The 54,181-nt window shown below is 62.5% G+C and carries 58 protein-coding genes and 2 tRNA genes (2 of these 60 cut by a window edge); 31 read left to right on the top strand and 29 right to left on the bottom strand.

Annotated elements, in window-relative coordinates; genetic code table 11:
* Together ilvA and DY201_RS17460 are read left to right on the top strand one after the other, a co-directional pair.
* Positions 1-888, top strand: the 3' portion of a protein-coding gene (gene ilvA / locus DY201_RS17465; RefSeq protein WP_115732289.1) for a threonine ammonia-lyase IlvA. The gene continues 369 nt to the left of window position 1, outside the view; the window shows 888 of its 1,257 coding nt (coding positions 370-1,257); the start codon falls outside the window, past its left edge; the stop codon is at positions 886-888.
* Positions 885-1,424: a DUF1697 domain-containing protein gene (locus DY201_RS17460; protein ID WP_115732288.1), complete on the top strand. Its 540-nt coding sequence runs from the start codon at positions 885-887 to the stop codon at positions 1,422-1,424. Before ilvA ends, DY201_RS17460 begins: the two co-directional genes overlap by 4 nt.
* A 59-nt stretch (positions 1,425-1,483) precedes the next feature.
* Here DY201_RS17460 and gloA read toward each other — a convergent pair whose 3' ends face one another.
* Positions 1,484-1,924, bottom strand: coding sequence for a lactoylglutathione lyase (gloA, locus tag DY201_RS17455; RefSeq protein ID WP_115732287.1), 441 nt, complete (start codon positions 1,922-1,924; stop codon positions 1,484-1,486).
* Between the two features lie 219 nt (positions 1,925-2,143).
* On the opposite strand from gloA, the gene DY201_RS17450 reads away from it, so the two are divergent.
* The 3 genes from DY201_RS17450 (at position 2,144) to DY201_RS17440 (ending at position 4,208) form a co-directional block, all read left to right on the top strand.
* Positions 2,144-2,740: a cold-shock protein gene (locus DY201_RS17450; RefSeq protein ID WP_115732286.1), complete on the top strand. Its 597-nt coding sequence runs from the start codon at positions 2,144-2,146 to the stop codon at positions 2,738-2,740.
* Between the two features lie 140 nt (positions 2,741-2,880).
* Entirely contained in the window at positions 2,881-3,396 is a 516-nt protein-coding gene (locus DY201_RS17445; protein ID WP_115732285.1) for a DUF192 domain-containing protein, read from the top strand.
* Between the two features lie 35 nt (positions 3,397-3,431).
* Entirely contained in the window at positions 3,432-4,208 is a 777-nt protein-coding gene (locus DY201_RS17440; RefSeq protein ID WP_115732284.1) for an alpha/beta fold hydrolase, read from the top strand.
* Positions 4,209-4,211: 3 nt separating this feature from the next.
* Here the strand turns inward: DY201_RS17440 and DY201_RS17435 are convergent, their stop codons facing one another.
* Together DY201_RS17435 and DY201_RS17430 are read right to left on the bottom strand one after the other, a co-directional pair.
* Positions 4,212-4,802, bottom strand: a complete 591-nt coding sequence (locus DY201_RS17435; protein WP_115732283.1) for an HD domain-containing protein — start codon at positions 4,800-4,802, stop codon at positions 4,212-4,214.
* A 1-nt stretch (position 4,803) separates the two neighbouring features.
* Positions 4,804-5,586, bottom strand: a complete 783-nt coding sequence (locus DY201_RS17430; protein WP_115732282.1) for an enoyl-CoA hydratase-related protein — start codon at positions 5,584-5,586, stop codon at positions 4,804-4,806.
* A 130-nt stretch (positions 5,587-5,716) separates the two neighbouring features.
* Here DY201_RS17430 and cysE point away from each other — a divergent pair, with 130 nt between their 5' ends.
* Both cysE and DY201_RS17420 read left to right on the top strand, forming a co-directional pair.
* Entirely contained in the window at positions 5,717-6,565 is an 849-nt protein-coding gene (cysE, locus tag DY201_RS17425; RefSeq protein ID WP_115732281.1) for a serine O-acetyltransferase, read from the top strand.
* 127 nt (positions 6,566-6,692) lie between these two features.
* Positions 6,693-6,896: a DUF3126 family protein gene (locus DY201_RS17420; protein WP_115732280.1), complete on the top strand. Its 204-nt coding sequence runs from the start codon at positions 6,693-6,695 to the stop codon at positions 6,894-6,896.
* A 45-nt stretch (positions 6,897-6,941) separates the two neighbouring features.
* Here the strand turns inward: DY201_RS17420 and DY201_RS17415 are convergent, their stop codons facing one another.
* Positions 6,942-7,676, bottom strand: coding sequence for a hypothetical protein (locus DY201_RS17415; protein ID WP_115732279.1), 735 nt, complete (start codon positions 7,674-7,676; stop codon positions 6,942-6,944).
* A gap of 208 nt (positions 7,677-7,884) precedes the next feature.
* Between DY201_RS17415 and DY201_RS17410 the strand changes: the two genes are divergently transcribed.
* Complete coding sequence (locus tag DY201_RS17410; protein ID WP_115732278.1) at positions 7,885-8,418, top strand: gamma carbonic anhydrase family protein; 534 nt, start codon at positions 7,885-7,887, stop codon at positions 8,416-8,418.
* Here the strand turns inward: DY201_RS17410 and DY201_RS29100 are convergent.
* Positions 8,415-8,579 carry a hypothetical protein gene (locus DY201_RS29100; protein ID WP_165915950.1) on the bottom strand — a complete coding sequence of 55 codons (165 nt, stop codon included), beginning with the start codon at positions 8,577-8,579 and terminating at the stop codon, positions 8,415-8,417. The genes DY201_RS17410 and DY201_RS29100 overlap by 4 nt on opposite strands.
* A gap of 222 nt (positions 8,580-8,801) precedes the next feature.
* Positions 8,802-9,407 carry a transglutaminase-like cysteine peptidase gene (locus tag DY201_RS17405; protein ID WP_115732277.1) on the bottom strand — a complete coding sequence of 202 codons (606 nt, stop codon included), beginning with the start codon at positions 9,405-9,407 and terminating at the stop codon, positions 8,802-8,804.
* Between the two features lie 407 nt (positions 9,408-9,814).
* Between DY201_RS17405 and DY201_RS29520 the strand changes: the two genes are divergently transcribed.
* Positions 9,815-10,234, top strand: coding sequence for a GIY-YIG nuclease family protein (locus tag DY201_RS29520; protein ID WP_245432024.1), 420 nt, complete (start codon positions 9,815-9,817; stop codon positions 10,232-10,234).
* On the opposite strand, the gene DY201_RS17395 is transcribed toward DY201_RS29520, so the two are convergent.
* Together DY201_RS17395 and DY201_RS17390 are read right to left on the bottom strand one after the other, a co-directional pair.
* Positions 10,215-10,832, bottom strand: a complete 618-nt coding sequence (locus DY201_RS17395; protein ID WP_115732276.1) for a PilZ domain-containing protein — start codon at positions 10,830-10,832, stop codon at positions 10,215-10,217. The genes DY201_RS29520 and DY201_RS17395 overlap by 20 nt on opposite strands.
* A gap of 117 nt (positions 10,833-10,949) precedes the next feature.
* On the bottom strand, positions 10,950-11,588 hold the full coding sequence (locus DY201_RS17390; RefSeq protein WP_115733843.1) for a PAS domain-containing protein: 639 nt from the start codon (positions 11,586-11,588) through the stop codon (positions 10,950-10,952).
* A 380-nt stretch (positions 11,589-11,968) separates the two neighbouring features.
* Between DY201_RS17390 and DY201_RS17385 the strand changes: the two genes are divergently transcribed.
* On the top strand, positions 11,969-12,703 hold the full coding sequence (locus DY201_RS17385; RefSeq protein WP_115732275.1) for a rhomboid family intramembrane serine protease: 735 nt from the start codon (positions 11,969-11,971) through the stop codon (positions 12,701-12,703).
* 102 nt (positions 12,704-12,805) lie between these two features.
* A complete protein-coding gene (locus tag DY201_RS17380) occupies positions 12,806-13,237 on the top strand; it encodes a CBS domain-containing protein (RefSeq protein ID WP_115732274.1) in 432 nt (143 codons plus the stop codon).
* Between the two features lie 83 nt (positions 13,238-13,320).
* Here DY201_RS17380 and DY201_RS17375 read toward each other — a convergent pair whose 3' ends face one another.
* Positions 13,321-13,578, bottom strand: a complete 258-nt coding sequence (locus DY201_RS17375; protein ID WP_018427633.1) for a YjhX family toxin — start codon at positions 13,576-13,578, stop codon at positions 13,321-13,323.
* Positions 13,579-13,951: 373 nt separating this feature from the next.
* A complete protein-coding gene (locus DY201_RS17370; RefSeq protein ID WP_115732273.1) occupies positions 13,952-14,239 on the bottom strand; it encodes a hypothetical protein in 288 nt (95 codons plus the stop codon).
* A gap of 89 nt (positions 14,240-14,328) precedes the next feature.
* Between DY201_RS17370 and gatB the strand changes: the two genes are divergently transcribed.
* Both gatB and DY201_RS17360 read left to right on the top strand, forming a co-directional pair.
* The gene (gene gatB, locus DY201_RS17365; RefSeq protein WP_115733842.1) at positions 14,329-15,831 is read left to right on the top strand and encodes an Asp-tRNA(Asn)/Glu-tRNA(Gln) amidotransferase subunit GatB; all 1,503 of its coding nucleotides are present in this window, start codon (positions 14,329-14,331) and stop codon (positions 15,829-15,831) included.
* 4 nt (positions 15,832-15,835) lie between these two features.
* Positions 15,836-16,327: a GNAT family N-acetyltransferase gene (locus DY201_RS17360; protein WP_115732272.1), complete on the top strand. Its 492-nt coding sequence runs from the start codon at positions 15,836-15,838 to the stop codon at positions 16,325-16,327.
* On the opposite strand, the gene panC is transcribed toward DY201_RS17360, so the two are convergent.
* The 3 genes from panC to DY201_RS17345 form a co-directional block, all read right to left on the bottom strand.
* Positions 16,324-17,178: a pantoate--beta-alanine ligase gene (gene panC, locus DY201_RS17355; protein WP_115732271.1), complete on the bottom strand. Its 855-nt coding sequence runs from the start codon at positions 17,176-17,178 to the stop codon at positions 16,324-16,326. The two genes, DY201_RS17360 and panC, sit on opposite strands and share 4 nt — an antisense overlap.
* Entirely contained in the window at positions 17,175-18,011 is an 837-nt protein-coding gene (panB, locus tag DY201_RS17350; RefSeq protein ID WP_115732270.1) for a 3-methyl-2-oxobutanoate hydroxymethyltransferase, read from the bottom strand. Before panB ends, panC begins: the two co-directional genes overlap by 4 nt.
* 131 nt (positions 18,012-18,142) lie before the next feature.
* Positions 18,143-18,637: a hypothetical protein gene (locus tag DY201_RS17345; RefSeq protein ID WP_245432023.1), complete on the bottom strand. Its 495-nt coding sequence runs from the start codon at positions 18,635-18,637 to the stop codon at positions 18,143-18,145.
* Positions 18,638-18,781: 144 nt separating this feature from the next.
* Here DY201_RS17345 and DY201_RS17340 point away from each other — a divergent pair, with 144 nt between their 5' ends.
* The 3 genes from DY201_RS17340 (at position 18,782) to DY201_RS17330 (ending at position 20,372) form a co-directional block, all read left to right on the top strand.
* Positions 18,782-19,180 carry an NADH:ubiquinone oxidoreductase subunit NDUFA12 gene (locus DY201_RS17340; RefSeq protein WP_067961550.1) on the top strand — a complete coding sequence of 133 codons (399 nt, stop codon included), beginning with the start codon at positions 18,782-18,784 and terminating at the stop codon, positions 19,178-19,180.
* A 316-nt stretch (positions 19,181-19,496) separates the two neighbouring features.
* Positions 19,497-19,928: a DUF2155 domain-containing protein gene (locus DY201_RS17335; protein ID WP_115733841.1), complete on the top strand. Its 432-nt coding sequence runs from the start codon at positions 19,497-19,499 to the stop codon at positions 19,926-19,928.
* 69 nt (positions 19,929-19,997) lie between these two features.
* On the top strand, positions 19,998-20,372 hold the full coding sequence (locus DY201_RS17330) for a hypothetical protein (RefSeq protein ID WP_115732268.1): 375 nt from the start codon (positions 19,998-20,000) through the stop codon (positions 20,370-20,372).
* A 9-nt stretch (positions 20,373-20,381) separates the two neighbouring features.
* On the opposite strand, the gene aat is transcribed toward DY201_RS17330, so the two are convergent.
* The 6 genes from aat to DY201_RS17300 form a co-directional block, all read right to left on the bottom strand.
* Positions 20,382-20,999, bottom strand: a complete 618-nt coding sequence (aat, locus tag DY201_RS17325) for a leucyl/phenylalanyl-tRNA--protein transferase (protein WP_115732267.1) — start codon at positions 20,997-20,999, stop codon at positions 20,382-20,384.
* A 12-nt stretch (positions 21,000-21,011) separates the two neighbouring features.
* Positions 21,012-22,355: an acetyl-CoA carboxylase biotin carboxylase subunit gene (gene accC / locus DY201_RS17320; protein WP_115732266.1), complete on the bottom strand. Its 1,344-nt coding sequence runs from the start codon at positions 22,353-22,355 to the stop codon at positions 21,012-21,014.
* 18 nt (positions 22,356-22,373) lie between these two features.
* Entirely contained in the window at positions 22,374-22,835 is a 462-nt protein-coding gene (accB, locus tag DY201_RS17315; RefSeq protein ID WP_115732265.1) for an acetyl-CoA carboxylase biotin carboxyl carrier protein, read from the bottom strand.
* A 29-nt stretch (positions 22,836-22,864) separates the two neighbouring features.
* A complete protein-coding gene (aroQ, locus tag DY201_RS17310) occupies positions 22,865-23,299 on the bottom strand; it encodes a type II 3-dehydroquinate dehydratase (RefSeq protein ID WP_115732264.1) in 435 nt (144 codons plus the stop codon).
* Positions 23,300-23,430: 131 nt separating this feature from the next.
* Positions 23,431-24,225: a DsbA family protein gene (locus DY201_RS17305; protein WP_115732263.1), complete on the bottom strand. Its 795-nt coding sequence runs from the start codon at positions 24,223-24,225 to the stop codon at positions 23,431-23,433.
* Positions 24,226-24,383: 158 nt separating this feature from the next.
* Positions 24,384-25,784 carry a M48 family metalloprotease gene (locus tag DY201_RS17300; protein ID WP_115732262.1) on the bottom strand — a complete coding sequence of 467 codons (1,401 nt, stop codon included), beginning with the start codon at positions 25,782-25,784 and terminating at the stop codon, positions 24,384-24,386.
* A 136-nt stretch (positions 25,785-25,920) separates the two neighbouring features.
* Between DY201_RS17300 and DY201_RS17295 the strand changes: the two genes are divergently transcribed.
* Entirely contained in the window at positions 25,921-27,069 is a 1,149-nt protein-coding gene (locus DY201_RS17295) for a pyridoxal phosphate-dependent aminotransferase (protein WP_115732261.1), read from the top strand.
* 232 nt (positions 27,070-27,301) lie between these two features.
* On the opposite strand, the gene DY201_RS17290 is transcribed toward DY201_RS17295, so the two are convergent.
* From DY201_RS17290 to DY201_RS28770, 5 genes are all read right to left on the bottom strand, one after another.
* Positions 27,302-28,978, bottom strand: coding sequence for a S8 family serine peptidase (locus DY201_RS17290; protein ID WP_115732260.1), 1,677 nt, complete (start codon positions 28,976-28,978; stop codon positions 27,302-27,304).
* A gap of 11 nt (positions 28,979-28,989) precedes the next feature.
* Entirely contained in the window at positions 28,990-29,907 is a 918-nt protein-coding gene (locus DY201_RS17285) for a phosphatase PAP2 family protein (RefSeq protein ID WP_425358734.1), read from the bottom strand.
* A gap of 99 nt (positions 29,908-30,006) precedes the next feature.
* Positions 30,007-31,794: an AfsR/SARP family transcriptional regulator gene (locus DY201_RS17280; protein ID WP_115732258.1), complete on the bottom strand. Its 1,788-nt coding sequence runs from the start codon at positions 31,792-31,794 to the stop codon at positions 30,007-30,009.
* 384 nt (positions 31,795-32,178) lie between these two features.
* Positions 32,179-32,370 carry a hypothetical protein gene (locus DY201_RS17275; RefSeq protein ID WP_115732257.1) on the bottom strand — a complete coding sequence of 64 codons (192 nt, stop codon included), beginning with the start codon at positions 32,368-32,370 and terminating at the stop codon, positions 32,179-32,181.
* Between the two features lie 35 nt (positions 32,371-32,405).
* Complete coding sequence (locus DY201_RS28770; protein ID WP_131922361.1) at positions 32,406-32,636, bottom strand: hypothetical protein; 231 nt, start codon at positions 32,634-32,636, stop codon at positions 32,406-32,408.
* Here DY201_RS28770 and DY201_RS17270 point away from each other — a divergent pair.
* The gene (locus DY201_RS17270; RefSeq protein ID WP_115732256.1) at positions 32,635-33,567 is read left to right on the top strand and encodes a glutaminase; all 933 of its coding nucleotides are present in this window, start codon (positions 32,635-32,637) and stop codon (positions 33,565-33,567) included. The two genes, DY201_RS28770 and DY201_RS17270, sit on opposite strands and share 2 nt — an antisense overlap.
* Positions 33,568-34,438: 871 nt before the next feature.
* On the opposite strand, the gene DY201_RS17265 is transcribed toward DY201_RS17270, so the two are convergent.
* Positions 34,439-34,513 (bottom strand) — tRNA-Asn (locus DY201_RS17265).
* Positions 34,514-34,715: 202 nt separating this feature from the next.
* On the opposite strand from DY201_RS17265, the gene DY201_RS17260 reads away from it, so the two are divergent.
* The 9 genes from DY201_RS17260 (at position 34,716) to DY201_RS17220 (ending at position 44,572) form a co-directional block, all read left to right on the top strand.
* A complete protein-coding gene (locus DY201_RS17260) occupies positions 34,716-34,979 on the top strand; it encodes a hypothetical protein (protein WP_115732255.1) in 264 nt (87 codons plus the stop codon).
* Positions 34,980-35,238: 259 nt separating this feature from the next.
* Positions 35,239-35,312, top strand: a tRNA-Cys gene (locus DY201_RS17255).
* An 81-nt stretch (positions 35,313-35,393) separates the two neighbouring features.
* Entirely contained in the window at positions 35,394-36,068 is a 675-nt protein-coding gene (locus DY201_RS17250) for a protein-L-isoaspartate O-methyltransferase family protein (protein WP_115732254.1), read from the top strand.
* 167 nt (positions 36,069-36,235) lie between these two features.
* Entirely contained in the window at positions 36,236-37,618 is a 1,383-nt protein-coding gene (locus DY201_RS17245) for a TolC family outer membrane protein (RefSeq protein WP_115732253.1), read from the top strand.
* 229 nt (positions 37,619-37,847) lie between these two features.
* Entirely contained in the window at positions 37,848-38,615 is a 768-nt protein-coding gene (locus DY201_RS17240) for a PopZ family protein (RefSeq protein ID WP_115732252.1), read from the top strand.
* A gap of 140 nt (positions 38,616-38,755) precedes the next feature.
* A complete protein-coding gene (locus DY201_RS17235; protein WP_115732251.1) occupies positions 38,756-41,539 on the top strand; it encodes a valine--tRNA ligase in 2,784 nt (927 codons plus the stop codon).
* A gap of 367 nt (positions 41,540-41,906) precedes the next feature.
* A complete protein-coding gene (locus tag DY201_RS17230; RefSeq protein WP_115732250.1) occupies positions 41,907-43,043 on the top strand; it encodes an OmpP1/FadL family transporter in 1,137 nt (378 codons plus the stop codon).
* Between the two features lie 292 nt (positions 43,044-43,335).
* Positions 43,336-43,767 carry a hypothetical protein gene (locus DY201_RS17225; protein ID WP_115732249.1) on the top strand — a complete coding sequence of 144 codons (432 nt, stop codon included), beginning with the start codon at positions 43,336-43,338 and terminating at the stop codon, positions 43,765-43,767.
* On the top strand, positions 43,754-44,572 hold the full coding sequence (locus DY201_RS17220) for a tetratricopeptide repeat protein (protein WP_115732248.1): 819 nt from the start codon (positions 43,754-43,756) through the stop codon (positions 44,570-44,572). Before DY201_RS17225 ends, DY201_RS17220 begins: the two co-directional genes overlap by 14 nt.
* 121 nt (positions 44,573-44,693) lie before the next feature.
* Here DY201_RS17220 and xth read toward each other — a convergent pair whose 3' ends face one another.
* On the bottom strand, positions 44,694-45,485 hold the full coding sequence (gene xth / locus DY201_RS17215) for an exodeoxyribonuclease III (RefSeq protein ID WP_115732247.1): 792 nt from the start codon (positions 45,483-45,485) through the stop codon (positions 44,694-44,696).
* 138 nt (positions 45,486-45,623) lie between these two features.
* On the opposite strand from xth, the gene DY201_RS17210 reads away from it, so the two are divergent.
* Entirely contained in the window at positions 45,624-47,108 is a 1,485-nt protein-coding gene (locus DY201_RS17210; RefSeq protein WP_115732246.1) for a nucleobase:cation symporter-2 family protein, read from the top strand.
* 50 nt (positions 47,109-47,158) lie between these two features.
* On the opposite strand, the gene DY201_RS17205 is transcribed toward DY201_RS17210, so the two are convergent.
* The 3 genes from DY201_RS17205 to erpA form a co-directional block, all read right to left on the bottom strand.
* A complete protein-coding gene (locus DY201_RS17205; protein ID WP_115733840.1) occupies positions 47,159-47,644 on the bottom strand; it encodes a GNAT family N-acetyltransferase in 486 nt (161 codons plus the stop codon).
* Between the two features lie 88 nt (positions 47,645-47,732).
* Positions 47,733-48,110, bottom strand: a complete 378-nt coding sequence (locus DY201_RS17200; protein ID WP_115732245.1) for a VOC family protein — start codon at positions 48,108-48,110, stop codon at positions 47,733-47,735.
* 2 nt (positions 48,111-48,112) lie between these two features.
* Positions 48,113-48,460, bottom strand: coding sequence for an iron-sulfur cluster insertion protein ErpA (gene erpA / locus DY201_RS17195; protein ID WP_115732244.1), 348 nt, complete (start codon positions 48,458-48,460; stop codon positions 48,113-48,115).
* 71 nt (positions 48,461-48,531) lie between these two features.
* Between erpA and DY201_RS17190 the strand changes: the two genes are divergently transcribed.
* The 3 genes from DY201_RS17190 to DY201_RS17180 all read left to right on the top strand — a co-directional run.
* Entirely contained in the window at positions 48,532-49,752 is a 1,221-nt protein-coding gene (locus tag DY201_RS17190; protein WP_115732243.1) for a deoxyguanosinetriphosphate triphosphohydrolase, read from the top strand.
* A gap of 72 nt (positions 49,753-49,824) precedes the next feature.
* Positions 49,825-51,582 carry an arginine--tRNA ligase gene (gene argS, locus DY201_RS17185; protein ID WP_115732242.1) on the top strand — a complete coding sequence of 586 codons (1,758 nt, stop codon included), beginning with the start codon at positions 49,825-49,827 and terminating at the stop codon, positions 51,580-51,582.
* 106 nt (positions 51,583-51,688) lie between these two features.
* Positions 51,689-54,181, top strand: partial view of an SPOR domain-containing protein gene (locus DY201_RS17180; RefSeq protein ID WP_115732241.1) — the 5' portion only. It continues 741 nt past the right edge of the window; 2,493 of the gene's 3,234 nt are visible here — the first part of the coding sequence; its start codon is at positions 51,689-51,691; its stop codon lies off the right edge, out of view.

Raw genomic sequence — 54,181 nt, 5'->3', positions numbered from 1 at the left:
CTGGTCGGCGACTTCTTCGACGACTGCTATCGCGCCGCCCTGGAGTTCTGCGAAAGCTCTGGCGGTCACATGGTGCCGCCATTCGACCACAAGGACATCATCGAAGGGCAGGCGACCGTCGCGCTCGAGATCGCCGCGCAGATGCCGAACGGGCGTGCCCCCGACATGGTGCTGTTGCCTGTCGGCGGCGGCGGATTGTCGGCCGGCGTGACGCGCTACTTCGCCGAAACAGGTGCTAAGCCCCGCTTCGTCTTCTGTGAGCCCGCCGGCGCGCCGAGCCTGCGCGACAGCCTCGCAACCGGCAAGCGGGTGAAGCTCGCCAAGGTCGACAATTTCGTCGACGGCGCTGCCGTGGGCGAACTCGGTCGCGAGCCGCTGCGGCTGCTCAAGGATTTTCCGGCCGATAGCGTCCATCTGGTTCCGGAGAACCGGCTCTGCGCCACGATGATCGAGATGCTCAATATCGAGGGCGTGGTGCTGGAACCGGCAGGCGCTTTGGCGATCGACACGCTCAAGGACTTTTCGAAGAAGGAGCTCAAGGGCAAGACCGTGGTGGCGGTTGTGTCGGGCGGCAATTTCGACTTCGAGCGCCTGCCCGACGTCAAGGAGCGGGCGCTGCGGTTCGAGGGGCTGAAGAAGTACTTCATCATTCGCTTTCCCCAGCGCCCCGGTGCGTTGCGCGACTTCCTCGAGCTCATGGGGCCGGACGACGACATCACACGCTTCGAATATCTCAAGAAATCGGCGCGGAACTTCGGCTCGGTGCTGATCGGCATCGAGACCAAGGACCGGCGGAATTTCGACCTGCTCAAGGCACGCTTCGATGTCGAGGGCGTGCAGTACCAGGACATCACCGACAACGAGACGCTGGGCGGCTTCATCATATGAGCGTGTTCGTCGCGCTGTTTTCCGGCATCAATGTCGGCGGCAACCGCATCGTCAAGATGGCTGAACTCCGCGCATTCTACACTGAACTCGGCTTTGCCGATGTTGCGACCTACATCCAGAGCGGCAATGTGGTGTTCAGGGCCGAGGCTGCCCATGCCGGCGCCCTGACCGATGGGATCGAGACGGCTTTCGAAAAGCGCTGGGGCTTTCGTTCGCGCCTCATGGTGCGCGACCTCGACTGGCTCGAGGCGCTGGTGGCGAACAATCCATATCCCGAAGTGGCCGGGGATCACACCAAGCTGCATGCGAGTGCGCTGGAGCGTGAGCCGACCGCCGAAGAGATCGCGCGGCTGGCGGAGCGCTGCACCGGTCCTGAAAGCTTCGCGGTCAAGGGCGACGTGCTCTACCTTCACGCGCCCGATGGTCTCGGCAAATCGAAATTCGCCGAAGTGCTGCCGCGCACCCTCAAGGTGCCGGGCACGATGCGCAACTGGCGCACCGTGCTGACCTTGCTTGACATGGCCCAGAAGGCCTGAGGGCTTTCCCCCCGGTATGTCGTGCTTTCGAAAGCCGGTCCCGGTTTTGGCCGGCGCTGTTACCAACTGCCGATGTTGGGCATCGACAGCCAGGGTTCCGCCGGTGCCTGGCGGTCGCCCTTCTGCAGCAGCTCGATCGAGATGCCGTCGGGCGACTTGATGAAGGCCATGTTGCCGTCGCGCGGCGGCCGGTTGATGGTGACGCCCTTGTTCATCAGGTCCTGGCAGGTGGCGTAGATGTCGTCGACCTCATAGGCGAGGTGACCGAAATTGCGCCCGCCCTGATAGTCTTCCGTATCCCAGTTGAAGGTCAGTTCGAGCAGCGGCGCCTGCGACGAGGTACCCGTGCTCTCGTCTTCGGAGGCGGCGAGGAAGATCAGCGTGTAGCGGCCCTTCTCGTTGGTGGAACGACGGACCTCCTTCATGCCGAACTTGTTGCAGTAGAAGTCCAGTGAGGCGTCGATGTCTTTGACGCGGACCATGGTGTGCAGATAGCGCATCGCTGTTCCTTGAGTTGGGGTTCGGCGCGATACATAGGGCGGGGCCTGCACGCTCGGCAACCATGGCCGTGCGTTTTCTGCGGAACTGGCGCGAAGCTTGTGTCTATCCGGGGGGCAAGTCGAAAAATGGCCGGTCGGCCCTTGCGTAAGACCAAAACGGAAGTGTTAATCTTATCTCAAGAATCAGTAATGGCGTTTGCAAGGAAAGGGGGCGTTCTGATGGGGGAAAAGGCCTCTCTCGTGGTGCAGAACGGCACTGGCCGTGACGCTTTCGAGATCGACGACAGCAACGACGGTGTCGGTCTGGTCGAGCTTTCAGGCGCCATCAAATGGTTCGACGTGGCCAAGGGCTACGGCTTCATTCTTCCCGACAACGGAATTGGCAGCGACGTGCTGCTGCATGTCACCTGCCTGCGCCGCGACGGCTTCCAGACGGCGCTCGAAGGCGCGCGCGTCGTTTGCCTGGTCAAGCAGGGCGACCGCGGCCTGCAGGCCTTCCGCGTCCTCTCCATCGACAATTCGACCGCCGTGCATCCCGCCGAAATGCAGGAACAGCGCACTCATGTCTCGGTCACGCCGGAAAGTGGGCTCGAGCGCGCGCTGGTCAAGTGGTTCAACCGTACCAAGGGTTTTGGCTTCCTGACGCGCGGTGAAGGCACCGAGGACATCTTCGTCCACATGGAAACGCTGCGTCGCTTCGGCGTCACCGAGCTTCGGCCGGGGCAGGTGGTGCTGGTTCGTTTCGGCAAGGGCGACAAAGGCCTTATGGCTGCCGAAATTCACCCCGATCTAGGGACCTTGCCGGTTTCGCACTAGCTCTCAGGTGAGGCGGCCTGCAAATGGCGGTTTTCGGCGCTTTCGGCATCACGGAATCGGGTGTCCGTTCCGGTTCTTGAAATCCACCATTTTCGGATCGGCCTGACCAGAAACGCCAACGCGCCCCGATGATGGATTTGATGATCATACGAAAATCGTTGCTGGCTGGAGCCTTCGGCGCTGCGCTGCTTGCGGTCGCTTTCGTCGTTTCATTTGCTCTGACTGGACCAGTTGCCGCACAACAGGCGATGGCGCTGCCCGTCGATGCCGAGCCGCTGATCGCCGCGACCGCCAAAGGCGACGTGTCTTTCCGCATCGAGATTGCCGACGAACCGGGCGAACGCTCGATGGGGCTGATGTTCCGCAAGGACCTCGCCGACGACCAGGGCATGCTGTTCGTGTTCGAACAGACCCAGCCGGTCGGCTTCTGGATGAAGAACACGCCGCTGCCGCTCGACCTGGTCTTTGTTGGTTCCGACGGCAAGGTGCTCGACATCTTGCCCGGCACGCCGTTTTCCGAGGCCGTGATCGCGCCCGACGAGCCGGCGCGCTTCGTGCTCGAGCTTAAGGCAGGCACTGCCGCCAGGACCGGCATCGCCGACGGCGTTATGCTCAAGCATCGGGCGATAGCGGCGGCGGCCGGCAATCCGGGCTGACGCCAGACCTCGGCCAAAGACCATTCGGAGCAACGATGGCACTCGAGCATTTTTCCCATGAAGGTTTCGACCTGGCATATCTCGACCTGCCGCCGACCGGCGCCGGCAGCGGCGATCCGGTGCTGATGATCCATGGCTTTGCCTCCAGCCACTTCGTCAACTGGGTGTCGCCGGGCTGGTTCAAGACGCTGACCGAAGCGGGATACCGTGCCATCGCCTTCGACCATCGTGGTCATGGCGGCTCGACCAAGAGCTACAACGAGGCCGACTATACGCCGAACAAGATGGCCGGCGATGCCGTGGCGCTCCTCGACCATCTCGGCATCGAGCGGGCCCATGTCATGGGGTATTCGATGGGTGCTCGCGTCTCGGCATTCATGGCGCTTGAAGCTCCCGACCGGGTGGCGACGTTGGTGTTCGGCGGCCTTGGCATCGGCATGGTCGACGGTGTCGGTGAGTGGGACCCGATCGCGGCCGCATTGCTGGCCGAGGATCCCGCCGCCATCACGCAGCCACGGGCCAAGATGTTCCGTGCCTTCGCCGATCAGACACGCAGCGACAGGAAGGCGCTCGCCGCCTGCATCTCAACTTCGCGCGAACTGGTGCCCGACAACGACATCCGGCGGATCATGCAGCCGGCCCTGGTTGCCGTCGGCACCAAGGACGATATCGCCGGATCGCCTGATGAACTGGCGCGCCTGATGCCGCATGGCGAGAGTTTCGACATCGAGGGCCGCGACCACATGCTGGCCGTCGGCGACAGGACGTTCAAGAAGCGTGTGCTGGAGTTCTACGCAGAGCATCCGATCTGAGGGTCAGCTGCCCAGTTTTGCCAGCGAGCGCTTAATATTGGCCCGCGCCTGAGCTTCGAAGCGGTCCACGAAGATGTCGGTGTGGAAGATGCGCGGCCGCGCCAGGAAGTTTCGCAGCACGGCCCCGCGTCCGGCGCGCCAATCCGTATCCCTGACCCAGCCATATTCGCGCCTGACGGCGTCTTCATAGGCATCGAAGTTGTCTGCCGGGGCGCCGAGGATCGATAGATCCATATCGAGCAGCAAGGCTGCGTCGCTTTTCGCTGTCGCCTCTTCGAAGGCAGGCACCTCATGGGTGGCGGTGGCTTCGATCGTCTTGATGATGCGGCCAAGGCGAGGGGCGTCAACCTGACCTTTGAGCTTTTCGGCGGCAAGCGCAGCACTTTGCGCCTCGTTGTCCTTGGCGCGACTGTCGTAGACGGCGTCATGGAACCAGATTGCGGCCTCGATCGCGTCGGGGTCGGCGAACTGGGAACGGTATTCTGCAAGCAGGCGCAAAAGCGCCTCGATGTGCCTGATGCCGTGGTAGTGGCGGTCGTCGGCGAGATAGAGGGCGGACAGTTCCGCCCTGATGGCGTCGTTTATCAAAGACATCTCACCGCCCCCTGAATACGGGTGTGCGCCGGCTGGCAAAGGCGGCGCGGCCCTCGGCATAGTCGTCGCTCAGGAAGGTGGCGTCGCCGGCGGACTGGGCGACGGCAACTTCGCCGGCATCGTGGCTCAATGCGGCGCGGATGGCGGCCTTGGAGGCGCGCACCGACAGCGGCGCGTTTTCGGCGATTGTCCGGGCGATTTCGCCGATGCGGGTTTCGAAGCGCTCGGCTTCGACGATTTCGAGCAGGAAGCCGGCCGAAAGCGCTGTCTGAGCCTCTATGCGGCCGGCGGTGTAGGTGAGATATCTCGCCATCTGCGGGCCGGCGGCCCAGACGATATCGCCCATCGCATCCTGCGGGTAGGCAAGGCCAAGGCGCGCCGCAGGCACGGCAAACAGGGCGTCCGATGTGGCGATCCGCAGGTCGCAGGCGGCCGCCAGGCCGAAACCGCCGCCAAAGCAGATACCACGGATCGCGGCGATGACCGGAACAGTGCTGTTGCGAAGGGCGGCAAAGGCGGCTGAGTTGGTCGCCTCATAGCCACGCGCGCTGTCGGCGTCGCCACGCAGCGTATCGAACTCGGAGATGTCGGCGCCGGCGGAAAAATCCTGGCCTGCGCCGCGCAGGACGATGACGTGGACGTCAGGCCCGGACGAGAGCCGGAGCACGTGATCGGCCAGGTCGATCCACATGGTCTGGGTGATGGCGTTCTTGCGCGCCGGTCGGTTGATGACGATCGTGGCTACGCCGTCGGCCGTCGAGACCAGCAAGGGTTCAGTTTCCATGGCGCCTTGAATATCCGCGAACCAAATCCACTTGATCGAGCACTAAGGAAAATTGAGTTCAATCGTGCTAACATCTGGCTTATATGTCCCGCGCGGGATTGCACAAGCCGGCAGTGAACGGAGACCGTCGATGAACACCATATCCGCAGCGCGCCCAAGCTCGCTGAAGCCGGTCGATCCGATCTGGCGATCGGTGCGCGACGAGGCGACGGATGCCGTGGCGGGTGATCCGCTGCTCGCGGCGTTTCTTTATGCCACTATCCTGAACCAGGACACGCTCGAGGAGGCGGTGATCCATCGCCTGGCCGAACGCCTGGCTCATCAGGATCTTGGCGCCGATCTCATCCGCCAGACATTCTATGCCATGCTCGAAGACAGGCCGGAGTGGAGCGACACCGTGCGCACCGACATCCAGGCCTATTACGACCGCGATCCCGCCTGCGACCGCTATCTGATGCCGGTGCTGTACTTCAAGGGTTTCCATGCCATCCAGACGCATCGCCTGGCCCACTGGCTGTGGAACCGCGGCCGCAGGGATTTTGCGCTCTACCTGCAAAGCCGCTCGTCCTCGGTATTCCAGACCGACATCAACCCCGCCGCGCGCATGGGCAAGGGCATCTTCATCGACCATGCTACCGGCCTCGTCGTTGGTGAAACGGCCGTCATCGAAGACGACGTCTCGATCCTGCATGGCGTTACTCTGGGCGGCACCGGCAAGGCCGGCGGCGACCGCCATCCCAAGATCCGCTACGGCGTGCTGATCGGCGCCGGCGCCAAAATCCTCGGCAACATCGAAATCGGCCATTGCTCCAAGATCGCTGCCGGTTCGGTGGTGCTGTCGCCCGTGCCTCACAACAAGACGGTGGCGGGCGTTCCGGCGCGCGTCGTCGGCGAAACCGGCTGTGACCGCCCGTCGAGCCAGATGGACCAGCTGCTGCCGTCGCAGACGATGGATCACGTCGTCAGCTTCGACATCTGAGGTTGGGTGCTGACGCCCATGACGGGCGCTGGCGCGATTTGCGCGGGGGTAAGCGAAGCCTCGCCTTTACAGCGCCATGGTTGGCGTGTCAGAAGCGCGTCTCTTAACGACAAGCCGGAGAAGCCAGTTGAAGCCGGAAGAAATCCGAAAACTCGACGCTTATTTCAAGCGCCAGTTCCAGAACCCCAACCTTCAGGTCAAGGCACGTCCGCGCAAGGACGACTCGGCCGAAGTCTATATCGGCGACGAATTCCTCGGCATCGTTTTCAAGGACGAGGACGACGGCGACTACAATTTCTCGATGGCGATTCTCGACGTCGATCTGGCCTGATCTATCGGTCGGCCCCTGCGCCGCGCGGCGACGTTCGCGCGGCCTCTACTTCACGTGCAGCATGGCATTCGCCTTCCCGGTCACCGCCCGGTCCAGCTCACGCCACTCTCCCAGAAGTTCCCGCGGAAATCTGTAGGTCAGGCTCAGGTCCTTGCCGACGAAGACGTCGCGCTCGCAAGGCGCCAGAGATTCTTCGGCTTCGGCGCCGCTGAGGCAGCGCGCGACAAAAGGCGGCTCGCCGTTGCGCGAGGCAACCGCCAGCACCTCATTCAGATAACCGGAATTTTCGGTGAAACCGAACAGTGTCATGCCCTCCGGGCCGGGTACACCCGGCTTGACGGTGAGTTCGCTGTAGATCGGCGCGAGGCGGCCGCTCATGTCGCGGGCCATCATGCGCGGCTCGAGGCTGAGGAAGACGATGCGCTTGTGGCCGTCGAGATTGTTGAATGCCAGTCGTGCCGCCTCGCTGTAGCCGTCCATTTCGGGCCAGCGCAGATAGAGGTCGAGGCGCCCGGCAATGCCGTCGCGGCGGGCTTTCTCGAACCGGATCATATTGGCAGGGGCGGAAATGACGTCGTTGCCGATGACGATTTCGCGTGGTGCGACCTCGTCGGTATAGCCGGCCAGGGCGATGGTGTGGCCGAACCAGCGGCCGCCCAGGCTGATTGCCACCGACAGCACCGCCAGCACCGCCAGCACCGCAAAGCCATAGAAGACCTTCATCATCAGCGCCGAATCGACGACGTCGAAACCGGAACTTTCGGTCGCCTCTTGCTTCATCTGATGTCTCCAGAGCAGCGGCGGCTCGTATGCGGGTTCGCACAGTCGGCCTTGCCGGGTCGGTAACCTTCGCTCCGTTGCTTCCAGGAGCCCGATATCGCACCGACATTGCGTGCGTATGGTTAACGGCGCGTTAAGGCCGTGCTGCACGCTTGCCTTGTGGCGATGCCCTCCATAGTTTGCGCGCGCAAACGAAGAGGATTTGACGATGCCGCTTTACGCTCTCGACGGGGTCGAGCCGCAGTTCGAGGACCGCTCCACCAACTGGATCGCACCCGACGCGACGGTGGTTGGCGATGTCCGGATCGGGCGCGACGTCGGCATCTGGTTCGGCACAGCCATCCGCGGCGACCGTGAGCCGATCACCATCGGCGCCCGCAGCAATGTCCAGGAACATACGGTGATGCACACCGATCCGGGCTTTCCGCTCATAATCGGCGAGGGCTGCACAATCGGCCACAGGGCTATCCTGCATGGCTGCACGGTCGGCGACAATTCGTTGATCGGCATGGGCGCGATCGTGCTCAATGGCGCGAGGATCGGCAGGAACTGCCTCGTGGGTGCCGGTGCGCTGGTGACCGAAGGAAAGGAATTTCCCGACAATTCGCTGATCGTCGGCTCGCCCGCCAAGGTGATCCGTACACTCGATGACGCAGCCGCCGACCGGTTGCGCAAGTCGGCAGATGATTATGTCGCCAACCAGCGCCGGTTTGCCGCCGGGGTGAAGAAGGTGGCGGACTAGGCGACGTAGCCTATCGCGAAGGCGGTGGCGATCAGCACTGCGATGCCTAGACTCTGAAGCAAGCCGCTAGGCTTTGGCGTCTTCTGCGCCAGGGCGAGGCCGCCGATGGAAATTCGTCCAGCGAGATGCCTGTTGAATCTGACCACTTTGCCTGGCGGCATGGCTGACGCTCCCTGGCTTGCCTGAAAAGGCGGAGCCGGCCCGGGGATTGGGCCGGCTCCTAGACCCGGTCGTTGGGGACGGGGAGGGTGGGGACGCGACCGGGGTTCTCGCCAGCGCATGCCCTCGAAAAACCGGAACCGGATTTCCGAAGGCAGGCACCGATTCCAAGTGCTCCAGCGGCCTTGGCGCGCCTCTGATGGGCGCGCCCGGGGCTGCAGCGCCTAGCGAACCGACGCCACCGCGTCGGCGCGGCCGTCGTTGATCGCAATCCAGACGCCCGAGTTTCGCTCCGACTGGCGCTTGAGATAGGTGTATTCGGTCTCGTCCCAGGCCAGAACCCGCGTATCGAGATTGTCGAGGATGTATTCGCCGAGGCTGGTGCGCACGGTGAGCACCGCATGGCCGTCGCCATTGGGCTGGCGAACGACGGTGATCAGCAGGTTGCCGGCGGGGACGCCCAGTTCCATCAGCTTGCGGCGCTTCTCCAACACATAGTCCTCGCAGTCGCCGGCACCGTTGTCGGGATAGGACCAGACTTCTTCCTGGCCCCACATTTCCATGTCGGTGCGTGGCGCGACGTCGGTGTTGACCTTGTCGTTGATGGCGATCATCGCCTTCCACAGGCTGCGGGTCAGCTCTACCGGCTTGTTGCTGGCGGTCTTTTCGTTGCACTCGATCGGCGAGCGCTTGCACAGCTCGTAATGGCCGACCGGCTGGGTGGTGCGGCCGTTGGTCTGCATGACGGCCGGTGTCGCCATGGCGGCGCTGACGGCGCCTGCCTGAATTGTCGTGGCCAGAAGCAGAAGCCATCCCCGACGCATGTTCATTTTCTTGTCTCCCCGTTTGAGGTGACAATGACAGGCGTGGATTTATTTGACGCAAAACTACGAAGTAGATGTTGAGTAAAAACAAGAGAGAAATTACGGAAACAAAGAATAGAATAATAATAAAATCTGCAGAGAATTTGATTGCAATTTTACCGAATTGGCAGCAGGCCTTGCTCGGTGGCTTGGCTGGCGAACGCCGGTGACTGTTTGGCTGTCTGTTCTGCGGGTGCTGCGACGCTTGGTCGTCACGGCATGGATGGCCGGCTTCCGCAGTTCGCTTCGCTCCTGCTCCGCCCGAGGATGACGAAGGGGTGGGCCGTCGCCAGGTGGGTTCAACTGCGGGGCGTGCGCTTATGTGGCAGGCCTTGCGCGCAACCTTGCCGCGAATAATCTCTCGCGATGACCGGATGGAGAACTTCGACATCCGCGACGCCATCCAGCGCGAGAAATCGCTCAAGCGCTGGCCACGCCAGTGGACGGTCGAACTGATCGAGAGGACCCATCCCGAATGGCACGAGTGTTTTGCGGGCTCGGGTGTGATTGCCCGGTTGCTGAGCACGGCCTCTACGTTTCGTCATCCGCGGGCAGAGCAGGAGCTCAGCGCACTGCTTAGACCCCGCCGATCCATGCCGTGGGGTTGGAGCGGTTATGACGGTCCAAGGTTCACCTGTACTGGAATGAAACGGCAGCCGGGCGGTCATTTCATTCCGGTGCGCAAGCGGGCGCGCGAAGTCCAGCCCAAAGCAAGCTGCCCGAGCTTCGGTGAAAGACCGGGCTGCGATACGGATGAACAGGCTGGGCGCGCCGTCAGGTGCGCGGGCGGTTGAACTCGGAGTCGAGCGATTCCGGGCGCTGGATGACGGCGAATTCGATGGCGACGCCGTCTTCAAAGTGGCGCACGACTTGGCCGCGCATGGTGCCGAGCGTAACCTGGACGCCGATTGCCGGCTTGACCTCGATCTCGAGGGCTGCGCCCGAAAGCGACAGGTCGATGATGCGGCAAGGATATTGCCTGCCGTCCATGAGCTGCAATGCGCTGATCGGGTTGCGCGGCGCGACGCGCTCGTGGCGGCGGTCTTCCGGCAGGTCGAGTTCGTGCTTGTTGGCAAGCCAGGTCAGCTGCGCCGCCAACTTGTCCTTCTTGCGCTCGGACGCGATCACGGTCATGGCGAAACCATCCGCAAGCGTGCGGGTGATGACGCCCTCGACGCGGCCAATATGGTCGATATAAGCGATGACCTTCTCGCCTGGCGCACCTGAACGGTCGGTGCGGAAGGCGACGTTGCCGGGCGACATGTCGACGACCTGGCCGGCATGCTCGGTACGATCCTCCAGCATGAAGCGGCCGTAGATCTTCACGCGGACGCGCTGGAAGTTGCGCCTCTCCGCCCGTGACGGCGCGTAGTCGATCGCCGCTGGCCTCATGTTACCCTCATATCTGCAAACTCCCACCGAACCGCATCGGGGAGCTATCGCGGGAAACTAGCGCCAAATAGGTTAACAAAACGCCTAGCAGCGGGCCGGGACAGCGGCCCGCCTGCGCTATTCTTCGCGTCCGCCTTCGAGAACGAACAGATGGCGTATGCGACGCGCGCCATCGAGCGGGTTCGGTTCGCCGGAAAGGGCTGTATCGCTGGGTGCGAGCGAGGGCACCGTGACGGCCGGACGGTTCCTGAGGAACATCGGCTCCAGGTCCGGATCGACGACGCGCACGCTTTCGATCGAGGCATCGGTGAGCGGGTCGGAGCCGAGCCAGAACGGCCGGTCGACGCTCGACAGAACGCCCAGGCTGCGCGGGTTCTCGACACCGCCGTCCAGCGGCAACAGCAGCATTTCGAAGCTTGTCGTACGCAGGCTCGAGGTGAAGCCTTCGAAATTGATCACGACAACTGATTTCTGCTGGAACACACCATACGCCAGGCGCGCCATCAGCCTTTGGTCCTTCTGACGCCAGAGCGAGGGGAAGGAAAAACCCTTGAGCTCGCGGCCAAAAGTGGCGCACAGCCGGGTGCCGGCGAGGCGGAAGACCGCTTCGCCGCGGGTGTCGCGTTCGAGGATGAAAGTGTCTGCAAGCAGGGCCTTGATCTCGGCCGGCTCGACCTCCGTACGTTTGGGTGCGGGTCGGCCGTCGCGAAGGCGGTTCCAATATTGGAACAGTGCCAGCGATCCTTTCTGTTTCATATTGCTCCGCTCCGAGCGCTTCTGTGCCTGATGTGCCATCTCTGGACAGAATCGCTTCATTCTTGAGGACTACATGAGGCGCGGAGCAGGACGCGTGCCAGTCTTGGTAACAGTTGTTAACGGGTCGGGGTCGTTAAGGTTAACAAATGGTTTACATTGCTGTGCCCGGGCATACGTGGCACGTTCAATTCACTCCATGAAGTGGCCGCGCAGGCGCGGTCGGCAGCACTTCAGTCAAGAGTCAATTTGGGGACGGGCAGGGGGGCTCGACCAGCCGTTCAGGGGTAACCCTGGACGGCTTTCTTTTTTGCGCTTTCGGCCGGGCTGTTCTAGATGGAACGAGGCTGGCGCATGCCGGACCGGAACCGGATCGGAAGTGCATGAGCGACCCAGCAAGCCACCACGACAACGCCGACGAAATCATTGAGACCGAGCCGCAGCACCGCGAACCGGTGTTCAACCTTCCCGGCATCGTCATAGCGATTATCGCTGCTTGCGTTGCGATCCATCTTATCCGCATCTACATCCTCACCACCGACCAGAATGTAGCCTTGTTGATACGGGCGGCTTTCATTCCAATCCGCTACTCCGGGCAATACGATCTCGAAATCTGGGCGTTCACCAGCCCGCTGACCTACGCCTTCCTGCATGGCGGCTTCGCCCATCTGATCATCAACATGGTGTGGTTGGCGGCCTTCGGCTCGCCGCTTGCCAATCGTCTCGGCAACATGCGCTTCTCCGCGTTCTTCGCGGTCACGACGCTTGCCGCGGTGGCGTTGCACTATGTGCTGCATTCGACCGATGCTGCACCGCTTGTCGGGGCATCGGGTGCGATTTCGGGCATGATGGGGGCTGCCGCGCGGTTCAGCTTCCAGGTCGACCGCTCGCAGGGGAAGTCGGCCTTCTCAGGTGCACCGCTGCCGATCCGCGATGTCTTCCGCTCAAAGACAGCAATGACGTTCCTTGGTGTGTGGATGGTCATCAACCTGGTTACCGGACTCGTCGGATTTACCCCCGGCGTCGACAGTCAGATCGCCTGGGAAGCCCATATCGGCGGCTTTCTGGCGGGCTTTCTCGGCATCAGGTTTTTCGACCGCAGGCGCGAGTTCGCCTGATCGCCTTTTACTTGAAATGCAGCCCGATGCGGCGCACGATGCAGTCGGCCCGGTGGGCCAGCATGGAGTGACTTGACTTATCGACAGCAGCAGGAGGCCACAATGACTGTGAAGGCAATTCTCGAGAAGAAGGGCCATGACGTTTTTACCATTGGGCCCAATGTACAGCTGTCGGAAGCGGTTCGCATTCTTGCCGAACACCGTATCGGTGCCCTTGTCGTGACCAATGGCGACCGCAAGATCGTCGGCATCCTTTCCGAACGCGACGTCGTGCGTATCATCGGCAAGGAAGGTGGCGCCGCCCTAGAAAAGGCGGTGCGCGACGTGATGACTCCCAAGGTCAAGATCTGCAACGAGAACCACACAGTGAACCAGGTCATGGAGATCATGACCGTCGGCCGATTCCGCCATCTGCCGGTCGAGCGCGACGGCTACCTCCATGGCATCGTCTCTATCGGCGACGTCGTCAAGCGCCGCATTGAAGATGTCGAGCGCGAAGCCGAGGAAATCAAGGCATACATCGCCACCGCCTGAGCCTGCAGGTAGGCAGAACCCTGACCTGAACGCATCGGGCGCCGTGCTGCCATTGGCAAGCACGACGCCCGAGCGCGGTTCGGCTATCTGTTGTCGAGTTCCGGGCGAACCAGCTTCAGGCCTACCCTGGTGATGCGGTAAGGCCCGCCTTGCGACGAGGCGACTGCCTTCTTTCGCTTCAGCTTCCGGAACAGCTCGAGATCGAAGCCGGGATAGCGCCAGCCCTCGCGGGTGAGGCAGATCACGTCCTCGATCCTGTTGTTGTCGTCTTTTTCGATTTCGATGCGCCCGCCCTGGGCGAGCAGATGCAGAATGCGCTGCTCTATGCGCGATATGTCCATTTTTGGATGAGTCCTGGAAAACCAGGCTGCGACAGCAAAGTCGCTGATGCAGCCAAAACAAAAAGCCGCCGCCACGATTTCTCGCGGCACGGGGTTTCAGGTTTTCATGCCCCGCCTTCTCAGGAAGGTCGGGGCCTTAGCGGGACTCAGCCAGATTAAACATCCACACTCCATCGGGATGCTGCTGATATAGCGGGCATTACCTGGAAATGCCAGTCCTGAGGCACGGACGCAGGGCGTTGATTGGTGGTCGCGCCGCAGCAGCGCCAAAGCTCCGCAACAAGACTTAACATTACTTCACACAGGTCGCGGTCCGAACTGGGATGAGTGGTGTCGCCGGGCTCATTGCCTGGCGGGCAGGGGGCCGCCCACATCATTCGGCTTCGGAGTGCGCATGTTCGCGAAAGCGGATGGCGATGTCCGATATAGGGTTCAGTTGCGGTCTTGCTATCCAGGACAACGACATGACGACCCAGCCAAAGCTAGGCGCGCGCATCCTGATCATCGAGGAAGATTCGAGATCGCCCGCATGCTCGGCGAAACGCCCGTCGAATGTGAAATGGTCGTCGAGATCGCCGAAATCGCTATCGAGATGGATGTCCTGCTGTGAGGCGAGAACGCCAACCGAGGCGTCTGCCGCGCAGGCAACGCTTGCCTCCAATGGCTGTTTGCACTAGCGAAGGCGCACACTAAACTATGCGTTCGCACCTTCTCGATCCGCATCTTCTCGATCCAATGACGCAGGCCGCCATGTCCATCATCGATACCCGCACGCCCGACGCCAAGCGCTTCATTTCCGGTGCCACCGGTGACTGGGAGGTCATCATCGGGCTGGAAGTGCATGCCCAGGTCACTTCGGAAGCCAAGCTGTTCTCCGGCGCCTCGACGGCGTTCGGCGCCGAGCCGAACGCTAATGTCAGCCTGGTCGACGCGGCAATGCCCGGCATGCTGCCCGTCATCAACGAGGAATGCGTCAAGCAGGCGATCCGCACCGGCCTCGGCCTCAAGGCGCAGATCAATCTGAAGTCGGTCTTCGATCGCAAGAACTACTTCTATCCCGATCTGCCGCAGGGCTATCAGATATCGCAGTTCAAGCAGCCCATCGTCGGCGAAGGCAAGATCACCATCTCCGTCGGCCCTGACAGGAAGGGCGAGTTCGAGGACATCGAGATCGGCATCGAACGTCTGCATCTCGAGCAGGATGCCGGCAAGTCGATCCACGACCAGCACCCGACCATGTCCTATGTCGACCTCAACCGTTCGGGCGTGGCACTGATGGAGATCGTCTCCAAGCCCGACATGCGCTCGTCGGACGAGGCCAAGGCCTATGTCACCAAGCTGCGCACCATCGTGCGTTATCTCGGCACCTGCGACGGCAACATGGACGAGGGATCGATGCGCGCCGACGTCAACGTCTCGGTGCGTCGTCCGGGTGGCGAGTTCGGCACGCGCTGCGAGATCAAGAACGTCAACTCGATCCGCTTCGTCGGCCAGGCCATCGAATATGAGGCACGTCGCCAGATCGCCATTCTCGAGGACGGCGGCAAGATCGACCAGGAAACCCGCCTGTTCGACCCGAACAAGGGCGAGACGCGTTCGATGCGCTCGAAGGAAGAGGCGCACGACTACCGCTACTTCCCCGATCCGGACCTTCTGCCGCTCGAATTCGATCAGGCCTATGTCGACGCGCTCGCCAAGGACCTCGTCGAACTGCCCGACGACAAGAAGGACCGCCTGGTCACCTCGCTCGGCCTGTCGGTCTATGATGCCTCGATCCTGGTTTCGGAAAAGTCGATCGCCGACTATTTCGAGAAGGTGGCGAGCGGCCGCGACGGCAAGGCGGCCGCCAACTGGGTCATCAACGATTTGCTCGGCGCGCTCAACAAGGCCGGCAAGGATATCGAAAACGCACCTGTTTCGCCGGATCAACTCGGCGCCATCATCGACCTGATCAAGGAAGGCACGATCTCCGGCAAGATCGCCAAGGACCTGTTCGAGATCGTCTGGAACGAGGGCGGCGACCCCAAGGAACTGGTCGAAAGCCGTGGCATGAAGCAGGTGACCGACACCGGCGCCATCGAAAAGGCAGTTGACGACGTCATCGCCGCCAACCCCGAAAAGGCCGACCAGGCCCGCGCGAAGCCGACAATGGCGGGCTGGTTTGTCGGCCAGGTGATGAAGGCGACTGGCGGCAAGGCCAACCCGCAGGCCGTCAACGACCTGGTCAAGGCCAAGCTCGGCATCGAGGAATAGAGCGATGTTTGTCCGTACGGCGAGCGAGCGCGACCTTGAAACGATCAAGGCGCTGCTCGCCGAGACGTGGCACGCGACCTACGATGCGATCTACGGTGTCGAGCGGGTCGATGAAATTACCGCCGAATGGCACTCGCTGGCGTCGCTCAAGGCGCGGCTGACACGGCCGAATTCCGAGTTCCTCGTCGCCGACGACGGCAGGGGGATTGCCGGCATGGCTTTTGCCGCCGCGACCAGCGATGGCAAGGTGCTGGTGCTGCACCAGCTCTACGTACGCCCCGGGAACCAGCGCGCGGGCATTGGCCGGTTGCTGCTTGACGAGGTCGAGCAGAGTTTTCCCGAAGCACGGACAATGCGTATAGAGGTTGAAGAAGCCAACACGCAGGCGCAGGCCTTCTATGCCGCCAGCGGCTTCTCGCGTATCGGCGAAACCGCCAATTGCGGTGCGGAGCAGTCCGGCATTCCAGCGCTGATCTTCGAGAAGAGGCTGGGCTAAAGGGCCAGGCTGGCCGCCACCTCGACATTGTCGATGAGCCGCGTCTTGCCGAGGCGGGCGGCGACCAGGACGCGGCCGTCGCGGTCCTTCTGCCATGGCGCCAGCGTCAGGCTTTCCCGTGCCTCGACATAGTCGACGACATCGAAGCCGGCATCAAGGATCTGCTGACGCGCTGTGGCCATCGTTGCGGCCTCGTCGGCGCCCCCTTCGAGCGCAGATGCGGCCTTGCGCAGCACTTTGTTGAGCTGGCGCGCGATATTAAGCTCGGCTGTGCTGAGATAGGCGTTGCGCGACGACATGGCGAGGCCTTCGCCGTCGCGGATCGTCGGCGAGGCGACCACCTCGACGGGCAGGTTCAGGTCCTGCACGAGCTTCTTCACGACGCAGATCTGCTGGTAATCCTTCTCGCCGAACACGGCGAGGTCGGGCTCCGACTGGATGAACAGCTTGCCGACGACGGTGGCGACGCCATCGAAAAAGGCCGGGCGGAAATCGGTTTCGAGCCCGGCCGACGGGCCGCCGACCGAGATAGAGGTGGCAAAGCCCTGCGGGTAGACCTCCTCGACGCCGGGCGTGAAGGCCAGGTGGACGCCAGCCTTCTCCAGCCTGTCGAGATCGAGCGCCAGTTGGCGTGGATATTTGTCGAGGTCTTCCGTCGGCGCGAACTGGCGTGGATTGACGAAGATCGAGACGACGCAACGGTCGGCGCGCTCGAGCGCCGCACGCATCAGCGAGACATGCCCATCATGCAGCGCGCCCATTGTCGGCACCAGCGCGACCCTCAGGCCTTCGGCTCGCCATGCCCGTACCTGGGCGCGTAGGGCGGCGATGGTTTCGGCGACGACGGTCATGCCTTGTCCTTGGTCAGAGAAAACAGGTGCTCGGGGCCAGGGAAGGCGCGGCTGCGGACGTCGCGGGCGTAAGCAGCTGCGGCATCGGCGACGACATCGCGCAAATGCGCGTACTCCTTGACGAATTTCGGAACGCGGTCGACGGTCAGGCCGATGGCGTCGTCGATGACAAGAACCTGGCCGTCGCAAGCCGGGCTGGCGCCGATGCCAACAGTGGGAATGGAGATGCGGCGGGTGATCTCGGCTGCCACCGGCTCGACGGTCCCCTCGATGACGACCGAAAAGGCGCCTGACGCCTCGACTGCCCTGGCGTCGGCGTAAAGCGCCTCGGCATTGGCCTCGGAGCGGCCCTTGATCTTGTAGCCGCCTTCCTTCTCCACCGATTGCGGCAACAGCCCGATATGGCCCATGACAGGGATGCCTGATGCGACGATCGCCGCGATCTGAGCGGCGATGGCCACGCCGCCTTCGAGCTTGACCGCATCGCAGCCGGTTTCACGCATGATACGGCTGGCAGAAGTGACGGCGTTGTCGACAGTGTCCTCATAGCTGCCTGCCGGCATGTCGACGACGACGCAGGCGTGGGAGGAGCCGCGCATCACCGCCTGGCCGTGGGCGATCATCATGTCCATCGTCGCGCCCAGCGTGTTTGGATGGCCATGCAGAACCATCGCAACGCTGTCACCGACGAGCAGCAGGTCGACATGCGGGTCGAGCAGACGGGCGATGGGATAGGTGTACGCAGTCAAACAGACGATGGGCTCCTTGCCCTTGCGGGCCAACAGAGCGGCGGGCGTGATGCGGCCGGCAGCCGCAGGCGCGTCAGAAGCCATGTCTTTTCCTCCCTCGAGGGTCCGGCTTCAGCCGATCCGAGAGCCCAACGGGCCGGAGTCCATTACGGACCGGCTAAGCATTTTGCAAGTGCGAGATGAAGGCGTGAGCAACTGCGAGATGGCATCGTCCATCAGGACGAGCGCGGCTGTGCCTCTTCCTGCGCCAGGCGCCTGATATAGACGGCAAACTCCGGATCCTCGCCGGGCAGCAGTTGGGGCAGGGCGTTGCGAAAATCCTCGCGTCGGCACCATTCGCGCATGAAGTCTTCCCAAGAGGCCCAGCGGCGGCGCTTGCGCTCGGACATGCCGGCCTCGTAGGCGACGAGATAGGCGCGTTCGAACAGGGAGATCAGGATGGCGAACATGGCGAGCAGCCGATCCTTTTGTTCAGCCGTCAGGTCCTGCGCTGCTGTCTGCGACTGCAGGTAAAGGTCGGAATGGTCGAGCGACAGCGTCAGGAAGTTCGTGTAGCCGTCGGACAGCATCTGATAGATTTCCTCCTCCTCGTTGACGCGTTGCTTGCGCTGTTCGAAGACGAAGATGAAGATCGCCAGAGGCAAGCCGAAGATCGTCACCAGCATGCTCAGCATTTCGAGGATCTGCATGAAGGGCATGGATGGGTCCATTCTGGTGCTCGCCGCCAACAGTAGGTGTTGATGGATCGTCTGCCAATCGTCGCAGGCGGCAAGATGGGGCTTCTAAACTCTTGCCTTCGCGCCAGCGTGACGCCATAAGCAGGAGACTTTCGACGCGCCTGCCGCGAGGATCCGATGAAGAAATTCCTTGTCCAGTTTTTCACCTGGTGGAACGGCCAGACCCTTGGCACGCGTTTCCACACTTGGCGCAAAGGCACCAAGGTGGGCCAGGACGAATTCGGCAACGTCTATTACGAAGGCGGCAAGGATTCGGAAGGCCGCACGCGCCGCTGGGTGATCTACAACGGTTATGCCGAAGCCTCGATGATTCCACCCGGCTGGCACGGCTGGATGCACCATCGCGTCGACGTTGCGCCGCCGAGCGACAACTACATTCCGCGCGACTGGCAGAAGCCGCATCAGCCAAACCTGACCGGTACTGGCGGCGCATACCGCCCGAAGGGTTCGGTTCTCGGCAATACGCATCGCCCGCAGGTCACCGGCGACTACGACGCCTGGACGCCCGGCGCATAACAAAGACGGCTTAACGGCGCGGACATTTGTCGCCACAATTGGCGGCTAACTCCTTGCCCATTGGCGTCAGGCGATTAGCCTTGGCGCGTGGGAATCAGCGAGTGGGACACACTCCGGGCGCAACGGCGGTAACGACTGAATGACATTTCCTGGCCGGATTCCGTCGAGCGGACGATCGAAGGCGAAAGCCCTGCTTGTTGCCGCGGCGCTGTGCGCAGGGCTTGGCCAGGCGATGGCCCAGGACAGCATCGAGCGGCTGCCACTCGACCAGCAGGTCGAACAAGGTGACGATCTCCCGGCCATCGACGTCCAACCTTTGCCGGGTGAGGGCCAGCCTGCGCCGGATCAGGCCCAGCCTGCTCCCAGCGAGACACAGCCAGCACCCAAGGTCGCGGCACCGCCCCAGCGCATCAAGAACGCGGTCGCCGAGTTTGCTGGCATCGACAAGATCACTGGCCGCATCATCACCTTCGACGTCTATGTCGATGAGACGGTGCAGTTCGGCGCGCTGCAGGTGACGCCGCGCGTCTGCTATTCCAGGCCCGAGAACGAAGAGCCGAAGACGGATTCCTTCGTCGAGGTCGACGAGATCACCCTCGATCGCAAGATCAGGCGTATCTTTACCGGCTGGATGTTTGCCGAAAGCCCGGGCCTCAACGCCGTCGAGCATGCCGTCTATGACGTCTGGCTGAAAGCCTGCAAGCAGAAGTCGGACGTTCCGGCGCCGCAAGCCGCCAAGACCAACTGATCCTTTTTCGGAACCGCATCGGGTCCCTGACGTTTGGCGTCGTGAGCAACGCCAACGGAGGATCGTGCCGTGACCGTCAACCGTGACGAACTGCTTGAGCTCGAACGGGAGTTCTGGACCGGCGACCAGAAGTTCTTTGCCGAAAACGCCGACAGGGAATGCCTTGTGGCATTTCCCGAAATGTCCGGCGTGATGAGCAATGCCGAACTCGCCGCAACCGCGACGAAGCCCCATCGCTGGCGCAACCTCGAGATGAAGGTGCAAGGTATCGTCGAGCCGGGCAGCGACATCGTCATGCTGACTTATGAGGCCAAGGCGATCCGCGACAATGGCGAGCCGTATCAGGCACTGGTGAGCACCGGTTATGTGCATCGCCTGCAAGGCTGGAAGATGATGTTCCATGCCCAGACGCCGATAGCGAACGCCGGCAAGACCAAGGGATAGCAGCGCCCCTCAGGGCATGAACGTGGCTTCGCCAATAAGCGCCTTGGCGAGCATCTTCTCGTACTTGTCGCGCGGTACGTCGACAGCACCGAAGCGCTTCAGGTGATCGGTGGTGAACTGCGTGTCGAGCAGCAGGAACCCGCGTTCCTGGAGCCGCTGCACCAGGTGGACGAGGCAGACCTTGGATGCGTCGGTTTCGCGCGAAAACATGCTTTCGCCGAAGAAGGCGCGACCCAGGGACACGCCGTAGAGTCCGCCGACCAGTTCGCCGTCGCGCCAGGCTTCGACGGAGTGAGCGTTGCCGACGCGATGAAGGTGGGTGTAGGCCTCGCGGATCGGCGCGTTGATCCAGGTCGACAGACGGCCTGCGCGCCGTTCGGCGCAGGCGTCGATGACGCCTTCGAAGTCGCTGTCGAAGCGAATCTCGAAATGGCCTTGCCGGATCGTCTTGGCGAGGCTGTGCGGCACATGAAAGCCGTCGAAGGGGATGATGCCGCGCGTCTCGGGCCGGACCCAGAAGACTTCCGGATCCGACGCGCTTTCTGCCATGGGAAAAACGCCCGACGCATAGGCCTTCAGAAGAAGGTCCGTGGGTATGCCATAGCCGGGCGCATAAGGTCGGGTCATGCGACCCTCATTCTACTCGCCTTTCGCGAGATGTTTTTCCAGCCAGTGGATGTCGTAGTCGCCATTTGCGATGTCGGGGTTACCGACAAGCTCGCGGAACAGCGGCAACGTCGTCTTGATACCATCTACCACGAATTCATCGAGCGCGCGCCGCAGACGCATCATGCATTCGACGCGGTTGCGGCCATGCACGATGAGCTTGCCGATCAGGCTGTCGTAGTAAGGCGGGATGCGGTAGCCGGAATAGACGCCCGAATCGACACGGATGCCCAAGCCGCCTGGCGTGTGGAAATGGGTGATCGTGCCGGGCGAGGGCACGAAGGTGCGTGGGTCCTCGGCATTGATGCGGCACTCGATGGCGTGACCGTGGAAGCGGATGTCGTTCTGGGTGACCGACAGGCCGCCGCCCGAGGCGACGCGGATCTGTTCATGCACGAGGTCGATGCCGGTGATCGCTTCGGTGATCGTGTGCTCGACCTGAAGGCGGGTGTTCATCTCGATGAAATAGAACTCGCCGTTCTCGTAGAGGAACTCGATCGTGCCGGCGCCGGAATAGCCGAGATTGGCCACCGCGTTGGCGCAGATGTCGCCGATGCGCGAGCGTTCTTCCGCGTTGAGGGCGGGCGAATTGGCCTCTTCCCAGACCTTCTGGTGGCGGCGCTGCAGCGAGCAGTCGCGTTCGCCGAGATGCACGCCCTTGCCGGCCCCGTCGCCGAAGATCTGCACTTCGATATGGCGCGGCTTCTGCAGGTATTTTTCGATGTAGACGGCGTCGTCGCCGAAGGCGGCGCCGGCTTCGGAGCGCGCCGTGGCGAGTGCGATTTCAAGATCGGCCTCGGTGAGCGCCACCTTCATGCCGCGGCCGCCGCCGCCGGCGGACGCCTTGATGATGACGGGATAGCCAATCTCGGCGGCGATACGCTTGGCTTCCTTCTCGTCGCTGACGGCGCCTTCCGAACCGGGCACGACCGGAATGCCCAGGCGCTTTGCGGTGCGCTTGGCTTCGATCTTGTCGCCCATGATGCGGATGTGGTCGCCCGAGGGACCGATGAAGGTGATGTTGTGCGCCGCCAGGATGTCGGCGAACTTGGCGTTCTCCGACAGGAAGCCGTAGCCCGGATGGACGGCGTCGGCGCCTGTGATCTCGCAGGCCGCGACGATCTGGTGGATGTTGAGATAGCTGTCGCGCGACGGCGGCGGGCCGATGCAGACGCTCTCGTCGGCGAGGCGCACATGCATGGCGTCGGCGTCGGCGGTGGAGTGAACGGCGACCGTCTGGATGCCGAGCTCCTTGGCCGCGCGCAGCACTCTGAGGGCGATTTCGCCGCGATTGGCGATCAGGATTTTCTGAAACATTGCGCGCAGCCTTCCGGCTTACTCGACGACGACGAGCGGCATGCCGTATTCGACAGGCTGCGCGTCTTCGATGAGGATCGCCTTGACCGTGCCGGAGCGCGGCGACGGAATCTGGTTCATCGTCTTCATCGCCTCGATGATCAGCAGTGTCTGGCCTTCCTTGACCACCGAGCCGACCTCGATGAACGGCTTGGCATCCGGTGATGGCGCGAGATAGGCGGTGCCGACCATCGGCGAGGGCACTGCGTTCTTGGAGGTGTCGACGGCAGCAGGAGCGGCAGCGGCAACCGGTGCAGCAGCTGCGACCGCCAGAGGCGCTGGGGCTGCATAGGTCTGGACAGCAGCCGCTGCCTGGCGCGACACGCGCACCTTAAGGTCGCCGAGCTCGACTTCGATCTCCGTCAGGTTGGTATCGTTCAGAATTCCTGCGAGGTCGCGGACGAGCTGCTGATCAACACCATCGGTCTTCTTCGTCGCCATTTTCTAGCCTTTTCTCTTCCTGTTTCCGGTCAGAGCCGGGCGGCCAGCGCCTGCAGCGCCAGCGTGTATCCGAGCGGCCCGAAGCCGCAGATCATGCCCACGGCCACCGGTGCCACCATCGATTTGTGGCGGAACGGCTCGCGGGCGTGGATGTTGGAAAGGTGCACCTCTGCGACCGGCAAGGGCGAAACGGCACGAATGGCGTCCTGCAGCGCGATCGACGTGTGGGTATAGGCGCCTGCATTGAGCACGATGCCGGCGGCTTTTTCGCCCGCCTCGTGAATCCAGTCGACCAGAACGCCTTCATGGTTCGATTGACGGAAATCGATCGCAAGTCCGAGCGATGCGGCTGCCGCCTGGCAGTCGGCTTCGATGTCGGCCAGGGTCTTGCCGCCATAAATGCCGGGTTCGCGTTTGCCCAGCATGTTAAGGTTCGGACCGTTGAGGACGTAAACCGTTTTCAAATTACAGACCTTTCCACCCGCCAGATCCTCTCTGGCGCGGCGGACCCTCTATAATCGGCATAAGCCGTCGCGGAAAGAGCGCAAGCGACTTCTTGCGCTGTCCACAACGGCTCGCGCTGAACAAAGCTTGCTCAGCAGGTGGAATTTGCCTGGCAGGCGGCTGCCGCGGCGATCTTTTCAGCCAGCACGTCCTGGCCGAGCGCGCCGAAGACGACCTCGTTGCCGACGACATAGGATGGCGTGCCGCTGATCTGTAGCTTGTTGGCAAGATCGTAGGTGCGGTTGAAGGCTTCGCCGATCTCGGGGTCCTTCATCGCCTCGCGCAGTTTGGCTTCGTCGGCGCCGAACTCTAGCGCGAGCTTGATGGCGCTGTCTTCGCCGGCGCGGCCTTCGCCGCCGATCAGCTTGTCGTGGAACTCGCCGTACTTCTCCGGCATCAGCTTACGGAAGGCCATCGACACGACATGGGCCTTCTGCGAATCCGGTCCAAGGATCGGGAATTCCTTGAGCACGAAGCGCAGATCGGGGTTGGCCTTGGTCAGCGCGTTCATGTCCGCCTGGGCGCGTTTGCAGTAACCGCAATTGTAGTCGTAGAACTCGACGATGGTGATCTTGCCGTTGGGATTGCCGACGATGCCGTCGAACTTCGAGCTGAAAATCTCGTCCTTGTTGTCCTTAATCACGCTCAGGCTGGCGATGCGCTGCTCTTCCTTCTGCTTGGCTTCGAGCGCGCCCTGCATTTCGAGCAGCAGTTCAGGGTTGTTGAGCAGATAGTCGCGTACGATCGTCTCGACTTGCTTCTTGTCGAGGGTAGCGGCAGCCGTTGTTTCCGCATGTGCGGCGTTTGGCGAACCGGCGAGGCCGAAGGCCAGCATGGCGAGGGCAACAGCGATGCCGGTCGTGGCGAGAAGAAGTGCTTTTTTCATAGTCCCTGGGTCTCCAGCCGCTTCGGCTTATGCATGCCCCCGAAAATCTGAAACGATTTTCGGAAAGGAGCATGCATGAGGTTTAAAGTTTCACAGCGTCGTTTGCGCGTCCAGAGAACGCGCGGCGCTGTGTGTGTCGCTGTCCATCGAAAGAAGGTTCACTTCTTTTTCTTGCTTGGCGCTTTGTAGTTGATGATGTCCTGCGCGCGCACCCAACCCGGCGAACCCGGCTTGAGCTTCTGCTGGGCTCGCATCGCGAAGATCTTGGCGTCCTGGTAGGCGCCGCTGTAATAATGGCCATCGGCGGTGGCAAGATCGGCGTCGGCGACGTCGCCGAGCATGCCGTAGGCCTGAGCGAGGTAGCGGTAGCCCGAGGCGTTCTCGCGGTCGCGGTCGAGGCCCTTGCGGATTTCGACGACAGCCTTCTTGAGCGCGTCCGGCGTGCCCATGGCAAGATAAGTCTGGCCGAGCTGGATTGGCAGGATTCCGGATTTCGCCTGGTCGAGCTTGACCGCCGTTGAATAGGCTTCCGCGGCCTGCGCAGGCTTGTTCGACTTCATCAGTATGTCGCCGCGCAATTCGTGGAAATAGGCGTTCTTGGGCTGCGACTTGATCAGTGCGTCGGTCTTGCTCAGCGCCGAGCGCAGGTCGCCGAACAGATAGGTCGATTGGGCGTCGCCATAGCGCGAGGCGAGGCCGTCGGTGCCGCGCAGCAGCCTCGAGGTGGCGGCCTGCCCTTGGGTGTAGGCGGCGATCTTGACGCGCATCATGTCGTGGCGCTGCTGCAGCGCCTCGGAATCCTTCTTGTCGAAATACGGACTTTCGCGGGCCAGCGTCTCGAGATTGGCGATGCGCTCGCGCGGCATAGGGTGGCTGACCTGATAGGGATCGACGCGCGCGCCCGACAGCGACAGTGCGTTCTGGAAGCGCTGGAATGTCTTCAGCATGCCCTGCGCCGACTGGCCGGTGGCATTGAGATAGGTGATCGCCGAACGGTCGGCGGTGACTTCTTCCGTGCGCTGGTAGCCGAGCAGGCTGCGCCGTGCCATTTCCGAACCGCCGGCGACGACGCCGGCGCCCGCAGCACCAAGGCCCTTTGCGTCACTCGCTGCACCCGCGACCATGGCACCGGCGCCAAGCAGGGCGGCGACGATCGCCATCGTCTGGGCGCGCGCCAGCTGGTCGCGCAGGCGTTCCTGGTGGCCGCCGGCGATGTGACCAGCCTCATGCGCGATGACGCCGATGATCTCGTTCGGCGTCTCGGCGGTCATCAATGCGCCGGTGTTGATGAACATGCGCCGCCCGGCGACGAAGGCATTGAACGCCGGGTCGTTGACGAGCACGATGTTGATGTTCGAGTTGGCAAGTCCTGCGGCCTTGAGGATCGGCCGGGCGTATTCGCGAACCAGGGCCTCGATCTCGGCGTCGCGGACGATCGGCACGCCCTGCGCATGCGTAGTTCCCGTCGAGCCGAGAGCAAGCCCGGCCGACAATGCAAGCGCGGTGACCGCGCGCGTTGATCTTGCGACGAAACGCGAAAGACTTGTGATGCTCTGCATGGCGGGGAACACTCGTAAACGAGCCGTCGGGCTGTGAAAAGGTTGGTTCAAAAAACTCATCAACTTGTGATCCCCATATCAATCAGGCATTTGTGCGGCACATTGCCTGGCGGGCGACAGTAGAAAGTGGACGAAGATGGCGGTTGCGATTTCACGGCGCGGCGAGGTCGAGCCCTTCCATGCGATGGACATCCTGGCCGAAGCCAACAGGCTCAAGGCGTTGGGCGCCCCGGTCATTTCGATGGCCGTCGGCCAGCCATCCGATCCGGCACCGCAGCGGGTGCGAGATGCCGCGGCCGCAGCGCTCAAGCACGGCCGTATCGGCTACACCGACGCGCTCGGGCTTGCCGATCTGCGCAAGGCGATCTCGGCGCACTATGCAGAACATTACCGCATCGACGTGCCGGTTTCGCGAATCGCCGTCACTACCGGCTCGTCCGCTGCGTTCAACCTCGCCTTCCTGGCGATGTTCGATGCAGGCGACCGCGTGGCGATCGCGGCTCCCGGTTATCCTGCCTATCGCAATATCATGGGGGCGCTCGGCCTCGAGGTGGTCGAGATCGAACTGGAGGGCGCCGCCTATCTGCATGCCGAGCACCTGCGTGCGGCACATGAACAGAAGGCGCTGACAGGCGTGCTGTTCGCCAGCCCCGCCAATCCGACCGGTGCAGTCGTGCCGGCAGGCGACCTCAAGGCACTCGTCGATACCGCCCGTGAACTTGGCATCGCAGTGATTTCCGACGAGATCTATCACAGGCTGGCCTATGGCGCGCCCGATGTGACGGCGCTCGCCTATGACCTTGATGTCACCGTCATCAACTCGTTTTCCAAATATTACTGCATGACTGGCTGGCGCATCGGCTGGATGGTGTTGCCGGAGCGGCTGGTCCGGCCGGTCGAGCGCATCGCGCAATCGCTTTACATCTCGGCGCCCGAGCTGTCGCAGGTGGCGGCCATCGAGGCGTTCAACGTCACCGACGAACTCGAAGTGATCAAGGCACGTTACGCCTGGAATCGCGAATTGCTGGCCAGAAGGCTGCCGGAACTGGGCTTCAGCTTCGCCGCCCCGATGGACGGCGCCTTCTACGCCTTCTGCGATGTCTCGCGGCTGACCAATGACAGCATGGAGTTTGCAAGCCGCATGCTCGCCGAGGCCCATGTCGCGGCAACGCCGGGCCGGGATTTCGACCCGCTGGCAGGGCACCGTTTCATGCGGTTTTCCTATGCCGGCAGCCATGACGAGATGATCGAGTCGATGGATCGCCTGGAACGTTGGCTGCGATAGAGGGCTTCAGCTTTCTCTTCGAATGGCGTACGCCCTCGATCTTCTTGTTCCTGCGCAATTCCGGACGGAAAACCGCTGAACACTTTTCCTGGAATTGCTGGAAAGGCAACCGCCCCGTCGGTCGTGCCGACGGGGCGGACAGGGGCAAAGGGGAGGATGGGCTTTGCCGCCTGAGCGCCGGAATGCCCATGCCCCCCAGCATGCATTCCGACATGAGTTCTAAGCGATCGGGTCAGGGCGCGAGTATTGCAGCGACCGCCTTGCCGGCATCGAGCAGGCCGGCGCCGAAGAAGTACGTCTTGCCCTTCGCCGGTTCGTTGTCCGCATTCATCGGGTCCTGTGTCAGCGGGGTCGAGCCTGGCTTGACCGAGGCATTCTGATCGCAGGCAGCGATGAGGTTGGCCTTGGACGCCATGCCGTCCAGCCTGGCCCCGGCACCATGCCTCGCCTTGTGGGCGCGTGCGGTGAGGGCAGCTACCCCGGCGACAAGAGCCGCAGCCCCCGAAGTTCCGCCGAAGGTGGTGTAATAGCCGCCGCCGATGCCCTGGTTATCCAGCGGCGGCAGGATAGCCGAGTAGGGATCGGAGCCGCCGGCGTAACCGAACGTGCCGGGCAAGTCGGTGGTCAGCAGCGAGAAATGGCTGTACGGAATGACCTTGCCCTTGCCCGGATGGTAGTAGTGCTGCTCGACCATCGGGTCGGTGCGGTCGACGCGCAACTGGTGCCGGTTGTAGATCTCGAAATCGTCCGACGGAGCGACAAGCGTCAGCTTGGCGCCGTAATTGCTGTAGCCTGAGCGGTACCCATGCGGCGTTACCGCGCCGACGGCAACGATGCCGTTGTTGGCAGCCGCGAGATTGGCCGGGTAGATCAGCTGGCTTTCGCCGTCATTGCCGGCCGCGCAGACGACGGGCACCTTTCGGCTGATGGCGACAATCAGCTTGGCCAGGGTGTTCCAGGCAATTTCGCGATTGCCGGTCTTGCCGACGGCGTGTGGCCTGATCTCGCTTGCCGGCGGCGTCGCCTCCTCGAGACGGGCGAACAGGTCGGCACGCTCCCAGTTGGCGCGGTCGTCGAGATCCTGCGACAGCTCGGACTTGGCGTTCAGAACGCTGCGCACCGGGTCCGGAATGCCGCGTGGCAACAGGATGACGTCGGCGCCATTGGCAAAGGCGTAGAGGAACGCGGCGATGAACTGGTCCGGCTGCTGCTCGAAGCCGGTCCTGATCGAGATCAGCCGCGACAGCGGGTCGACGCCGAAATAGGGCAGCATGTTGCGGTTCGGGTTCGGCGCGGCACTGCCGTCGTCGGCGATCAGCACATCGGTCAGGGCAATCGTCGGATTTGGCGCAACGGTTACGGCGGGTTCGCCGACGACGAGGCCGGCCACGGCGGTGCCGTGACTGCCGAAGGTCTCGTCACCCTCGATCAGCGTGTGCAGCACGCCTTCGGATGCCGAGAGTTCGGCGATCAGGCTGCCGAGATAGGCTGTCTCGGGCCCGGTCAGGTTGAGTGTGCCCAGCCCTGCGGTGGAAATGCCGGTGAAGAAGGCGGCCTTGACCTCCGGGTCGTAGGGGCTGGCAGCGGGGGCAGCGACGTATTTTGCGCCACAGGGATGGCTCACCAGGTCAATCGACTTCACCGCGTCCAGCCGGCTCTTGAGATTGGGATGGCTGCGGCTGACGCCGACATCGATCAATGCGACGGTCGCGGGAGCCGTTGCAGCGGGGAAAGCCTCGGTGATGGCGTCCCAGACGGTGCCGTTGATGGTCGGCGAGGAATAATCGACCTCGCCGCCCGGGGTCAGCGGCCCGAAGGTGGCATCGATCACGCCGAGCGCTGCAAGGTGCCAGAGATAATAGTAGGACTGAGGATGCTGGAAGGAGAACTGCTGGTTGCCGTTTGCCATGGTCGCTCCCCTCAGAGCCATTCGCGCTGTGCGGCGAGATAGTTCGCCATGAAAGCGTCCCTGAGATAGGGCTGGAAGCGCTGCGCCAGCGCCCTACCGCCATTGGTGTCGCTCGGATAGTGCAGACCGGCCCATTCGCGATTTTCTGCAACCTTGCGGGCGATGCGCGACAGCTCCTCCGTCGCCGGGTGCTCCGGCAGGATGGCATTGAAGGCAAAGGCAATCGAGTGGCACTGGAACGAGTGGTTGCTCGGATAGGCCTGGTGCGCCGGATTGGGCAGCATCAGCCGCAAGCGTGGCTCGACCTGGTTGGGCCGGGTGCGGTTGAACTTTGCCTTGTAGATCAGCCCGACATATTCGCAGGCCGTCAGGATCGACTGGAACAGGCCCTCGGTCTGGTCGAAGCCGCTGATTCCGTCGATGCCCAGCGGCTTGGTGAAGTCGGAGACGTCAAGCGTCGCCTCGCGCTCGATGTCCTCCTTGCGACGCGAACGTTCGCGGTCACGGGCCTGGAGCGAAAGCATGACGGTGGTTTCGAGACGGGTCACGTCGGGGCCGGGCGGCAGCGGCATGTCGAGCTGCTCCCAGGTGAACTTGCGCGCTGCCGTAAAGGCGTGTGGCGAGGGCGACGTGTGCAGACGCCTGAGCTCGAAGGCCGGGATCAGGCTGCTCTGCGACCCGCTGCCCGAACCAGATTGAAGTGCGCCGCCTTTGTTCTTGTTTTTATTCTTGTTTTTGTTTTTGTTTTTGTTCTTGTTGAGCGAGGCCTTGTTGAGTACGCCGGCGCTCATGACGGCGCTGGCGACGCCTGCCGCCATCACCATTGCCTCGGCGCCGGATGCGAGCGTTTCCAGCACGATCGGAGGCCGGTCCGTGGCAGCACAAGGCAGCACGTCGTCGCCGGCGACCTTGAAACGGTACTGATCCATAAAGTGCGAAAAGCCGCCCTCAACAGGCGCGGAACTGTCGTTGCCAGACACTGAATTCCCCATTGAATTGATCAAAATTTGCGGTGCTCGGCGCGTCTGTCATGTTTTCTTGACGCCGGCCTTGATCAGGCCGGAAATCAGATTGGCGCCGCCCTCGGTGCGCATGATCGGATAGCGGGCGTCGATCAGCGAACTGATCGAGAAATTTGGTTCGACGACGTTCAGGCGGTCGAGCAGCGAGCGCGCGGCCCGGATGTCGCCGAGCTGGGCGTGGCTCGCTACCAGATAACGAAGCAGCGAGTTGAAATCGGGCCGTTCGCGCAGCGCCTGCTCGCCGGCTTCGATGGCGACACGGTGATTGCCGGCCAGTGTGGCGTTGATCAGCCGCGACGTGTCGAAATAGTAGCGATAGGGGCTGTAGGCACCGAGATGGCGCGCCCAGTTGGCTAGGCTGAGGCCCTTGCCCGGCTGACCGGCATAGGCATGCAGCATCGAATAGAGGTCCCAGCCGAGCACCTGGGTCGGATTGGCGCGGATGGCGCGCTCGAACAGACCCGATGCGTAGTCATATTCGCCGAACAGGAACGAATGCACATGACCGACGAGGGCCAAGGTGACCGAATTGCTGGAATCGAGTTCCAGCGCCTTGCGGGCGTAGTGCTGGGCCTGCTCGATGGCCACAGCGGAGTCGGAGAACCGCTGGCCGACCTGGAAAGTCATCAGGAAGGCGAGCCACGCATAGGCCTGCGACGACGGCCGTTGGGCAATGATGCGCCGAAGCGACGCCTCGGACATGACGAGGTCGTTGCGCGACAGCCGGAACATGGCGTTGACGGCAGCATAGAGGCTCTCTGCCTCGATGGCGTCGTCGGTCTGTTCCGAGCGTGCGATGAAGTATTTGCGCAACTCGTCCATCGCCTCGTTGATGAGCTGGTGCGCTGCCGAGGTTTCGCCGGCCTCGACGGCACGACGTTCGAGGGTGGCACCGCCCATCCACAGCAGGCTCCGGTCGGCGGTGCGATGGACGCTGACGCTGACATAGGCCTGGTGGGCCGAGAAGCGGTAGCGGACCTGAATGGCCAGCGCCACCGACCCGAATGTTGCGTCCGGTTCCTGTGCTGCTGAAAGATCCGGCCGCGACAGGTCGGAGACGGTAAGTTCGCCTCCTTCGAGCAGCGACCTCACCAGCAGTTCGGCGAACATGTCGGGCAGCGATTCCGCCTCGAAGGCATCGCCCGATATTGCCGGCGGCAGCAGCGCCACCGACCAGCCGGTCCGGGCGGCGTTCAGCGGCAGCGACTTGCGGTTTCCACCGTCGGAGGAGTTCGGCCCCGGCTTCTGGCCCTGGACCGGGATGAGTCCATTGCTGCGCCTGTCCTTGGGGCTGACGTCGCGCTGGCCAAGCGCGTTTTCGAGCCGGCCCTGCCAGACCTGCCGCTCGAGCATCAGCCATTCTTCGAATTCGGGGTCGCCGATGTCGAGGCCTTCGAGCAGTTCCGGCCAGGATTCGAGCTCGACTTCGCTGGGCACGGATTGGCGCGACAGGTCGAGCAGTTGCAGAGCGTCGACCGATACGCGGTTGAGGTCGAGCGAAATCGTGTGATTGTCGGAGATGATGATGCTGTCGGCGATCGGGCCAAGCGACTTGCGCACGTCGACGAGCGCCTGTCTCAGGCTCGCTGCGGCCTGTTCCTCGCCACGGTCGCTCCACAGCTTGTCGCGAAGCCAGATGCGCGAGCGGGCACCGCGCGGGGCGAGCGCCAGCATGGCCATGAGAGCACGCGATTTCTGCGCCTTGGGCGTGCACGACGCGCCGGCTGCGTCGGTGACGGCCAGCGCCCCGAACAGGTAGATATTGCAAAGAGTACTGGCGTCGTCACCAGCCATCGTGCGGACCTTCGCTGCAGGTCGTCCATGCCCCCGAAGAGGGTACCACAGGTCGAATCGCCTGTGCCCCTCGCAACTTGCATCGGGATCATACAACGACATTCCGGCAAGTGCGCGTGCTTGTATGCTTCTGGCACCGGGCAAAACCTGCAGCATTCCAGCGTTCCTCACCACTCTTGCCGGAGGTGATTCCGGCCTGATTTCGGAAGGACGTTAGGGTAGGCGGGGTGATTGCGGCGTGAGTGAAACGTCAAAGCAGCCGTGAAATGCTGTGTGACGGGCTATCGAATGGGATCTAACCACTTCGCGCGCCAATTGGTTCGGAATAATCGCCTCGGTGATCGCGACAGGCAGATCATGCCCCTGTCGCGTCGCCAGTGATGCTCAGCGCCCCGACGAACCGGTGCGGCGCGGGCCGGCGAGTTCCCTGCCGAGCGCGAGCGCTTCCTGCAGGTCGGTTGCATATTTGGCCGTATCTTCGAGGCCACCGAAATAATTGAGCCGGATGGTTTCGCCACGCTTGCTCATGACAACGCCGATGCTCCGCAGGCTCTCACGCACATCAGAAAAACGCATTTCGCAACGTCTCCGTTTGGTGGGTTGAACGAACATTAGGGGTTGCTTGTAACAGTGCCGTGTTGACGCAACGTGAGGGATACGTGAATCGCTGCTACAAAAGTTTCGCTTTCTGCACTTCTTTTGTAGATTCGGCTGCAACCAAGGCCGAAGCGCCAAGGTTCGTCCGGTTGGTTGATGAGGATGGATTGGGTGGCGGCGCGCACGACTTGTTGTAGAACGGCCTGCCGGTTCGAGCCGGTCGAAGAGCTTGCAGGAAGTGCCATGCCCAGCCTCCAGGATACGTTGAACGAGATCGTCGCCGAGATGGCAGCGCAGCCGGAGCGCGGCGAAGTTGCCTCCTACATTCCTGAGCTCGGCAAGGTCGATCCGGCCAGGTTTGCCATTGCCGTGGTCAAGAACGACGGCGAGGTGGCCGCGGCGGGCGACGCCGACGAGCCGTTTTCGATCCAGAGCATCTCAAAGGTGTTCACACTGGGGCTGGCGCTCGGCCGCGTCGGCGATCAACTGTGGAACCGCGTCGGGCGCGAACCCTCTGGTACGGCCTTTAACTCCATCGTCCAGCTCGAACTCGAGCATGGCATTCCGCGGAATCCCTTCATCAATGCCGGCGCGATCGTCGTCTCGGACGTGCTTTTGTCCGGACACCAGCCGCGCGAGGCGATCGGCGAGGTTCTGAGCTTCATGCGCACGGTGGCCGATGACGATTCGGTCATCATCGACCGCGACGTCGCCAATTCCGAGCGCGCCACCGGCTTCCGCAATTTCGCGCTGGCAAACTATCTCAAGGGTTTCGGCAATCTGAACCACGCGCCTGAGATGACGCTCGGGGTCTATTTCCACCATTGCGCCGTCGCCATGAGCTGCCTGCAACTGGCGAATGCCGGGCGGTTCCTGGCCAATGCCGGACGCATCGAGGAGACCGGGCACACGATCGTCTCGAGCGAGCGCGCCCGTCGTATCAACGCGCTGATGCTGACCTGCGGCCATTATGACGGTTCGGGCGAGTTCGCCTTCCGCGTCGGCATCCCAGGCAAGAGCGGCGTCGGCGGCGGTATCCTGGCGATCGTGCCTGGCGTGGCGTCGATCGCCGTATGGTCGCCGGGGCTCAATGCGCGCGGCAACTCGATGCTGGGCTCGATCGCCCTGGAACGGCTGACCAAGCGGATGAACTGGTCGATCTTCGCCTCGCGCTGAGGCGTTCCGTGCCACCCATGTCGCTGGCTGGCACAGGTGCTGACGGTACGGCCAGCGCGATCGCGGTGCGCAGATGCGCCGAGCGGCAAAGACTAGGAAAGAGGCCCCGCGGAGCTTGGTGGTCTCGACTGGCGGGACCGCCACAGCGCGGACAGGGACGAGCTGCAATTCCTCGACTCTCGGCGGCTCAGCTTGTCACTGCAGGATCGCGTAACGTGCGTCGGCGTTCACCTTGCTAGCCGAGCTGCCTGACTGCGGTGTCGAGGCGATGGCCACCGACGTGACGGCGCCATTCTCGTTCTAGGCGCAAATCTTGGCGTAGCCCTTGGTGACGGCATCGTCGTGTTTCGTCCGTTGCGAAACCCAACTGTCGGTCATGATCGAGTTGCCGTCGCCGTCATTCAGACTGAGCGGAATTCGACGTAATTGAGATTGGCCGAATTGGCGACTTCGCCGAATGGCTCGCGCTGGAAGAAGGGGAAGCGGTCCGTTCTCAAAGAATCAGCAGCATTGCCCTGTGGCGGCGAATCGCTGTCCGAATATCCGGCCAGCAGCAGCGTTAAGAATGCCCAGTGAAAGGATTCGCATCATCAAGCTCCGACCAATGACTTGTAGATATGGTTGCATATCTGGTGCGGACATATTGCAGGTTGCTTAAAGCGGGATGCGAACTTGGTTGAGATGTACAAGTAGAACGAATCGCCTGGGTGGCCATTGCGGCCATTGCGTGTGAGGCCGGTGAAGACTGGCGTGGACGCGGAATGGAGCCGGAAACCGTAAGGTCTGCGCGATTGTGGATGGCAGGCAGGCAGGAAGCGCGGCAATGCGAACCGCAGGGCGGCTTTAGACTTCAATGATTTTGAGAATGAAGTGGCTCCCCGGGCCGGATTCGAACCAGCGACCAACCGGTTAACAGCCGGTTGCTCTACCACTGAGCTACCGGGGAACAGCGCTCTTGTGTGAACGAGGCGGCGTATAGCAACGGTAATCCGATTTGCAAAGCGCTAATCGCAGCTTTTTGCGAGTTTTTCCCAGAGAGCTTTCTGGTAATCACCCCGGGACGGCCTCATATGTCCGCTTTACCAAGCCTTTCGCCGGCTTGGCGCGTCATTCGGGCGCACAGACTTCATCGAACTGATGCAGGGATAATGATCAGCGCCCCACACCAGCAACCACCCAGACGCAAGATTTCGATCTTCGGCCGCGAATTTTCCATGCCGCGTTCGCGCGGGGTGCGCATCGGTATTGGCGTCGCACTCTGCTTCTTCGGCCTGCTGGGCTTTCTGCCGGTGCTCGGTTTCTGGATGATTCCCCTGGGGCTTCTGGTCCTGTCGCACGAATTCCATGTCGTGCGCCGCGTACGCCGCAGGCTGATCATCTGGTGGGAACGGCGCAAGCGCCCGGCGAACTAGCTCGCAGGCGAGGAAGGATTCGCCCGGCATTGCACAGGGTGCCACAAGGGCTCGTTGCGAAGGGACGAATCCCGCCAGGCACAAAACGTGGGTCGGCGCGAGGATTCGCGCGGCATGAGCGTACGATCCGGCCCCTTGCTGCGGCTCCGTCAATCCTTTGCCGTGGCCGCGACCAAAACCCACGGAGAAAGAGTCTTCTCCCGCTTGACGGCGGAATCCTGGCAACCTATTGGAGCCGTGTAGACGCCCGAAGCGGCGAGGCCTCGTGGCGGAGTGGTTACGCAGAGGACTGCAAATCCTTGCACCCCGGTTCGATTCCGGGCGAGGCCTCCAGCTTCCTCGGCAACCGCCGCCGAGGACCCATTCGGGCAGTTAGCAGTTGCGCATCACGCGTCGAAGGCGGGCCAGTTGAACATGAACGCTGATTTTTCCGAACGTCGCGTGAAGATGGTGGACGGCCAGGTCCGCACCACCGATGTGACCGACGCCGCCATTCTCTCCGCCATGCTGTCGGTGCCGCGCGAGGAGTTCGTCGACAATGGCCAGCGCGAGCTTGCCTATATCGACGAGGACATGCGCTATGGTGCGACCGCCGATGGCGACCTCCCACGCTATCTCATGGAGCCGTCGCCATTCGCCAAGCTGGCGCAACTGGCAGAAATCCGTCCCGGCGACTTCGTTCTCGATGTCGGTTGCGGCACGGGCTATTCTTCGGCGGTGCTGTCGCGCCTCGCAAGCTCGGTGATCGCGCTCGAAAGCGATGCCACGCTTGCGGCTAGGGCAAGCTCGACGCTTTCGTCGCTCGGCTATGACAATGTCGTGGTGGTCACGGCGCCTCTCGCCGCCGGCTATCCGTCGCAGGCGCCCTATGACGTCATCTTCGTCGGCGGCAGCGTCGAGCAGGTGCCCGAGGCGCTGCTTGCCCAGCTCAAGGATGGTGGCCGACTGGTCGTCGTCGAGGGGCGCGGCAATGCCGGCGTCGCCAGCGTCTACCTCAAGGCCGGCTCCGTAGTGACCGCCCGCCGTGCCTTCAATGCGGCAGTTAAGCCACTACCTGGCTTCAATCGCACACACGAATTTGAGTTCTGATCTCCTTTTTCTTGCGGCGGGCAATGCGTCGTGATGATCTAAGGAGCGGACGAGGGTGATTGATTCTGGACTGTATTGGTCCAGATTGGTCGCTTGTTGTCGGATTCGGCGAGGGGCATTAGTAGCTGTCTTCAGGCAGCTCGCCGCAGAATGAATGAGGGACGCGCGTGTCGTTTTTCCGTAAAAGTGTGTTTGCCGTAGCCTTGGTTTCCGCGACGGCGCTTTCGCCGCTGTCGGCTTCCGCGGAAACGATCCTCGGAGCTTTGGCAAAGGCCTATCAGAACAATTCCCAGCTCAATTCGGCCCGCGCCGGCGTGCGCGTCACCGACGAAAGCGTCGCGATCGCCAAGTCCGGTTACCGGCCGACGATCAATGGCTCGGCCAGCATCGATTACTCGACGACACGTCGGAATTCCTCGACGAGCCATCTGACGACCGGCTCGTTCGGTGTCGAGATTCGTCAGTCGCTGTTCGATGGTTTCCAGACCAAGAACAATGTCGCGGCTGCGGAAGCCCGCGTTCGCGCATCGAACGAGAGCCTTCGTAACACGGAACAGAACATTCTGTTCAACGCGGCGAGTGCTTACATGGATGTCATCCGTGACCGCCAGATCGCCGCGCTGAGGGAACGCAATCTGCAGTTCCTCGGCGAACAGGTTCGCGCTGCGCGATCGCGCTTCGACGTGGGCGAGGGCACCCGCACCGACGTCGCGCAGGCCGACGCCTCGCGTTCGGCGGCGCTGGCACAGTTGGCCGCGGCCCGGGCGGCGGCGCTGTCGAGTGCTGCCATCTATCGCCAGATCGTCGGTGACGAACCGAAGAACCTCAAGGCGGCTGCGCCACTCGGCAAGCTGCTGCCCAGAAGCCTCGATAGCGCGGCAGCCCTCGCAGCCGACCAGCATCCGGCGATTCAGGCCACACAACATCTGGTCGACGCGGCCGGGTTCTCGGTGAAGTCTGCCGAGGGCGCGTTGCTGCCGCAGTTGTCGGCTTCAGCGGGCATTTCCCAGGTTCATCGCGACAACGCGCCGACCACCATCACCTCACCGGACGGCTGGACGACGTCGGCCAATATCGGTGCAACGCTGACCGTGCCGATCTACCAGGGCGGCCGTGCCTCGGCGACCGTGCGCCAATCCAAGGAATCGCTGGGTCAGGCCCGCATCGAAGTCGATGTCAGCCGCGACCAGGTCCGCGCTGCGGTGACTTCCGCCTGGACGCAATACACCGCTTCTCGCGAGGCAGTGGCCGCGAACCGCGAAGTGATCTCGGCAGCCCAGCTGGCGCTCAACGGCGTCATCGAGGAGCGCAATGTCGGTCAGCGCACGACGCTCGACGTGCTGAACGCCCAGCAAGACGTCATCGATGCGCAGATCAATCTGGCCAATGCCGAACGCGACGTCGTGGTAGCGAGCTATGCGATCCTGTCGGCTGCCGGCAATCTCTCGGTCGAGAGGCTTAACCTGCAGGTGACCAAGTACAAGCCGGAAGAGCACTACAACGCCGTCAAGGACAAGTGGATCGGTCTCCGGACGCCGGACGGCCGCTGAGCTTCAGCGAACCGGCTGCACGATCAGGCGGGCGCCTGCTCCATGTGGAGCTGGCGCCCGTTTTCGTTTGCCGGCGAGCGGCTGGGACACTGTATTCTGTTGAAATCGCCGGGGGTACCCGATTGGGGATTCTCGAAGGGGAATCAGTCAGCTACGCTTGGGCTCTGATTCGACGCCCGTTTCGGTGGGCGCATTTTGTATCCTGTCACAAAAGGCGGCGGATGTGACGATGGCCCAGGCTAGCAGCGCTCAGCGCGAACCTTCGATGGAAGAGATTCTCGCTTCCATCCGCAGGATCATCGAAGACAACGATACCGGACGCCGTCCGGCAGTTGATTTCGAGCAGTTGCGTCCTGAAGCGGAGGACGATCGCAGCGACCGCAACATCATCGAAGTCGAAGCTTTCCGGGCCGAGTTCCAGGCAGCCAAGGCAGCGCCGGCCGAGGCGAAGCCCGCAGAGGTTGCCCCTGTGGTCGAGAAGCAGGAAGCGCCGCGGCGTGACGAGCCGGCGAGGTGGCCCTCGTCAGAGCCGAAGGTCGCGACCGCGATGGCAAATCCGCTGCGGCCAACCGTTGCCGAAACGCCAGAGCCCGTCGTCGAGGTGTCTGCTGCAGCCCGTCCGGCCACCGCAAGCTGGGCGCCACAGTCGACATTAGCCGTGGAGCAGATGGAGCGCCTGGCGGGTCCGCGCGAAGCGGAGAAGCCGGCACCTCGGGTCGTGGCCCAGGCCGTGGTGACGACGCCGGAGCCTTCAGTAGCCGAAGAGCCGACGGCACCTAAGCCGGCGATTATCTCGGAACAGGCGGGCCGCCAGATATCAGCCGCTTTCGGCGAACTCAACGACGCCTACGCGGCGCGCAGCCGCAAGTCGTTCGACGACATCGCCACCGAGATGCTGCGGCCGATGCTGCAGGACTGGCTGGACAACAACCTGCCGACGCTGGTCGAACGCCTCGTACGCGAAGAGATCGAACGCGTGGCGCGCGGCGCGCAGTGATTTCGGCCTTGCCGACATGAAAGCGCCGCCTTCGGGCGGCGTTTTCGTTTCCGGCCGGTGTTTGCCGCGCTGTTGACTTGGCTGCACCCATCCGATTTACACCGGACCAACAGATCCGGACCAAAACGGAACCAATTCCGATGCTTGAGAAGACCTACGACGCCAAAACAGTCGAACCCAGGATTGCCAAGGCCTGGGAAGATGCCGATGCCTTCAAGGCGGGCGCCGGCGCGCCCGAGGGGGCCGAACCGTTCACCATTGTCATCCCGCCGCCGAACGTCACCGGTTCGCTGCATATGGGCCATGCGCTGAACAACACGCTGCAGGACATCCTCGTCCGTTTCGAGCGCATGCGTGGCAAGAACGTGCTGTGGCAGCCCGGCATGGACCATGCCGGCATCGCCACCCAGATGGTCGTCGAGCGCAAGCTGATGGAAAAGCAGATCCATCGCCGCGACCTGACCCGCGAGCAGTTCGTCGACAAGGTCTGGGAGTGGAAGGAAGAGTCCGGCGGCATGATCTTCAACCAGCTGAAGCGGCTGGGTGCCTCCTGCGACTGGTCGCGCGAGCGCTTCACCATGGATGAGGGCCTGTCCAAGGCCGTCATCGAGGTGTTCGTGACGCTGCACAAGCAGGGCCTGATCTACAAGGACAAGCGCCTTGTGAACTGGGATCCCAAGCTTCTGACGGCGATTTCCGACCTCGAGGTCGAGCAGCATGAGATCAACGGCAATCTCTGGCACTTCCGCTATCCGGTCGAAGGCGAGGTCTACGACCCGGAGAACCCGGCTACCTACATCACGGTTGCGACCACGCGGCCCGAGACGATGCTCGGCGACACCGCCGTTGCCGTCCATCCCGAAGACGAGCGCTACGCGGCACTCGTCGGCAGGAACGTCATCCTGCCGATCGTCGGTCGCAAGATCCCCATCGTCGCCGACGAATATTCCGATCCGGAAAAGGGCTCGGGCGCGGTCAAGATCACGCCGGCGCATGACTTCAACGACTTCGAGGTCGGCAAGCGCCACAACCTGCCGCAGATCAACATCCTGACCGTCGAAGCCAACATCAACATCGTCGACAACGACGAGTTCCTCGAAGGTCTCGATCGCACCGAGATACGCGAGGGTGTGTGGGCGCAGTTGCACGGCCTCGACCGGTTTGCGGCGCGCAAGCTGATCGTCCAGATCATGGAAGAGGGCGGTTTCCTCGACAAGATCGAGCCGCACAAGCACATGGTGCCGCATGGCGACCGCGGCGGCGTGCCGATCGAGCCGTTCCTGACCGACCAGTGGTATGTCAATGCCGCGGAGATGGCGAAGCCCGCCTTGCGCTCGGTGCGCGAGGGTCGCACCAACTTCGTGCCCAAGAACTGGGAAAAGACCTATTTCGACTGGATGGAAAACATCCAGCCCTGGTGCGTGTCGCGCCAGCTTTGGTGGGGGCACCAGATCCCGGCATGGTATGGCCCGGATGGCCAGGTATTCGTCGAGCGCAGCGAGGGAGAAGCGCTCGATGCGGCCGTGCAGCACTACCTTGCGCTCGAAGGCCCGTGGAAGGCATGGGTCGAGGAGCGCCTCGAGAATTTCGAGCCTGGCAAGATCCTGACCCGCGACGAGGATGTGCTCGACACCTGGTTCTCGTCGGCGCTGTGGCCGTTCTCGACGCTCGGCTGGCCCGACAAGACGCCGGAGCTCGACACCTACTACCAGACCGACGTGCTGGTGACCGGTTTCGATATCATCTTCTTCTGGGTTGCCCGCATGATGATGATGGGCCTGCATTTCATGGAAGAGGAGCCGTTCCACACGGTCTACGTCCATGCGCTGGTTCGCGACAAGAACGGCCAGAAGATGTCGAAGTCGAAGGGCAACGTCATCGACCCGCTGGAGCTGATCGACGAGTATGGCGCCGACGCCTTGCGTTTCACCCTGGCGATCATGGCAGCACAGGGGCGCGACGTGAAGCTCGATCCTGCACGCATCGCCGGCTACCGCAATTTCGGCACCAAGCTGTGGAACGCCACGCGCTTTGCAGAGATGAACGGTGTCGCGCGCAATGACGCGTTCTGGCTCAACGACGCCAAGCTGACCGTCAATCGCTGGATCCTGACCGAACTGACCCGCGCGACGCGCGAGGTGACGGCGGCGATCACCACATACCGCTTCAACGAGGCGGCGGGCGCGGCCTACCGCTTCGTCTGGAACACCTTCTGCGACTGGTACCTCGAACTGCTCAAGCCGATCTTCATGGGCGACGACGAGGCTGCCAAGGCCGAAAGCCAGGCGGTCGCGGCCTTCGTTCTCGACGAGATCTACAAGCTGCTGCATCCGATGATGCCGTTCATGACCGAGGAACTGTGGGCGCACACCGCAGGCGAGGGCAAGGAGCGCACGTCGCTGCTGTGCCATGCCGCCTGGCCGGCGCCTGACTTCGAGGACGTGGGCGCAGCTGCCGAGATCAACTGGCTCGTTGACCTCGTCAGCGGCATCCGCTCGGTTCGATCCGAAATGAACGTGCCGCCGGCGGCGATCGCGCCGCTGGTCTTCGTCGGAGCCAATGCCGAGACACTGGAGCGCCTGAAGCGCCACCAGTCGGCGATTGCGCGCCTCGCCCGCGTCGGCGAGATCACCCACGAGGCGACTGCACCCAAGGGCGCGGCCCAGATCGTCGCCGGCGAAGCCACGGCCTGTCTGCCGCTCGGCAGCCTGATCGACCTTTCCGCCGAGGCGGCGCGCCTGCAGAAGGAACTCGCCAAGACGACCGAGGAGATCGCCCGGCTGCACAAGAAGCTGTCGAACGAAAAGTTCGTCGCTTCGGCTCCGGAGGAGATCGTCGCCGCCGAGCGCGAGAAGCTCGAGGACTACCGCCGGACGCAGGAAAAGCTAGACACTGCGCTGTCGCGCGTGCGCGACGCCGGCTGACGATTCGAAGCTCAAAACCTGCCGCGCCATGTCCTTGCGGCAGGTTTTGCTTGTGCCGCCAGAAACGGCATGCCGCTGCGTAAATTGTGGCCAATGTAACTATTTTACGCCCGATTGTTGCCATAATGTAACAAGCCTTCAAAACAGCCCGATTTCGGGCTGTTTTTGCATTGGGGATCCGGATTTCCTTGGAGATTCAGGATCGATTGGCGTGGATTTGGCTAAAATTGACGTTTGCGTAAGCGGAAGGCGATGGCCCTTGCCATGCCACCGCCGCAGGGCGGTCATTGTTTGCAAAAAATCAATGTTGCGTGAGCAAGCTGAATTCGTTCAATTCTCGTCACGAGGCATTCGGGAGAGGACCACCATGAACATTTCGCGTCTCAAAGCGCTGCTGGGGGCAACAGCGCTGACGATCGTTGCGGCAGGCGCAGCACAGGCCGGCGGCTTTTCGCGCGGCACGGCCGATACGGATATCCTGTTTGAACAGGGCAATTTTAACCTGCGGACCAGCGTTGTCGTGGTAAAGCCGCACCGCGAATTCACGGTAAATGGCTACGCGGATGGTACCGGCTATAATTTCGCGGATACTTATGTCGTCCCGTCAGCTGCAGTTAAGTTCAAATTCTTTGACCAGCTTTCCTGCGCAGGGACAGTGAGCCAGCCTTATGGCGGCGGCGTGACCTATCGCTTCCCCGGCAATGGAACGCTGGCGAAGCTCGAAGAAGATTTTACGGTCACGGAATACGGCGCCACCTGCGCCTTCAAGTATGACCTGGGCAAGGGAAGCCTATCGTTCCTCGGCGGGCTTTTTGTCGAAAACGTCGACTACACTCTGCTTGGCGGTAGCGGTACTGTTTCAGTTAAGCTGAAGGACAACGATATCGGTTGGCGTGCTGGACTTGCATACGAAATTCCGGAAATCGCACTGCGCGCTCAGTTGATGTACCGCTCCGGTACCGATGTGGCAGCAGAGGGTACTACCAACGGAGCACCAGTTGCGCAGGGCTTTGCAGAGCTTCCCCAGAGCGTTGAGTTGAAGGTTCAGTCCGGCATCGCTCCAGGTTGGCTCGCATACGGTAGCGTGAAGTGGACAGACTGGTCGGTGAACGAGCGGCTCTTGCTGGTTCTCAACAAGTTCAATCCCGGTCCCACCACTCGGGTTAATACCTACAATTGGCAGGACGGCTGGACGGTCACGGGTGGTATTGGCCATGCTTTTACCGATGCTATTTCCGGCACTGTCTTTGCGACCTGGGATCGTGGCGTCGGCACGGGCTGGGATCTCCAGAGCGACACCTATACGGTCGGCGCCGGCGTCTCGATGAAAGACAAGATCGGTGGCGAACTGCGTGCCGGCGTTGGTCTGTCTTACCTCACCGCCGTTACCGAAGATAAGTACAGCCTTTCTGTGCCGGCCAACAACCCGGCATTCGGCTTCAACCGTGCCGTCGGTAATGATTGGTCCGTTGCCGTTTCAGCGGGCTACAGCGTGAAGTGGTAAGCTCCACAATCTGATCCAGAAGAAGCCGGGCCTCGTGCCCGGCTTTTTTTGTGCCCTGTCGCTGACCCGCGCGTTTCCGTTTTAGAAACCATGGCGCGGCAAGTCGGCAACAGTTGTGCTGATTCAGCAACACTTTTTAATCAAGCTATCGGCTAATGAACATGACGGGGACATTGCCAATTTCCCGCCATAAACCCGGCGCACCTCGAATGGGTCTTCGGACCAGCGCCCGGTCGCGGGACGTTGGCAATGGAACCAGAAGCAAGGCCGCGCTAGTGCGGCAGGAACAGAAATGAACGCCAAGGCGACCTTCAAGGCCAAGCTGCCCAGCCGTCGAAAGACGGAAGCATTGGCCTTTGGACGCCGCTTTTCCTGCCGTGCTCCGAGGTTTCGTCGCACCCGTGGAAGTATTGGGGCCGTCATACACTCCGAGGCGATGCCTGCGCAGTTGGCTGCCGATCACGATTTCTTGCAAGGCCTTGGCCGTAGTTTGGTCGAAAACAACGCGCACCTTGATGTGATCGATGTCGTGGACCTGGCGCATACAGCCACAGAGGCTGGTCTGGCGCAGTCCGACTGCGAAAGCGTGGAGAGGGCGAAACAGTGGAATCCGGGTCCGGCTGACCAGTCGGGCGCGATATGGAATTGTGCCCAAGCCACATGGCAACGGCACGGTCACCCATCGAGGTGGGCGAAAGAAACGAACTGCTATGCGCATATCTGAGTTGGTAAGAGCATCAGCCTTTTCGGCGCTTGTCGCGGCCTCCCTATTGGGCGCCGCAGGCGACGCGCTGGCGTTTGACGACAAGGTGTTCGACGACAAGACCGGCGTGAAGCCGGAATCAAGCCCGTGGGCGGTGTTCCAGTTCGGCTTTTCCGCCTACAAGAGCGGCCACAAGGATCAGGCAGTCGAGGCCTACCGCTACGCTGCCGAGAATGGCCAGATCGGTGCCACCTGGAAGCTCGCGCGCATGTATGCCGAAGGTGACGGCGTCGCCCAGAACGACTACGAAGCATTCAAGTTCTTCACCGAGATCGCCGAGCAGGACGTCGAGCCCGGCTCGCCTGAGGAGAGTTATGTCTCCGACGCGCTCGTGGCGCTCGGCGGCTACATGAAGGAAGGCATTCCGGGCAGCCCGGTGTCGGCCAACCCGGTCGCAGCGCAGGAGTATTACATGCGCGCCGCTGCCAATTACCGCAATGCCAATGCCCAGTACGAGATGGGCAAGATGTTCCTCAAGGGCGACGGTGGCGTGAAGGCTTCCGTCAAGCAGGCTGGCCGCTGGCTGCAGCTGGCGGCGGAAAAGGGCCATGCCGGCGCGCAGGCGACGCTTGGCAACCTGCTGTTCCAGAGCGGCAAGGTGGTGCGTGGCCTCGCCATGATGACCGCGGCCCTCGAACGCGCCCAGCCCTCCGACCAGCCCTGGATCCGCGGCATGCAGGAAGAGGCGTTTGCCCTCGCCGACGAATCCGATCGCCGCACCGCGATCTCGCTCGCCGAAGACATCCTGACCAAGGGCAACCAGTAGCCGGCGCGATTGCTGTTGCTGCTTTGCATGCGCCCGTCGGCGAGACCGCCATCGGCCGCCGCCCGTTAATTTCGCGAAGATGATGTCGTGAGCGTGCCAGAGCCGAAGCTCTGGCTGCGCCTCACGCTGCCTGAAGCTTGAGGTCGATGGCCACCGGCACGTGGTCGGACGGCTTTTCCCATGCACGCACATGCTTTTCGATCGAGGCCGAGGCGAAGCGGTTGGCGGCTTCCGGCGACAGCAGCAGATGATCGATGCGGATGCCGTTGTTCTTCTGCCAGGCGCCGGCCTGGTAATCCCAGAACGTATAGACATCGCGCTGGTCGGTGACCGAGCGCACGGCCTCAGTGAAGCCGAGATTCACCAGCCGGCGAAACGCCTGCCGCGTCTCGGGCTGGTACAGCGCGTCACCCAGCCACATCTCGATGTTGCGGGCGTCAATGGCTTCGGGGATGACGTTGTAGTCGCCGGCAAGCACCAGTGCCTCTTCCAGCGCCAGCCGCTCCGCTGCCCAGCGCTCGAGCCGCGCCATCCATGACAGCTTGTAGGGGAACTTTTCGGTGCCGACGGGATTGCCGTTGGGCAGATAGAGCGACACGACGCGCAACACGCCCTTGTCGGTCGAGAACACACCTTCGATGAAGCGCGCCTGCTCGTCGGCATCATTCCCGGGCAGGCCGCGATTGACCTCGTCGAAGCGCAGTTTGGACAGGATGGCAACGCCGTTGAAACCCTTCTGGCCGTGCGTTTCGACATTGTAGCCGAGCGCCTCGATTTCGAAGCGCGGAAACCCTTCATCGACCGTCTTGATTTCCTGGAGGCAGACGATGTCCGGGTCGCTTTCCCTAAGCCAATGCACCAGGTTTTCGATGCGGGCGCGGACACCGTTGATGTTCCAGGTCACGATCTTCATGAATTTCACGCGATGATTTCAAATAATTCTTGATAGCCTGCACGGCGGTTCCAGACGATCCTGCACCATCCCTAGGGAGAAGGGAACCGGTCCTCTTCGGCATTCTTCGGACCGGCTGGCAAAAGGGGAACAAATGCCATGCCCAACAGTACTCATCCTGTGGACGAGGTGCTTCCAGCGCCTCGCCTGGCAGCGCTCGGCATCCAGCACGTGCTGGTCATGTATGCCGGTGCTATCGCGGTGCCTCTCATCATCGGACGGGCCCTCAAGCTCGATCCGGAGCAGGTTGCCTTCCTGATCTCCGCCGATCTTTTTGTCTGCGGCCTCGTCACCATCATCCAGTCCTTCGGCGCGACACAGTGGTTCGGCATCAAGCTGCCGGTCATGATGGGCGTCACCTTCGCTGCCGTCGGCCCGATGGTTGCCATGGCCAACGCCAACCAGGGCCCCGACGGCGCCCGCATGATCTTTGGCGCCATCATCGGCGCCGGCGTCGTGGCATTCCTGATCGCGCCGCTGGTCAGCCGCATGCTCAGGTTCTTTCCGCCCGTCGTTACCGGCACCATCATCGTGGTCATCGGCGCATCCCTGATGCGCATCGGCATCAACTGGATCTTCGGCAATCCGGTGGGCCCGACCGCGCCCAGGCTCGTGGCGCCCGAGCATGCCGAATGGCTGAAAACGGTGACCGAGATGGCGGCCGCCACCGGCTCCGCCATCCCGCCGATCCCGGCCAAGCTGGCGCTCGCCGCAACCGCGCCGAACGCTGCCTATGCACCGCTCGTCAATGTCGGCATCTCGGCGGTCGTGCTGCTGTCGATCCTCGTCATCGCCAAGTTCGGCAAGGGGTTCGTGGCCAACATCGCCGTGCTGCTCGGCATCCTCATCGGCGGCGTGCTCACCGCGTCGCTCGGCATGATGCATTTCGACAAGGTGGCCTCCGCCGGCTGGTTCGAACTGATCACGCCGCTGCGCTTCGGCATGCCGATCTTCGACCCGATCCTGATCGTCACGATGGTGCTTGTGATGATCGTCGTCATGATCGAATCCACAGGCATGTTCCTGGCTCTCGGCGACATGACCGGCCGCAAGGTGAGTCAGCCGATGCTGTCGGCCGGCCTGCGCACCGACGGTCTCGGCACCATCATCGGCGGCCTGTTCAACACCTTCCCGTACACCTCCTTTTCGCAGAATGTCGGGCTCGTCGGCGTCACCGGGGTCAAGAGCCGCTTCGTCTGCGTCGCCGGCGGCGTGATCCTGCTGATCCTGGGACTGGTACCCAAGATGGGTGCATTGGTCGAAGCGCTGCCGACCGTGGTGCTGGGCGGTGCAGGACTGGTGATGTTCGGCATGGTCGCGGCGACAGGCATCCGCATCCTGTCCAATGTCGACTTCAAGACCAACCGGAACAATCTGTTCGTGGTCGCTGTTTCCATCGGCTTCGGCATGATCCCGCTCGTCGCCCCCGACTTCAAGATGTGGATGCCGCACGACATCCATCCGCTCATCGAGTCGGGCATCCTTCTGGCGTCGGTTTCGGCGGTTGTGCTGAACGCCTTCTTCAACGGTACCAAGGTCAACGAGGCCGAGATCCGCGAAGCGGCGATGGCATCGGAAGCTTGACGCTGGCTAAATCTGACAAGGCAAGGGCCCCTGCGTGGGCCCTCTGCTTTTCAGGCGTCCAGCCGGTGAACGTAGAACTTGGTGTCGATGAACACGACCGGGAAGCTCGCAGGTAGGTCGGATCTGGCGACTTCGGCAAAGCCGTTCTTCTCGTAGAAGCGATGGGCGGCAAGAAACCTGTTGGTCGTGCCGAGATAGACCGCGCGGATGCCGCGTTCGCGGGCTGTGGCAAGCAGTAGGCTCAACAGTCTCGCTGCGATTCCATGTTCGCGGCCACGCCATTCTGCGGCGACGAACATCTTGCGCAAGGCGGCGAGCCCATCACCGATGTCGACCAGACCGATCGTCCCTACGATCTTGCCGTCAACCTCGGCGACCCAGAAATCGCCAAAGCCGCGCTGATAGAATTCTGGAATGATCCGCAGGTCTGGCTGGTCGTCGACAGTGACGTCAAAGCCGAATTCGTCTCGCTGGATGGGCAGGATGACGTTCACCACGGCATCGAAGTCACGCGGTTCAAATCGACGGATCTGCATGCTGTTTCCCTTTTGCTCGGAATCTTTGAACGCCTGGGGGCAGCGGCGCATCGCGACGAGATGGAATGGTTCGAAGGAAGGCGCAAGCCTATCTGCGCTCGACAAGACCGATGGTGTTGCCTGCCGGATCCTTCAGGAATGCCATCCATTCGGATTCGCCAGCGGGCCCGAACTCGCCCGCCGCATCGCGATGGACGAGCGTGGGCGCGGTGGTAAACGCCACGCCATTGTCGGATGCTATTTCGTAGAAGGAGTCGAGGTCGTCTATGTCGAGATAAACTGTCGCCTGCGATATGCCGCCGGTGAAGAAAAGTCTGATGCCACCGACGACGATGAAGGCGATGCCGGGCGGGTCGTAGCGGGCGTGGACAGGAAGGCCGAAGACATCGAGCCAGAAGGCGAGCGTCGCATCGATGTCGCGACCGGCCGAAAGCGCCACCTGACGGAGCGCTTGCGGCCTGCGCATGGCTAAATGGAGAAACTGGTACCGCAGCCGCAGCCGGCGACCGCGTTGGGGTTCTTGATCTGGAACGACTGACCCATCAGGTCGTCGACGAAATCGACGACCGATCCGCCCATGTAGACGAGCGACAGATCGTCGACGAGCAAGGTCGCGCCGTCCCGCTCGATGGCGACGTCATCGTCATTGCGGCCTTCGACGAGGTCGAACTTGTAGGAAAAGCCCGAGCAGCCGCCGCCTTCGACCGAAATGCGCAGCGCGATCTTGCCCGGATCGCCAGCGACGATCTTGGCTATCCGCTTCGCAGCGGCTTCGGTCATGTCGAGCTTCATGGCAGTCTTGGCATCAGCGCCCATCGGCGTCACCTTGCTTTCGGTTTCTTATGATAGGTATGAAGCCACCTGGGGCAAGTCAACAGGTGGGGAGTATGGCAGGCGAACGGCAACTTGGCGATATCGGCTTCGGCTACCGGCCGCGCGCCGCCTATGCCTGCGATCCCGCGCATTCGCGTGGCCGCCTGTTCGACGAGGTCGAGAGCCCGACGCGCACGCCGTTCCAGCGCGACCGCGACCGCATCATCCATTCGACGGCCTTTCGCCGCCTCAAGCACAAGACGCAGGTGTTCGTGGCGCATGAGGGCGATCATTTCCGCACCCGACTGACGCACACGATCGAGGTGGCGCAGATCGCCCGCGCTCTGGCGCGCGCGCTGCGCTGCGACGAGGATCTCGCCGAAGCGATCGCGCTGGTGCACGACTTCGGCCACACGCCTTTCGGCCATACCGGCGAAGACGCGCTCAACGAAAAGATGGCGGCCTGGGGCGGTTTCGACCACAACGCCCAGTCGCTGCGCGTGGTGACGCGGCTGGAGAGCCGTTACGCCGAGTTCGATGGCCTCAACCTGACCTGGGAGACGCTTGAAGGGCTTGTCAAACACAACGGCCCGCTGACCGATGCCGCCGGCAAGGGGCTGAAGGGGCAGGTGCCGCAGGCCATCCGCGACTATTCCGAGCTGCATGACCTCGAGCTCGACCGCTTTGCCAGCCTGGAGGCTCAGTGTGCGGCGATCGCCGACGACATCGCCTACAACACGCATGACATCGATGACGGGCTCAGGGCAGGGCTGCTGACCCTTGAGATGCTCGACGACGTTCCGCTGCCGGCCTCGATCTTGCGCGGTGTTCGCGAGCGATATCCTGCGCTTGATCCGATGCGCACCGGTCACGAGTTGATGCGGCGCCAGATCACCATGTTCGTCGAGGACGTCATCTCGACAGCGACGGCCAGGATCGCGCGTCTGGCACCGCAAAGCGCCGATGAGGTGAGGAACGCGGGCGAGGTGATGGTGACGTTCTCGGACCAGATGACGGCTTCGGAGAAGGAGCTGAAGGCCTTTCTCTACCGTAACATGTATCGGCATTCCGAAGTGATGCGGGTGCGCGCCAATGCCGACCGCATTGTGCGCGACCTGTTCGACGCATACTACGCCGATCCCCGGGCCATGCCCGAGGGCTGGCGAGAGGGGCTCGACAGGGCTGAGGATCGCATCAAGGCGCGTGCCGTTGCCGATTTCCTGGCTGGCATGACCGACACCTACGCGGTCAAGGAACACCGACGCTTGTTTGACCATACGCCCGATTTGGTTTAGGCCGGGCAAAATCAACATTCAGTGGAATGTCACGTCAAAAGTGGCGTCGAAGCGTCCTATGAAAGCCCAGAAATGAACATTTTCGCCGATTTCAGCGAGCGGATTACCAAAGCCGTCGAAGCGCTTGATTTGACTCCCAAAGAAGGCGGCGCGCTCGACCTGACGCGCATTGCCGTCGAGCCGCCGCGCGATGCGACACATGGCGATCTGGCGACGAATGCGGCGATGGTGCTGGCCAAGCCGACCGGGCAGAACCCGCGCGCGCTGGCCGAACGGCTTGTGGCCGAGCTCTCCAAGGATGCCGACGTCGCCAAGGCAGAGGTTGCCGGCCCCGGCTTCGTCAATCTCAAGCTCCACGACGCCTTCTGGCAGAAGCACCTGGCAGACTTGCTGTCGCGCGGCACAGACTATGGCCGCTCCAGCTTCGGCAACAAGAAGCGCGTGAACGTCGAATACGTCTCGGCCAATCCGACCGGGCCGATGCATGTCGGCCATTGCCGCGGCGCGGTTGTCGGCGATGCGCTCGCCAACATCCTCGGCTTCGCCGGCTACGACGTGACCAAGGAATACTACATCAACGACGCCGGCGTGCAGATCGATGTGCTCGGCCGCTCGGTGATGCTGCGCTATCGCGAAGCGCTGGGTGATGAGATCGGCGAGATCCCTGCCGGCCTCTACCCGGGCGACTACCTCGTGCCGGTCGGCCAGGCGCTGGCCAAGGAATTCGGCCGCGACTTGCTGCAGAAGCCCGAGGACGAAGCGCTGGCACTGATCAAGGAGCGCACCATCGTTGCCATGATGGAGATGATCCGCGAGGATCTGGCGCTGCTCGACGTGCGCCACGAGGTGTTCTTCTCCGAGCGCACGCTGCACGCAGACAATGCCAAGGCGATCCGCTCGGCGATCAGCGACCTGACGCTGAAGGGACATGTCTACAAGGGCAAGCTGCCGCCGCCCAAGGGCGAGAAGCCCGACGACTGGGAGGATCGTGAGCAGACGCTGTTCCGCTCGACCGAGGTCGGCGACGACATGGATCGCGCTCTAGTGAAGTCTGACGGCGCCTTCACCTATTTCGCTGCCGACGTCGCCTATCTCAAGGACAAGGTCGATCGCGGCTTCGAAGAATTGGTATTCGTGCTCGGCGCCGACCATGGCGGCTACGTCAAGCGCATGGAAGCGCTGGCGCGGGCCGTCACCGATGGTGCCGTCAAGCTCGACGTCCTGCTGTGCCAACTGGTCAAGCTGTTCCGCGACGGCGAGCCGGTGCGCATGTCCAAGCGGAAGGGTGACTTCATTACGTTGCGCGAGGTCGTCGAGGAAGTTGGCCGCGATGCGATTCGCTTCATGATGCTCTATCGCAAGAGCGACGCGCCGCTCGATTTCGATTTTGCCAAGGTCACCGAGCAGTCGAAGGACAATCCGGTGTTCTACGTTCAGTACGCCTCCGCGCGCTGCCACTCTGTATTCAGGCAGGCAAAGGAGCAACTCGGCCAGGCGGAGTTCGCGCGCGCCGGTCTGATCGGTGCCGTCGAACGGCTGACGGATGAAGGCGAAATCGCGCTTATCAAGAAGCTCGCCGAGTATCCGCGCCTGATTGAGTCGGCTGCGCAGTCGATGGAGCCGCACAGACTGGCGTTCTATCTCTACGACCTCGCAAGCGCCTTCCACGGACACTGGAATCGCGGCACGGACAACCATGACTTACGGTTTGTTAAGGTTAACGATCCAGAATTGACCTATGCCAGACTCGGGCTGGTGCAGGCTGTTTCGGACGTTTTGACGTCAGGCCTGGCGTTGATCGGAGCGGATGCGCCGACCGAAATGCGCTAGGTTTTCCGGAGCTGAATGTCACCTTTTGCCCACATTGCGCTGGTAAGGGCCAACCTTACGCGACGTTCATTGCGTCCGAAAAAAGTGCGAGAGTTCGGGAAAAAGAATGGCAGACAGAACCCAGCTGAAGATCGCAGACAAGAATGACTTCGCCGACGAAGATCCCTTCGCCGAACTGACGAGGATCATGGGCTTCGATCCGCGCCAGCCTGTGGTGCGCCAGGATGTTGGCGCGCCCGCTGATCGCGTCGAGCCGACCGTCGACGACGACTTCGGCATTGATCTGGAAAAGGAGCTGCTTGGCGAACTGGCGGGCGACGATCTCGTCGCTGAGCCGGAGCGCATAGCCCACGATGCCTATATTTACGCAAACCAACCGGCAGCTTACGCGCCGGTAGAATCGCCTGTTGCTTATGCGCCGGCTGAAGAGCGTGCCCGTGAGCCGGAATTCGCCTCCGACGCTTCATTCGACGATGCCGTTGCCGCCAGCTTCGAGGACTTCTCGCTCGAGGACGAACTGCTTCGTCCCGAGGAGCCGGCTTACGCCGCCGTACCTGCCTACGATCAGGCGCCGGAAGTTGGCTTCGCTCCGGAACCCACTTTCGCTCCTGAGCCTGCTTTCGCGACCGAGCCGCCTTTTGCGCCCGAGCCCGATTTCGACGATGCGGTTGCTGCGTCCTTCGAGCAGGAATTCTCGATGGAAGACGAGCTTCTGGCGGCCGATGAGCCTGCCGCGCAGGTCGCCGCGCCGGTATCTTATGCGGCTTCGACCGAGGTTGATCTCGACGCCGAGTTCGACGTTGCCCTTGCCGATGTCGATATGGATTTCGCGGCAGTCGACGATGACAGCTACGCAGCCGAAGCCGTCGAGGACGACCATCTGACGCTGGGCGAGTACCAGGCGGCCGAGCCGGAAATCGCGTTCTCGCATGCCGATCTGGTCGACCAGCCGCAAGCGGTTGCAGCACCTGTGGCGCAGGCCGGGGACTATGACGAGTTCGAACGCCGCCTGCAGGATGCGCTGCGCGACGAAGAGCCAGCCTATGAGCCTGCGGTCGCTTATGCGGCGCCGGCAGTCGAGCCTGTGGTCGAAGCGCCGGTCCATGCGCCTGAGGTCGCCCAGGTCGCGGCTCCGGTGGCAGCTGTCGAAGACACCAGCCTCGAGGATGAACTGAACGCGCTGCTTGGCAATATGAGCAGCCAGGCCAAGGCGCTGTCCGAGCCGGTCCCGCTTCGTGTCGTCGAGCCGGTAGCAGTCGAGCCTGAGCCGACTTTTGCCAGCGCGCTTTGGGCGCCCGAACAGCCCGCCGAGGAGCCGACACAGGCTTACGAAGACACCGACTATGCAACGGCCTACGACGCGCCGGTCGAGGAGTTCGTGGCTGCCGATGAAGCAGCCCCCGTCCAGGCGGATGCCGGCTATTCCGAGCCGAGCTACGATCACCAGGCCGACATCGACGTCAGCTTCGATGACGACGCCTTCGATATGGCGCTTGAGCGCAGTGCCGCGGCTGAAGTCTCAGAGGTCGCAGCCCCGGCAATTGCCGCCGCCGCTGCTGCTGTGCCGATGCGTCCGCTTGCTGCCTCGCGTTATGAGCAGGCTCGCAACTGGGGTCTGGGCACGCCGGTGGCACCGCGCGCTGCCGCGCCTGTTGTAGCTGCCCAGTCGAGCTATCAGCCGGAAGCCATCCAGAAGCCGGATGCCTATATGCCGGTTGCGCCGACCTATGAGCCGCAGACCGAACCCGTTGCCTATGCGCCCGAAGCTTATGCCCCGCAGGCCGAACCAGAGGCATATGCGCCGGCAGAGCCCGCGGTCGATGATCTGGAAGCGGAGCTTTTCGCCGCCGTCTCGTCCTTTGACGATGCGCCCGATATTGAGACTGTCGATGTGCCGGAAAAGGCTGTTGCGCTCGCCGACGACCTCGACATCCCCGAATTGTCGTTCGAGGATGACGCGCCGCCGGCTCCGGCTTTTGACGATCTCGACGGTGAATTCTCGAACCTGATGAACGAGATGAACGCGCCGGAGGTTACCAAGCCGGCTGGATCGTCGAACTATGCGTCGAACCCCTATGCCGACGGCTTCGATCGCAAGACGCTGCGCGATGGTGATGCGTCGCAGCCGATCGAACTGGCAGGTGCGGCCGCAGCCGGTGCTGCTGCCATGTATGCCGGCCGCCAGGTCGACGACCGCTTGGGTGGCTTTGACCTCGGCGGCATGCAGCAGAGCCAGGCTAACGCGCCGCGCCAGCAGGCCCAGGCCGACGAGTTCGACTACGATCCTGATTTCGACGAGGCGATGGAAGCGCTGCCCGGCTCGCCGGCAGCCCGTCCGGTACGTCGCGGCATGATGATCGCCGCAATTGTCGGTGCGGTTGCCGTCGTCGGTGGTATCGGCGCCTTCGCGCTGTCGTTTGGCGGCGGCGAGGGTGCAGGCGCGCCCGTCATCGTCAAGGCCGACGAGAGCCCGATCAAGGTCAAGCCGGAAAATCCGGGTGGTGCTACGGTGCCGAACCAGGACAGCAAGGTCTATGACCGTGTCGCAGGCGGCTCGACCAACGGCGCCCCGGCCCAGGACAAGCTTGTCACTAACGCT

This window comes from Aminobacter aminovorans, assembly GCF_900445235.1.
GTDB classification, from domain to species: Bacteria; Pseudomonadota; Alphaproteobacteria; order Rhizobiales; family Rhizobiaceae; genus Aminobacter; species Aminobacter aminovorans.
Note: the sequence above shows the minus strand (reverse complement) of the source record. Positions and strands in the feature narration are given on the sequence as shown.

Excerpts from the sequence above, each read along its gene's own strand:
- DY201_RS17460 (WP_115732288.1), top strand. The coding sequence starts at position 885 with ATGAGCGTGTTCGTCGCGCTGTTTTCCGGCATCAATGTCGGCGGCAAC.
- gloA (WP_115732287.1), bottom strand. The coding sequence starts at position 1,924 with ATGCGCTATCTGCACACCATGGTCCGCGTCAAAGACATCGACGCCTCA.
- DY201_RS17450 (WP_115732286.1), top strand. The coding sequence starts at position 2,144 with ATGGGGGAAAAGGCCTCTCTCGTGGTGCAGAACGGCACTGGCCGTGAC.
- DY201_RS17445 (WP_115732285.1), top strand. The coding sequence starts at position 2,881 with ATGATCATACGAAAATCGTTGCTGGCTGGAGCCTTCGGCGCTGCGCTG.
- DY201_RS17440 (WP_115732284.1), top strand. The coding sequence starts at position 3,432 with ATGGCACTCGAGCATTTTTCCCATGAAGGTTTCGACCTGGCATATCTC.
- DY201_RS17435 (WP_115732283.1), bottom strand. The coding sequence starts at position 4,802 with ATGTCTTTGATAAACGACGCCATCAGGGCGGAACTGTCCGCCCTCTAT.
- DY201_RS17430 (WP_115732282.1), bottom strand. The coding sequence starts at position 5,586 with ATGGAAACTGAACCCTTGCTGGTCTCGACGGCCGACGGCGTAGCCACG.
- cysE (WP_115732281.1), top strand. The coding sequence starts at position 5,717 with ATGAACACCATATCCGCAGCGCGCCCAAGCTCGCTGAAGCCGGTCGAT.
- DY201_RS17415 (WP_115732279.1), bottom strand. The coding sequence starts at position 7,676 with ATGAAGCAAGAGGCGACCGAAAGTTCCGGTTTCGACGTCGTCGATTCG.
- DY201_RS17410 (WP_115732278.1), top strand. The coding sequence starts at position 7,885 with ATGCCGCTTTACGCTCTCGACGGGGTCGAGCCGCAGTTCGAGGACCGC.
- DY201_RS29100 (WP_165915950.1), bottom strand. The coding sequence starts at position 8,579 with ATGCCGCCAGGCAAAGTGGTCAGATTCAACAGGCATCTCGCTGGACGA.
- DY201_RS17405 (WP_115732277.1), bottom strand. The coding sequence starts at position 9,407 with ATGAACATGCGTCGGGGATGGCTTCTGCTTCTGGCCACGACAATTCAG.
- DY201_RS29520 (WP_245432024.1), top strand. The coding sequence starts at position 9,815 with ATGGAGAACTTCGACATCCGCGACGCCATCCAGCGCGAGAAATCGCTC.
- DY201_RS17395 (WP_115732276.1), bottom strand. The coding sequence starts at position 10,832 with ATGAGGCCAGCGGCGATCGACTACGCGCCGTCACGGGCGGAGAGGCGC.
- DY201_RS17390 (WP_115733843.1), bottom strand. The coding sequence starts at position 11,588 with ATGAAACAGAAAGGATCGCTGGCACTGTTCCAATATTGGAACCGCCTT.
- DY201_RS17385 (WP_115732275.1), top strand. The coding sequence starts at position 11,969 with ATGAGCGACCCAGCAAGCCACCACGACAACGCCGACGAAATCATTGAG.
- DY201_RS17380 (WP_115732274.1), top strand. The coding sequence starts at position 12,806 with ATGACTGTGAAGGCAATTCTCGAGAAGAAGGGCCATGACGTTTTTACC.
- DY201_RS17375 (WP_018427633.1), bottom strand. The coding sequence starts at position 13,578 with ATGGACATATCGCGCATAGAGCAGCGCATTCTGCATCTGCTCGCCCAG.
- gatB (WP_115733842.1), top strand. The coding sequence starts at position 14,329 with ATGTCCATCATCGATACCCGCACGCCCGACGCCAAGCGCTTCATTTCC.
- DY201_RS17360 (WP_115732272.1), top strand. The coding sequence starts at position 15,836 with ATGTTTGTCCGTACGGCGAGCGAGCGCGACCTTGAAACGATCAAGGCG.
- panC (WP_115732271.1), bottom strand. The coding sequence starts at position 17,178 with ATGACCGTCGTCGCCGAAACCATCGCCGCCCTACGCGCCCAGGTACGG.
- panB (WP_115732270.1), bottom strand. The coding sequence starts at position 18,011 with ATGGCTTCTGACGCGCCTGCGGCTGCCGGCCGCATCACGCCCGCCGCT.
- DY201_RS17345 (WP_245432023.1), bottom strand. The coding sequence starts at position 18,637 with ATGGACCCATCCATGCCCTTCATGCAGATCCTCGAAATGCTGAGCATG.
- DY201_RS17340 (WP_067961550.1), top strand. The coding sequence starts at position 18,782 with ATGAAGAAATTCCTTGTCCAGTTTTTCACCTGGTGGAACGGCCAGACC.
- aat (WP_115732267.1), bottom strand. The coding sequence starts at position 20,999 with ATGACCCGACCTTATGCGCCCGGCTATGGCATACCCACGGACCTTCTT.
- accC (WP_115732266.1), bottom strand. The coding sequence starts at position 22,355 with ATGTTTCAGAAAATCCTGATCGCCAATCGCGGCGAAATCGCCCTCAGA.
- accB (WP_115732265.1), bottom strand. The coding sequence starts at position 22,835 with ATGGCGACGAAGAAGACCGATGGTGTTGATCAGCAGCTCGTCCGCGAC.
- DY201_RS17305 (WP_115732263.1), bottom strand. The coding sequence starts at position 24,225 with ATGAAAAAAGCACTTCTTCTCGCCACGACCGGCATCGCTGTTGCCCTC.
- DY201_RS17300 (WP_115732262.1), bottom strand. The coding sequence starts at position 25,784 with ATGCAGAGCATCACAAGTCTTTCGCGTTTCGTCGCAAGATCAACGCGC.
- DY201_RS17295 (WP_115732261.1), top strand. The coding sequence starts at position 25,921 with ATGGCGGTTGCGATTTCACGGCGCGGCGAGGTCGAGCCCTTCCATGCG.
- DY201_RS17290 (WP_115732260.1), bottom strand. The coding sequence starts at position 28,978 with ATGGCAAACGGCAACCAGCAGTTCTCCTTCCAGCATCCTCAGTCCTAC.
- DY201_RS17285 (WP_425358734.1), bottom strand. The coding sequence starts at position 29,907 with ATGGATCAGTACCGTTTCAAGGTCGCCGGCGACGACGTGCTGCCTTGT.
- DY201_RS17280 (WP_115732258.1), bottom strand. The coding sequence starts at position 31,794 with ATGGCTGGTGACGACGCCAGTACTCTTTGCAATATCTACCTGTTCGGG.
- DY201_RS17275 (WP_115732257.1), bottom strand. The coding sequence starts at position 32,370 with ATGCGTTTTTCTGATGTGCGTGAGAGCCTGCGGAGCATCGGCGTTGTC.
- DY201_RS17270 (WP_115732256.1), top strand. The coding sequence starts at position 32,635 with ATGCCCAGCCTCCAGGATACGTTGAACGAGATCGTCGCCGAGATGGCA.
- DY201_RS28770 (WP_131922361.1), bottom strand. The coding sequence starts at position 32,636 with ATGGCACTTCCTGCAAGCTCTTCGACCGGCTCGAACCGGCAGGCCGTT.
- DY201_RS17260 (WP_115732255.1), top strand. The coding sequence starts at position 34,716 with ATGATCAGCGCCCCACACCAGCAACCACCCAGACGCAAGATTTCGATC.
- DY201_RS17250 (WP_115732254.1), top strand. The coding sequence starts at position 35,394 with ATGAACGCTGATTTTTCCGAACGTCGCGTGAAGATGGTGGACGGCCAG.
- DY201_RS17240 (WP_115732252.1), top strand. The coding sequence starts at position 37,848 with ATGGCCCAGGCTAGCAGCGCTCAGCGCGAACCTTCGATGGAAGAGATT.
- DY201_RS17235 (WP_115732251.1), top strand. The coding sequence starts at position 38,756 with ATGCTTGAGAAGACCTACGACGCCAAAACAGTCGAACCCAGGATTGCC.
- DY201_RS17230 (WP_115732250.1), top strand. The coding sequence starts at position 41,907 with ATGAACATTTCGCGTCTCAAAGCGCTGCTGGGGGCAACAGCGCTGACG.
- DY201_RS17225 (WP_115732249.1), top strand. The coding sequence starts at position 43,336 with ATGAACGCCAAGGCGACCTTCAAGGCCAAGCTGCCCAGCCGTCGAAAG.
- DY201_RS17220 (WP_115732248.1), top strand. The coding sequence starts at position 43,754 with ATGCGCATATCTGAGTTGGTAAGAGCATCAGCCTTTTCGGCGCTTGTC.
- xth (WP_115732247.1), bottom strand. The coding sequence starts at position 45,485 with ATGAAGATCGTGACCTGGAACATCAACGGTGTCCGCGCCCGCATCGAA.
- DY201_RS17210 (WP_115732246.1), top strand. The coding sequence starts at position 45,624 with ATGCCCAACAGTACTCATCCTGTGGACGAGGTGCTTCCAGCGCCTCGC.
- DY201_RS17205 (WP_115733840.1), bottom strand. The coding sequence starts at position 47,644 with ATGCAGATCCGTCGATTTGAACCGCGTGACTTCGATGCCGTGGTGAAC.
- DY201_RS17200 (WP_115732245.1), bottom strand. The coding sequence starts at position 48,110 with ATGCGCAGGCCGCAAGCGCTCCGTCAGGTGGCGCTTTCGGCCGGTCGC.
- erpA (WP_115732244.1), bottom strand. The coding sequence starts at position 48,460 with ATGGGCGCTGATGCCAAGACTGCCATGAAGCTCGACATGACCGAAGCC.
- DY201_RS17190 (WP_115732243.1), top strand. The coding sequence starts at position 48,532 with ATGGCAGGCGAACGGCAACTTGGCGATATCGGCTTCGGCTACCGGCCG.
- argS (WP_115732242.1), top strand. The coding sequence starts at position 49,825 with ATGAACATTTTCGCCGATTTCAGCGAGCGGATTACCAAAGCCGTCGAA.